This is a genomic window from Burkholderia sp. Bp9142 (genome assembly GCF_003853415.1).
Taxonomy (GTDB): Bacteria; Pseudomonadota; Gammaproteobacteria; order Burkholderiales; family Burkholderiaceae; genus Burkholderia.
Genome location: NZ_QTPP01000023.1, coordinates 57,450 through 115,120, shown reverse-complemented (window position 1 = coordinate 115,120; position 57,671 = coordinate 57,450). Strand labels below are relative to the sequence as shown.

The window sequence follows — 57,671 nt, the reverse complement described above, 5'->3', positions numbered from 1 at the left end:
CTAGCGGCGGAAGATGTCGAGCTCGCAAGCCTCTTTGCCCATGCCAAGGCGGTGGTTCGGGACCGGGTCGCATTCAGGGAGCACGCGAGGCAGCAATGGAACTATCGCGAGCGCAACTGTCACGACCGGCTTTGCCTAGGTCAATGGTATGCAGGTCAGCGGCAGTGGCTGACGACAGTCGTAGAAAGTCAGGGAATGATGAATGCACCCGGTGAAAATGATTGATGTTGCACGAACTCGATAGAACAGTCGCTTAGCTACACCGAACCTTTAACGTTCCTGTTGCCTCTGGCGACTCTACACGATAGCCGGCATGACTGAGGACTAGCGCGCACAAGGAGAGAAAGTCCTCCACCGACAGATCATTCTTCGCGTCGTTCGTCCGCCACGCACAGATTTTGAAAGAAGCCTCATTGGCTGAAGCCTCGACGTGGTCCACCGTGGGCAGCAGCGCGAAACCAGCCTTGTAGTGGTGCCCGCCCTCTTGCGAATCGGCATTGACATAGGTCGAGATGAGATGCCAGTCAAGCGACTTGCCTGTGTAGGCGTCCAAGCCACCGCTCGCGACAACGGCCGCGTGGATCGCATCTCTGTATTGCGCGCCCGTCGCGAGCATGCCGCGCTTGCGATCTCGTACGACATGTGCCCGCGCTTTTCGCAGCAGCCAACGCGCGTAGACCTCCTCGGAGACCACCCCTTCGAGAAATGGCGGCATCGACCGCTTTCGTGTCATCGTTGTTGTCCTCTTGCGCCCGTGGTTCGTGGCAAAAAATCGGAGCCGTGCACCGGCAGGCTCCGAAGGAAGAAATGATCGAGTGGGCGGTCACGAAATATCCGCCCCCTGGCATTTCTGCCGCTTCGTGCCTGTCTTCGCTTACTCGCCATCGCAACAAGCACTTCCGAGCTCACTGGCGAAAGCCAACGCGCCATCAATATCCAGATGTGTCGACGCGAACGCACGCCGCCTCACTTTTTCAGGTAGCGCCCAATCCCATTTCTCTTGCTCGAGATTTTCAATTTTCCCGAGCGAATCCAGGGCTGTCGTCGCATCCCATTCACCGATCTCCCCAAAGACGTTGACTAGACGGTCAACGTTTCCGTTGGTAACGCTGACCACCACACCACCGTTGAAGGCATCGATTTTGTGGGCCTTGAGCAGCAAGACGAGTGTGTCGTTAATCCAGTCACCGCGCCAAGTAGCGATGTGCACTGCCGCTCCTTCCGGTATGAACGTGGCGGAAGCCAACGAGGCATCAGCATAGTAGCGACGTGCCTCTTGCAGCAGTTCACGACCTCGTGCGTCCAGAGTGAGTTCCGCCTGGTCACTTGCAAGAACGCGCCGCATTTCGCGCCGAACTTCGTCGTGAACCATTGCACCGTAGCCGTCAAATTGTGGCGGCGCACCACCGTGGTCAGGCAGCACATAGATGGTCTTGTTTTCCTGATCTACTTCCTGGACGCGCCAGCGCCGCCCAGCAAAAATCAGCCCCTGTCCGATTGTCAGTGGATGTGCAACTGGCAGGCTCCCGAGCTGGCGCCCTTTGGCAATCAGTCGGAACTCCTCGTCAGTCGCAAACGCGGAATAGAACTCATAGTGGTTGACCAACTTCTCGCCCGCCTCGCCGTGCAGCAGCAGGCCGTTCGACGACTGCACAATGAAGTCGAGCTTGCCAAGATGAAGCAGAATCTCCGTGAATGTCTGCTTATCGATCGCGTCGAACGTGCCGCTCGCAATCAGGCTGCTCCATAGATATCCTGCAGTGCATCCTCCGCGTTCAGCGATGATTGAAAGAATCTGTTGTACGAGAGTCGATGCATGGAGGCCGCCGATTCGTGGTGGCTCGAACCATTTCCGCATCAGCAGATGCACCATAGCGACCGACTGAACCAGACCTTCGCGTATCCTGTCCGAAAAGTCGGACTGCGGTGTTAGATCAGACTCTATACAGTAGCCACGGAGGATGGATGGTTCTCCTTTGCGGCGGCCGGATCGACCTAGACGCTGACGCAGGCTCGCCACCGAGGGCGGTGCCCCAATCTGCGCAATACTCTTCACTGAGCCAATATCGATTCCGAGTTCAAGTGTAGTCGTGCAAATGGCGCTAGCCGGTCTTGCACCTTCCTTCAAAGCTCGCTCGGTGTCCTCTCGTAGTTCCTTCGAAAGGCTTCCGTGGTGAGGCCAGAATTCGTTGGGATACGCGTCGCGCTCGCACGCGCGGCGCAAAAGATCCGCGTACGTTTCCACCTGTCTGCGGCTGTTCGGAAATATGAGATTGTTAGAGCCGCGCAACGACGCATAAAGCTGATTCGCAACGTCAACGGTACTTCCTGGGAGCGCATCCTCAAGCTCCGGACTTTCAAGATCAGGTTCGCGCTCTACGCGTGGCGGTCGATGCACGAAGCCCTTGATTAGGACCTTCAGCTCCTGAGTGGTACTTTTTGACTCAATGATGCCAATCGTCGACTCGCCACCCGGACGCAAGAACCGCGCGGCGAGCTGCATGTCCCCGAGGGTCGCCGATAGGCCGACACGTGGCACTGTATGACCACATGCACGTTCAACGCGATACATCAAGGACTGAAGCTGCTTTCCTCGCTCGGAGCCGATAAAAGCGTGCAATTCGTCGACAACGATGTAGCGCAGAGAAGCGAATGTCGCCTCCATGGACGACCCGCGGTTGACGAACATCGCTTCTAGGGATTCGGGTGTTATCAGAAGAACGCCCGTCGGATTCCTGAAAAATCGCTGCTTCTTACTGCTGGAAACATCACCGTGCCATCCGACAACGGAAATCTCTAGCTCCTCGCAAAGGCTATCCAGCCGAGACCACTGGTCGTTGATGAGAGCCTTAAGGGGACTAACGTAAAGAACTGATCCACTGCACGGAGACTCGCGCAGCAGGTTTGACAAGATCGGAAGAAATGCCGCTTCAGTCTTCCCAGCCGCTGTTTGGGCCGCAATGATGATGTCTCGGTCGGCATTGATTAGCGCAGGCACCGCACGCTCCTGCGCGTCGCGCAACTCAGTCCACCCTTCTCTCCAGATCCACCGGCGAATCCTTTCGTCGAGAAGGTCAAAGCTCCTCGAATCAGCCGAGGCGGAAGCTGGCGAATTCATCGTCACCCTCGGTCGCCACGTCACTCATGCCCCCGGTGTCTTTCTCGACTTCGAGCGCTCCGATCAGTTGCTGCCATTCAGCTGTTGGATTCTGTTCGAGTACGGCCAAGAGATTGATGAAGGCGGTAATCGTAGTTCGTGGCGTGCGAAAATATTGGTCGCCGAGACGCATCGCGCAATGAGCCATGAAAGCGGGAATAGCTTCGGCCGGCAGTTGCGCCTTTGCCTCGTCGCCGAAAGCATGCACGAGGCGAATCTTGTCCAGCAGAACATAGAAGTCTTCCGGCGTAAGACTGGCAAGCCGGATGACGGGGCCCGTGTAATCGACAAGCCCGCTCGTGGCGAACGTATTTTCTGCGAGTCGCGACTGGAGAGCCGTATAGCTGTAAAGCCCGCGTTTCGTGTCCAATAAAAATTCAGGCGTTCCGCCGAGGACGAATCCGAGCCCTTCAGCAGAACCCTGAAGAGAGTCGTTCAGGATCCGCAGGATTTGTTCGTAGTTCGCGTTACGAGCCTGGACGTTCGCGAGCTTGTAAAGATTGACCAATTCATCGAGGCACACCAGCAGTCCGCTGTACCCTGCAAGTCTTACGAAACGTGCCATTAGCTTAAGCTGGTCATAGATCGACGCATCATCAATGATAGTGCGTACACCCAGCGCCGCGCGTGCATCCGTCTTCGTAGTGAACTCACCCCTCAACCAACGAACGGCATCACCCTTGAGCTGCTCATTGCCCTCTTCAAACCCACGGCAATATGCGGCGATGACGTCGGCGAAATCATATCCGTTGACCAGCTCGGTCAACTGGTTGAGTTGGGCCCGAATAACCTCTTCGCTCGCTCGACCCGCAGCCTTCGCTTCAGTTTTGGCCTGGCCGATGAATTTCTCGACGATGGCCGCCATGGCACCGCCATCAGCTTTCGTACGTGTCGAGATATTCTTCGCCAGTTCAGCGTACAACGAGCGCGCCTGTCCGCCCGACGCGTGTAAGCGGCGGTCGGGATTCAGGTCGGCGTGGACCGTGACAAGTTTCTTCTCCAGGGCAATAGCTCGCACGAGATTCAGGAAAAACGTCTTGCCCGCGCCGTACTCACCGATCACCACGCGGAAACTCGACCCACCGTCGGCGACTCGCGCAATATCCTGGATCAGCGCGTCGAGTTCTTTGTGGCGCCCCACCTGGATAAGATGTTGTCCGATTCGCGGAACAACGCCCGCGCGGAGTGACTGAAGAACCGCATCGCGGTCCTTGGGACGAATTGTTGTCATGCTGCTAACCGTTGTGCAAGTTCCTGATTGATTTCGATTGGGTCCTCCCCGTCAATGAGCGGTTCGTCCCAGTGATCAAGCGCAGCCTCATTGACCTGTTCAATGGCGCCATCTAGCATCATGTCAAGGTCAGAAGCAGCATCGACCAACTCCGCGCGCGTCCATTTCGGCCTCGTCAGCAGCAGCCGGAGGAGCGCTGAGTGAGCATCATCCATCCCGAGCAAGCTAAAGGATTCTGGCTTCGTTGCCAGGGTGGCAGCTGGCTCTGAAACTGGCTGGATGCCTGACTCCTCGTCGGCAAACACGTCGGCCAACATTGCGGAAACCTTTGCGGTTTCCTTTTGAAGCGCTTCGATTCGAGCCGGATCAAGTGCGAAGCCCGGCTGCGACGGCACAAGCTTCAACGGGGATGCGTTGGTATGCGCTTGCGGCGAGATCGGAGAACCAACAACGGCATTACCGTGGAGATCCCCATATAACTGCTGCGGGTCAAGTCCGAGCGCCTGGTAAACCTTTTCAAGCAGCTTGACCTCTGCCGGTGACACGACACCGTCCGAGTTTGCCGTCTGGACCAGCAGCACTGCAAGGGAATGCTTCTCATCCACCGACAATGGTTCTAGCCGCTTTTTGAGGCTTGCCAAGGTCGATGGTTGTGCGATCTGCACCTGCACACGTGCCTTGAGCCGATCCTGCTGACGTGGTGCCATCTGCGACCACGAATCAATCTGTCGATAGATGAGCGCAATTTCAGGTTCTGTTGCCGCTCCATCAGCCATCGCGATCGAGGCAGCCATGTCCACCATCAGTGCCAGCGTGAGATATGTCTCATCCGCTAGATTTGATGAATTGCTGGGTGGCGTCGCGTACAGCGCGACAGAATCCGTGTTCTTCGGGGTGCGCCCCGAAATTCTCACGTCCGGCTCCATTGCAACACCAGCTTCTCCAAGCACACGGGCAAGGACAGATAGTTTGTCGCGCGTGAGATTTCCTATTGCCTTGAATCGCTCGAACAGGCTTCCGAAAGTTGTCACGACGATACCACTAGCGACTGTCGTGACGAGCGTATCGAGTTCGCGCCGCGCGCTATCCTGCCAAAGCTCAACCGGGAGCAAAAGCGCGCTTTCCAACGCGCCTTCGGCATCAGGATTCCGTCCCAAAAATCTGCTGTAAGCGTCCAGGGCATCGGTGCACTCGTACACCAGTTCCTGTAGCTTGTTTCTCGGGCCGGTCACGGCTGTAAGATCGGGCAACGAGGTAATGTAGTCCGGATACACAATTTCGCGGAGCGCGTAGAACGACGTGTACCCAGGTGCACGAAGCTTCGTTTTGTTTATGGGAAGTCTCATCCCGTCGCGATACTTTTCGGCATACTTCCGCTCGAACAACTGACGAAATTCACGGGCACAACGGGTCACCGGCGTACGCTTATTGACCGCACCGTCACCCAACACCCACGCGAGCGCCCATTCGATGGGAACGGGTACCTTGTCCATCGATGCCTGGCCGAAAGCTACGCGTATGCTAAGTGGCACTTCGAATGTGTTGCTGATCGGGCCTGGCTTCTGCTCATATTGCCGCCGAGGATGCACCGAATGTACCGAGATGAACTCAAGCAGATTGTCGATAGCGCTCGTGGAAAGCGTGTTCGAATATACAGTTTTCAGACGCTGCAACTCAGTCGCGATAGCGTCGAACTCCTCCTTTTCGACGTGCCCCTGCATTCCGTCCACGAGAACACGACGTTCGAGCCCGTAGAGGTAGAACTGTACGAAGCTTCGATGCAACTGCGGATCTGACCGGTCGGATGCCAGCCACTGAATATATGTTCGTCGATGTGCTGCAGAAAACGAGTTGTAGCTCAGCCAGTAGTCTTCGGGACCAACTGAGCTTTCGCTCCCTTTCGCTGCCACGTTCGAATTCGGAACAACGGCGCACGCATCGAGGCCCTGGTACGCCTCACCCCGTCGTGGTGTGCCGAAAAAGAACATGCCGCCGATAATAGTCGTCCCAGCGATATCCACCGCCTCACCTTGATTGACCCAGCGGACTTTCGGCGACGTCTCGAAGTTCGGGGGCGCGATCCGATAGGACGATTTGGTTGAATCGGACGACAGTGTTACTGTCAAAAATTCTTCATCCTGCTCCGATGGGGTCCCCGGTGCAGATTTCGGCACGGCCTCCGCTGATGTTGTAGGCTGCGGCTCCGTCGAGCTTGGGCTCATGGATTTCGTTATTGTTGGCGGCGGCTTCTTTTTCGTCAGGGTGGAAACGATTACACAGATAAGGGAGAATACAAAGGCGATCGTCCAGTTCCCCTTCGGGGCCGCAACAATAGCAATCAACAGGGCCACGACAAGCACGCCCACCCCGGCACCCGATTTTTTTGCCTTGTGGCTCATGGTTTTGGTCTCTCTCGCTTCTTCGAACTCAGCTCCCGTCCGGTCGAGCGGTTCGTTTGGACGATTATATTACGTTGGAATATTCGTCCTCGGAAATTGCGCTCGAAATCATGCCGCGCCTTCCCTTCGAAGTCCCTTTCCGTGGTGAGTAGTTCTGCACACCCTAGAGCGGGGAAAGGCACAAGGGGAGTCGACGCGACGTCCACGCGACGGCTAGTGGAATCGCCTTGATATCGAGCATCGGCTGGCAGATTTTGGCAATCTTAACGGGCACTCTGCTAATGCCGCGAGCTGCCGCTACTAGGCAAAATTCGGCATAGCGTCGACATGATCACGCGATAGGAAATGTTCTCGCACGCTGTTGCAGTTGCGTGCTCAAGCAAAGTGTGGACTGTTGGCTGCATCAGGCCGGCGCTTCCGGATTCCAGCGCCCCGCCCAAGCAATCGGGGGCACATTCGCCTGACGGGGAACTGGCACGCTTGCCGAACTTGAGACTCCCTATAGTTACTTCAGACTTTCCGGCGTCAGTGTTAATTATGTAAAGTGAAAAATATGCCCGCGCCCGTGCCTTCCGCTTTCGACCATGCAAATGGCATTGCCGAAACAATTGTCATGGCTGGCCCAATCACTGGCGCCTGCGCTAGCGCCCCCCTATCACGACTCAAGCTTACATGCGGACAAAGATCGAGACGCGTACCGGAAAGCCACGTTAGTATTCGACTTTTTCCCGATAACTATGCGTGATATCAGGAATCTCGATCTCAATTTACTCAAGGCGCTGGACGCCTTGTTGGACGAGCGCAACGTGACGCGTGCTGCTGCCAGAATGGGGGTCACGCAGCCGGCAATGAGCGGGATGTTGACGCGCTTACGTGACACCTTTGGAGATCCACTGTTCGTCCGGGCTCAGCGCGGCATCACGCCCACGCAAAGGGCATTGGGACTATCAAAGGCTCTTAAGCAAGTCATGAACGAGGTCGGAGCTTTGCTGAGCCCTCCAGACTTCGACCCACAGACTGCGGAATTTACGCTGACGATCGCGGCAACTGATTACGCGCAAAGCGCGATCGCGGTCCCCTTCCTTTCAGCACTAAAAGAGCGTTCTCGACGTATCCGCGTTGCGCTAGTGCCGGTTGAAGGTGGCGACCTACAGACGCGACTCGAACGTGGCGAGGTAGACCTTGCTTTGATCACGCCGGAAATGACTCCACCCGATCTCCACGCGCGCCGGCTTTTTGAGGAACGATACGTCTGCGTGATGCGTACCGACCACCCGGCAACTCGATCCAGGCTGACACTCAACCGCTTCTGTGCGCTCGACCACGCGATTGTGTCCTACTACGGCGGGAGTTTCAGCGGCGTCACCGATGAGGCGCTTGCCAAGTGCGGCAGGCAGCGCCGCGTCAGCCTATCGGTAAAAAATTTCCTGGTTCTGCCGAACATCCTTCGCGCCAGCAATCTAGTCGCAGTCGCGCCCGAGCGCCTCGTCGCTAGCGAAGCTGGGCTGACGCTGCTAGAGCCGCCGTTGGAAATTCCGGGATTTACCAAACTCGCTGTTTGGCATGAACGTAGCCACCGCGACCCCGCACAAAAGTGGCTGCGCGAGCTGATGTTTGAGACGTGTCATGACGACACGACAAAGCCGTCGCGCAAACGAGCCACCAACAGGAACACTTGATGTACCTAGTCGGACCAGCATCTGCGTATCTGTTGATCACGAGCCGGCCTGCGCGTCGGTTCTGCCCGATTTGATGAGCGATCTTGATCTCACATCTACGGAGTGCTGCTATCGCGCGTAGCGGCGATCGTTGGAACCGCGCTCAACTCCTTAGCTCAAATTGCCGGAAATCTACAGGGGCGCAGCGCCCAAGCTGCGCTCCTCTCCGACTAAGAATAACGTTCACCGCGAGTCAAGACCACTAAGATATTCCGGCAGTCAAAAGACGTTGCGAAGTCCCACCGCAACGCCAGTCTGGTTGTCACGCCCCAGGAAGTCCGCCGTCGCCCCCGTCGCGCGCGTGCAGTCAACCGCGCCGTACACCGCTGTCCGCTTAGAAGGCGAGTATTCCGCAAGCAGAGCAGCAGAGTATCGAGTTCCGTGTCCGGACGTTGCACCGTAAAGAGTGGACATGCGGCGAACAGCCGAGGCGGGTCTCTTTCGATGAATGAGCATGTGCGCGTCAGGTCCAACTTGCGTGCGAGTTCGCCGCGCAACAAAATTCCGCTTGTCGGGGATGCGAGACATTACCGTTCCATCGCAGGAGGAATCGGGATCATACCGATTCTTTCCATGATCCGATGGTGCCAGTCGTATTAGAGGATCTGGTCACTGCTGTATTGCACACGGGGTGGGACACTCACTGCGTTCTATGAGAGATTGACAGAATCTGGTGACTCGGTTTGGCTTCACTTTGACGACGAGTCCGGTGGCGCGCTTCCGACTTGGTGCGTGAGCTGGCCGATCGCGATGCTGGAGCGACGCAGATCACCAAGACTACGTGTTGTCAGAAGAGGAACACCGCACCCAGTCATCGCTAACGATCTGTGTTTCTCGTGCTCGGACCCGCACCCGCACACTAGGGCAATAGCACGGTAGCTCAGCGCGCGGCAGCGCCCTTGCACGTTGCCGCGCGTGGAGCGCTTACGGCTTCCTTCCTTTCGCCTTGCGCGCCGCTGCAACGATGCCGTCGAGCCAGTCCTGATGACCGTTGATCATCGGGTTCGGCTTCGTGTCGCGCAACTGCAGTGCCGGCTTGCCCTTCTGCGTCTCCTGAGTCAGGATTCGTACGCGCTCGCCGTCAAGGTCTTCCACCAGCCATGCGTGGTGCACGTCTAGACGGACGTCGGAGCCTACGTCGCCGGCCCAACCATGCCATGCTATCCGGCCGGGCTGCCCAGCGGTGGGCGGTACATATTCGTTGCATTGAGCTTCAACAGGGAAGCCAAACGTTTCGAAGTAGAAGCGGTCACCGTCGGCTAGTTCCGGGCCCTTGCCGTCGTAGATGCGCACGTTAGCCGAATTCGTGTAATAGGTGGGCCACAGAGAAGGCGTGCTGAGCAAAGGCCAAACGTCAGCGGCGCAGAGGCCGCCAACAATGGTCTCGTTGGAGGCAAAGTTCTCGGTATGGCCTGGCACGTAGTCTTCAGGCCAGATAATGGCGTTCATTTTCAATGATGACATTCCTGATTCGATGTAGTGGTGAAATCATGACGTCGGCCAAGAAATAAATCCAATGCTGTATTTTTATGAATCATATCACGCAGGCTGATACCAGTAAGTGCGCACCGGAAGGGAGCAGGATGGTCGCAGACATCGCAAACCGGCCAATTGAAAGTCACCAGATTCGTCTCTGATATCACCGCTCGCCTTCGCTTCGAATCAACCGATCGCTTTTGGGTTCGTCTGCAGGTTGCGTGGCCTTGCGCGCCTGCAGCGACGAGTCTCGCCTGCGGCGCCAACCATAGATGCAATAAAGTACAGCGAAGCACGGCCCCTTTGTTTCTCCTGCCGCATCGTGAGCCATGCGGCAGGAGAAAACGTACACAAAAGTGGCATGCCGGATAATGACAATTACGGGGCAAGAAACTCGATGACCATCCGGTTGAATTTTTCTGCGTGCTCCCATTGCGCCCAGTGCCCGCAGCGGCTGAAGATGTGAAACTCAGCGTTCTGCATTCCCCACACGAGCCTCAGGCCAACATCGAGTGGCACAAAGCGATCATCGCGTCCCCAAATCACCAGGGCCGGCGCCGATATCTCACCGAGGCGCGGACCGTAGTCGGTGAACTGCTTCGGATTCGCTGCGAGACTCTTCACGAAGTTCTCCAGATGGTCGCGACGCGCAAGAATGTTCTCGAGACGCGCCTGCATCAACTCGTCGGTCAGGCTCGTCGCGTCGTACACGAAGATGTTCAGCATCTGCTTCAGGTTGTCTAGCGTCGGCTCGCGGTACACCTTTTGCAGCAGTTTGATACCTTCGGTCGGCATAGGCACGAATTGACTGGGTCCTCCTGTTCCGCCGCCCATCAGTACAAGCTTGTCGACCTGCTGTGGAAACAGCAGTGCGAATGCGACAGCGCTATGCCCACCCATCGAGTTGCCGACGATGTTCACGCGCTCGATGTCGAGCGCGTCGAGCAGCGCCTTCAGCGAACGCGCGTTGAGCTCCGAGCGCGAACCCGTGTTGACGATCGCGTCGCTCTTGCTCCAGCCCGGGCAGTCGAGCAACACGACGCGATAGCCTGCGTCGACGAACGCGCCGACGTTGCGATGGAAGTTCGCCCAGCCGCTCGCACCGGGCCCCGAGCCATGCAGCATCACGACTGTCTCGCGGCCCTGCCCCGCGTCGTTGTAGTGCAGCTTCAGGTCGTGCTCGCCCACCTTCACCTGCACGAAACGACTCGTGCTCTCTTCCGTCAATGTGTGTGCCTGCTGCGTCATGTCGTCCCTCGTTCGTTCATGCGTCGATCATGCGGATGCGCGCCTACACATCCGCATCTGAAATCGCGAAGCGGCGCGACCGGCCCGTTTCGCCTGCCGAAACTGCTATTCCATCGCTTCCTCCGCTGCTTACTCCGCTACTAGCGCCGGCGTGCCGGCCCGATCCCTTGCGACGACCGTCAGCGCTGCCAACGCCGCGACGGCGACGAGCGGAATACTCGACGCCATCAGCATCGTCGTGCTCTCGCCGTGCGCCAGCAGTTGTCCGGCGACGAACGGCCCGAGAATCGAGCCGAACCGCCCGACCGCGACAGCCGCGCCGACGCCCGTGCCGCGCATGCGCGTCGGATAGATCGCGCTTGCGAGCGCATACAGCACCGACTGCCCGCCGACCAGGAACATCCCGCACAGCAGCCCGCCGGCGGCGAGCCACGCGGCATCCTTTGCGCCGGCCAACACCGCGAGCGCGCACGCGATCCCGACGTACATACCGACCACCGTGCGACGCCGGCCGATCCGATCCATCAGGCTCGCGATGCCGATCGCACCGATCCCGCCACCGACGTTGAACATCACCTGCACGAAGCTTGACTGCGCATGCGTGAGGCCACGCGTCATCACCATCGACGGCAGCCAGTTGAGCAGGAAGTACAGCACGACGAGCGTCCCGAGATAGCTCACCCACAGCGCGGCCGTCGTCGCAGCGCGGCGTTCGCCCCACAACGCGCGCGCGATTGGCGTGTCCGCCGCGTTCGCGCGCGTCGCGACGAATTGCGCGGACTCGTTCAGCCACAGCGCGAGCATCGGCAGCACCAGCAGCGGCCCGATTCCACCAACGTAGAACACGTGCCGCCACCCGGCAGGATCGGTGCTGACGACGCCGATCGCGGCGCCGATCGCTGCACCGAACGGCATTCCGCAGTACATCGCGCCGACCGCGGTGCTGCGCTGCTGCGGCAGTGCCGCTTCGGAGCACAGCGCGATCAGGTTCGGCATTGCCGCGCCGAGCCCGAGGCCTGTCAGGAAGCGCGCGGCGAGCAGGCTTTCGAAGTTCCACACGCGCGTGGTCGCCAGCGAAAAGATGCCGAACAGCGCGACCGATAGCATCAGCACGCGCCTGCGGCCGAGCCGGTCCGCAAGCCGCCCGCCGAGCGCCGCGCCGGGCAGCAAACCGAGCGCGCCGATGCCGAACGCCCAACCCATCTGTGCGGCGCCCAGTGCGAATTCATGCGCCATCCTTGGCGCGGCGATGCCGGCCGATTGCAGGTCCAGTCCTTCCAGGAATGCAACGAGCAGGCATAAGCCGATCGTGCGTGCGCCGCCAGCGCGACTGTGTTCCGGCGTGTTCATGAAAAGTCTCCAATAGGAAGTTGCATCGCTCTTTGCGGCGATGTCGATGAAGATGCGGCGCTCGAACTTGCCCTGCGAAGAGCCGCGCCGCGTTAGCCCTTCGCGGCGTCAGCAGTGCGCGCGCTTAAGGTCGAGCGCGACGTCGACGATCATGTCCTCCTGCCCGCCGACCATCCGGCGGCGGCCGAGCTCGACGAGGATGTCGACCGTCTTCAGCCCGTACTTGTTCGCGGCCGCTTCCGAATGGCGCAGGAAGCTCGAATACACGCCCGCATAGCCGAGCGCGAGCGTCTCGCGATCCACGCGCACCGGACGATCCTGCAGCGGGCGCACGATGTCGTCGGCCGCGTCCATCAGCGTGTAGAGATCCGTGCCGTGGTTCCAGCCGAGACGCCCGGCCGCCGCGATGAACACTTCGAGCGGCGCGTTGCCGGCGCCGGCGCCCATGCCGGCGAGGCTCGCGTCGATCCGGTCGCAGCCTTCCTCGACAGCAACGATCGAGTTCGCGACGCCGAGGCTCAGGTTGTGATGCGCGTGAATACCCGTCTGCGTCTCGGGCTTCAGCATGGCCTTGAGCGCACGGAAGCGATCGCGCACGTCGTTCATGTTGAGCGCGCCGCCCGAATCGACGACGTAGATGCAGGTCGCACCATAGCTTTCCATCTTCTGCGCCTCGACGGCCAGGTTCTCCGGCGTAGTCATGTGGCTCATCATCAGGAAACCGACCGTGTCCATGCCGAGCGCGCGCGCGTGCTCGATGTGCTGCTTCGAGATGTCCGCTTCCGTGCAGTGCGTCGCGACGCGCACGACGCGTGCGCCCGCGTCGTACGCGGCCGTCAGGTCGTGGATCGTGCCGATGCCCGGCAGCAGCAGCGTCGCGATCTTCGCGTGCTCGACGACGTCCGCCACCGCCTCGATCCATTCGAGATCGCTGTGCGCACCGAAGCCGTAGTTGAAGCTCGATCCCTGCAGGCCGTCGCCGTGCGCGACCTCGATCGAATCGACCCTGGCCCTGTCCAGCGCCCGCGCGATGTCTTGTACGTTGCGGATCGAGTATTGATGGCGAATCGCGTGGCTGCCGTCGCGCAGCGTCACGTCGGAGATGTAGAGTTTCTTGCTCATCGGGAAACTTCCTTAAGCGTTCACGCGTTGCATCGATTGCGCGATACGCTCGGCAGTCGCGAGCGCCGCGGACGTCATGATGTCGAGATTGCCGGCGTACGCGGGTAGATAGTGCGCGGCACCTTCGACCTCGAGAAAGATCGACGTCTTCAGCCCGCTCACGCGGCCGAGGCCCGGGATGTTCAACGGCGCGGACGCGGGAATCTCGTCGAACTGCACGGCCTGCTTCAGCCGGTAGCCGGGCACATACGCCTGCACCGCGCGCGCCATCGCTTCGACCGACGCGGCGATCTTCTCGTGATCGGCTGGCTCCGACAGCACATACACGGTGTCGCGCATCATCACCGGCGGCACGGCCGGGTTCAGGATGATCATCGCCTTGCCATGCGCGGCGCCGCCGACCACCCCGATCGCCTTCGACGTCGTCTCGGTGAATTCGTCGATGTTGGCGCGCGTGCCGGGCCCGGCTGACTTGCTGCTGATCGACGCGACGATCTCCGCATAATGTGCCTTCGCGACGCGCGACACGGCCGCGACCATCGGAATCGTTGCCTGGCCGCCGCAGGTGACCATGTTCACGTTCGGCGCGTCGAGATGCGCGTCGAGGTTCACGACCGGCACGCAGTACGGACCGATCGCCGCGGGCGTCAGGTCGATGCAGCGGATGCCTGGCTTCAGCGTGCGCAGGAACGCATCGTTCTTCACGTGTGCGCCGGCCGACGTCGCGTCGAACACGAAGTCGATGTCGTCGAATTCGGGCAGCCGCGCGAGGCCTTCGACACCTTCGTGTGTCGTCGCGACGCCTAGGCGCGCCGCGCGCGCGAGGCCGTCCGAGGCCGGATCGATGCCGACCATCGCGGCAACTTCGAGATGCTTCGCATGCCGCATGATCTTCATCATAAGGTCAGTGCCGATGTTGCCCGAACCGATGATCGCGGCCTTGAGTTTCTGAACGCTCATGGAAATACTCATTCGTTGAAAGTGGCGCGCACGCTGCCGAGACCGGCGATCTGCGCGGTGAACGTGCCAGGGCGCGTGACCGCGACCATCGGGCCAAGGGCGCCTGTCAAGATCACGTCGCCCGCCCGCAGCGGCGTGCCGTGCCGCACCATCCGGTCGGCAAGCCACGCGGCCGCGTTCAGTGGATTGCCAAGGCACGCGGTGCCGCTGCCGCGCGACAGCACTTCGCCGTTCGACGCGAGCGTCATCTCGCAGCCGGCAAGATCGACGTCCTTCAGCAGCACGGGCCGGCTGCCGAGCACGAACAGCGCGCTCGACGCGTTGTCAGCGACGGTGTCCACGAAGCGGATGTTCCAGCCCGCGATGCGGCTGTCGACGACTTCGATCGCCGCGAGCGCGTACGCGGTCGCGCGCTGCAGTTCGGCGAACGTGTGCTTCTCGTGCACGAGGTCGTGCTCGAGCACGAGTGCGATTTCCGCTTCGACCTTCGGCTGGATCCGCTGCGACAGGCTCATCGGTTCGGCGTCGCCGTATGCCATCGACGCGAACAGCGTGCCGAAGTCCGGCTGGTCGACGCCGAGCTGCTGCTGCACCGCGAGCGAGGTCAGACCGATCTTGCGGCCAACCACGCGTTCGCGCCGCAGCGCCGCATTGGCCTGCTGGATCGCGTAGGCGTCTTCGGCGTTCTGCTCGCCGATTTCCATGCGCAGCGGTTTGATTGGCGCGCGTTCGCGTTCGGCGGCGCGCAGGCGAGCGGCCAGCGCGTCGATATGTTGCGGGGTCAGCATGTCGTCACTCCTTGTCTGTCGATCGCGGCGCGGGCTCACCCGCAGACCAGCCGTGCATGGCGGCGAAGCCCGCGATCCATTCGGGAATCGGGCGGTAGAAATCCCGCACCGCGTGATACGGGCCCGCGGCCGCCAGCGCCGCGAACGCGGCGACCCACGCGCGGATCTCGTGCGCAGACTTGCCGCCGTCGCGCGTGATCGCATCGTTAGTCATCCCGTCGACGGCTTTCAGGTCGCCGCTTTCGAGCACGTCGAGAAACGCCTGGTCCCATCCGGGATTGAGCGCGTGCAGCGGGCTGTCGCCGGCCGCGAACGTGCGCGCCGCCGCGATCGTGCGCGCCTGGCGCGCGGCGCGCGCATCGGCGTCCGGATTGCGTCCGGCGATCAGCCGCTCGGCCAGTTCCGGGCTCGCGGTCGCGAGTTCCGGCACCGGCGGCTCGTGCGAGATGCCGCCGGAGCCGACCACCAAGACTCGGCGGCCCGAGCGCGCGACGAAGCGGCCGATCGCGTCGCCGAGCAGCCGCGCACGGCGCAGCGTCGCCATCGGCGCAGCGACGGAGTTCAGGAACACGGGAATCACCGGGTAGCGGTCGAGGTCGCCCGTCAGCACTTCGAGCGCCTGCGCGAAGCCGTGATCGATTTGCATCCGGTACGACATCGACACGTCGACATCGCTGTCGAGCACGGCCTCGACCAGTTCGCGGGCGAACGTGGCTGGCACGTTCAGCGGGCCCGCGAGGCTCCGGTAGTCACCGATCGATTCCGCCGCGATGCCGATGCAGAACGGCGGCATCAGGTCGTAGAAAAAGCCGTTGTAATGGTCGGGCGCGAACAGCACGATGCATTCGGGATCGAACACTTCGACGCGCGCACGGGCCGCGGCCTGCACGCGCTCGACTTCGGCCACCACGTCCGGCGCCGGATCGAAATAGCCTTGCAGCGGCGTATGGGACAGGCATTCTAGCTGGATCGGCATGTCACGCTCCAGCCGGTTGCGCGGCAGCCTCGTGCGCGAACGCATCGGCCTGTGGGGGGCGTGCGGCGGACACTGTATCCGTGAGCTGCAGCAGCGCGGCGAGCGCGACGATCGCGTCCGACGCTTCCTGCGGCGCGCACACGCCCGCGACGAAGCGATCCGGCCGCAGCAGCACAACCGACTGAGGAATCCGGCTGAACCAGTCTTTCAGCCGGCCCGTCGTATCGCCGATCGCGATCACGCCGTCAGGCACGTCGGCCACATAGTCGAGTTGCACGTCGGGCTTCGCCAGGACGAAGCACGCGCCGAGTCGCTCCCACACCGTGCGGGCCGCGTCGGTCAGCCCGAAGGTCGGGTCGCTGCCCCAACCGATCACCGCGAAGCGGTTGCCGATCGCGTCGTCGAGCCGCACCGTGCGGCCGTCGGCCGTGCGCACGCGCGGCTGGATGAACATCCGGCCGACCGGTGACTGGCCGAACGCATCGCGGCCATACACGAGCTGCCCCAGCCACGAACTACGCTTCTGGCTCATCAGGCCGAGCAGGCGCCCCGGCGCGGTGCCGCCCGCGCAGTCGAGCAGCCGGGCCAGCACGCCGCCGTCGCGTGTGCACTGCGGCAGCATCACAACGCCGGCTTCGTAGCGCGGCATAGGCTTGAAGCGCATCTCGACGAAATAGCGTTTCGCGGCCGGAATCAAACCGAGCGCGCGCACGAACCCGTCGCGCACGACACGGCCGACGCGCGTCGTCGGCGCGAAAATGTCGCCGGCGACTTCCGACAGATGAATCATCGAGCGCGCATGGTCGCGCCGCTCGAGCGTATAGCTCGCGAGCAGCTCGGGCCGCGCGAGCCCCTTTGCGACCATTGCGAGCTTCCAGCCGAGATTGCTCGCATCGCGAATCCCGCTGTTGTAGCCCTGCCCCTGCCAAACCGGCATGATGTGCGCGGCGTCGCCCGCGAGCAGCACGCGGCCGACATCGAAGCGGCGCGCGAGCCGCGCGTTGTGCGTATAGACGCGCTTGCGTATGTAGTCGACCTTGTCCGGATCGGCGACCACCTTGCGGATCAGCGCGGCAAGGTTTTCAGGCCGCGACAGCTGCTCCTCGGTTTCGCCGGGCATCACCATGAATTCGAAGCGGCGGATCCCATGTGGCAGCGCGGCCGACACGTAAGGTCGCCGCCAGTCGCAATGCAGGTACACGTGCGGCGAGCCGAGCGGATCGTTGCGCACGTCGACGACGATCCACTGGTTTGGCTTCGTGCGCCCTTCGAACGATACGTTGAGTGCGCGGCGCACGAAGCTGTTGCCGCCGTCCGCGCCGACCATGTACCCAGCACGCACGATCTTCTTCTCGCCTTGGGCGTCAACTATCTCAATCGTCACGCCGTCGCAGTCCTGGGCAAACGAGTCGACGGTGTGCCCAAATAGCACGCCTACGTGCGCGAATCGCGTCAGTCCATCGAACAGCACACGGTCCGCCAGCGGCTGGATGAATGCGTTGCGGCGCGACCAGCCAAATTCGTCGGTCCGAGGCTCGATGGACGCGAAGCAGCGGCCGCTACCAGCGACAAAGCGCATCCAGTGGTCGGGGGTCGTGTGTGGTAGCAGCGCGTCAGCGAGACCTACGGTCTGGAATACCCGAAGCGCTTCGTCATCGAGGCCGATCGCGCGGGGATAGTCGATAATCTGCTCGAGTTTCTCGATGATGATCGTTCCGACGCCTTGCTGTCCCAGCAGGTTAGCGATCATCAGGCCGACCGGGCCGGCGCCAACGATGGCGACGTCCGTTGCGATGACATGCGGGCTGCCCGACGCGGGCACAGCCTCATATTGGGCGGGCATCTATGTCTCCTGCAATGCTGTTTTAAGTGCTGCGCGGCCGGCTGCCGCGCGTCTCCACCATCGGACCGGCGCCAACGCGGCAAGCTCTGCTACGATGGACGAGTCTTCGCCGACGCCATCCACCGGGCCCTCTCTGCCGCCCATGCCTCCGGTTTCAAACAAAGTCTAAGGAGCGCGATATCGCGCCTCAACAATTTGAGTGGAATGTGCACTGGATGCACGCCATTGATTTAAAAGGACTTTATTGTGTCGAGATACACCAGCGTACGCGGCCTCGCGCGTGGCCTGCAGGTGCTGCGCGCGCTAAACGGGATGGAGAATGGCCGCGCGACTAGCCAGCAAATCAGCGATGCCACCGGGTTGCACAGAACGACGGTGCGGCGGCTCTTGGAAACTTTGGTCGAAGAAGGATGCGTGCGCCGTAGCCCGTCCGACGACAGCTTCAGGCTAGTGCTCGGCGTACGCTCGCTGAGCGAAGGTTTTACGGACGACGAATGGATTTCAACGGTAGCGCCGCCAGTGATGGCGCAACTAACACAACGTGTCGTCTGGCCGTCAGATTTGACGACACCCGATGGCGACGCGATGATCATTCGCGAAACCACGCACCGATTCAGTCCGCTGTCATTTCACCGATCGATGGTCGGGCGCCGGCTCCCGATGCTGTTGACCGCGGCTGGCCGCGCATATTTTGCTGCCTGTCCCGATGCCGAGCGAGCGGGCATCCTCGCACTGTTGCGAACCAATGCTGGCGATGAAGAGCAGCGCCGCCTCGCATTCGATGACGCGTATGTCGCGAATCTGATCCGCCAGACTCGCGCGGACGGATTTGGCATCAATGCGGGCGACTGGGGTGCCCAAAAAAAGATCGGCGCTATCGCTGTGGCCATCTCCGCGCGCGGGCACGTGCTCGGCAGCCTGAACGTGATCTATTTATCGAAGGCGATAACACCAGCCGAAGCAATTCGGCGTTTCGTACCCGAACTCAAGGTGGCTGCTCGAGAAATCGTCACTGCCCTTGAGGGCGCCGACGCAGGCTAAGATTGGGATTGCCGCCCCTTTGTTGCCATTGTCGGCTATAGCAGCCAGCGGACATAGGCAGGCCTTGGCGCCCACACCTTATTGAGTTCCATTTGGATCGATCGTTCGCAAACTCGTCTGGCATGCTGCGGCATGGCTATGACGAAGTGCTATGAACTCAAGTCGATCAGGCTCAGGGTATTCCCCGGGCGCCGATCGGTTTACTTATTGCGTTTCGTAACCATAGAATGCACCATCATGTCACATTAAGTTCGGTCCTTCGCCTTAAGTAACGCTACTGCCGTCCGTCAAATAGACAAAGCCAGCAAACAACAACGGACGCTTCAGCGTGCGCGTGTACTCGGCGAAGGACTGAGATCGATTTGGGATATACGAAGGCACATTCCAGTGATCCAACCAAACTATAGTAGTACCAACGCCAGTACATAATCCAACGCCAGTCCGTTCAAGGTTACGAAAATTTCCTTCCATTTAATTCGGACTACGATTATCTATAGATTCCAAAAAACACTGACTCAAAGTGTGAGCCAGCAAGGAGACAAGTCGTGCAAAGAACCGTTCGGAAAATTGCAGGGGCTGCATCGATCTTGCTTTCTCTATGCGCAGTGAATGCCATCGCCGCAGAGAAGATCACAATTATCGTTGGCGGTATCAATAAGCTTATCTATCTACCCGCTAAACTGACTGAATCTCTGGGCTACTTTCGCGATGAAGGCCTGGATGTCGACCTGCAATCGCAGCAAGCTGGCGTAGACGCAGAAAACGAGCTCGTCGCCGGCGCAGCGCAGGCGGTCGTCGGCTTCTACGATCACTCGATTGATCTCCAAGCCAAGGGGAAAGAGATCGAGAGCATTGTGCTCTTCGGCCTCGTACCAGGCAGCATGGAAATGGTTCGCAGCGACATGGCGACACAGATTCGGAACATGGGGGACCTCAGGGGCAAGACACTCGGCGTTACCGGACTCGGTTCATCGTCGGCCTTCATCGGGCACTTCCTCGCGGCAAGGTATGGTTTGAAGATGTCGGATTATTCAACGCTGCCGGTAGGTGCGGGCAATGCCTTGCTTGCGGCGGTAAAGCAACGTCGAGTCGAGGTTGTATGGAGCACGGAACCCACGACTTCATTGCTGCGCGCGACCGGGGACGCACAGGTGCTTGTCGATTTGAGCAGCGTCGACGGCACGAAGGCGGCTCTTGGTGGCTTGTACCCGGCATCGAGCCTCTACGTCCAACGTACATGGGCCGATAGCCATCGGGATGACGCACAGAAGCTTGCGCGGGCGTTTGTCCGGACGCTTCGCTTCATCCAGACCCACTCGGCGGAAGAGATTGCGAACAAGATGCCCGCTGACTACTACGGCGGCAGCAAGAGCCTTTACGTGAAGGCCCTTCAAGCATCGATGCCGATGTATTCGCCGGACGGAAAAATGCCTGCCGGCGGACCCGAAACCGTCCTGAAGGTATTGAGCGAGTTCAATCCGAACATCAAGGGGCGACACATCGATCTCTCCAGAACGTTCACCAACGACTTCGTCAATCGGGCGCAAGCACCTCGCTGATTCCCCACTTCTCTAGGCCCGTAAGGTAGCAATTGATTCAGCCCAGGAGGATGCAAAGTACTTCCAGTATTCGCTCGGCCCGGGCTACTTCCTTTCGAAGCGTACCGACGTATATGCCGTCGCCATATATCAACCACGCATCCGGAGTCGGCTCGACCGGCAATGCAGTTGTGTCCGAGATCAACACCCAATCGGCCTCGGGCAACAGCAACCAACTGCTCGCTCGCATCGGCATTCGCCCCAGGTTCTGATCGGCTCGATGATTAATCCACCTCGCTGGCGCGGAAACGCCAGCGAGTGGCGCACTCGACGATACATGCTCTACCGACGCACCGCACTCGCCGGAAGCCGTGACAGGAGGAGCGGGAGTTCTAGCGCCAGCCTACAAAAATGGGCGAATCATATGATCGCACCTGTCCCACCGTCCTGCAGCAGATCGCACCACATTGAACGCGAAGGCATCCGATAGCAAATGCGACCATGTCCTTCAAACCTGTAAGGAACAGCGTTCGAGACGGTGTAAACACTGAGCAGCCGCACATCCGATTGCGTTTTATGATCATAAAACGCTATACTCAAATCTCACGACGGGCTTCGTGCTAGCCCCCTATCGGAAAGCGGCGTCATGTGGGGCGCGCACTGGATGCCCGTCTCCCCATATCAACCTTGGCGTCAGCATACGCGGCGCCCCCATTTTTTGATCGGAGAGGCAGCATGACCATGAAGACCCCCTCGGGCGCGGCCCTTCTCAAGCCGGAAACTCTGCTGACGCATGAGCGCGGCGGCGGCGCCCGCACAACGCCCCTCGTGTCGCGCGACCTGGGCACGACAAGCTTCATCACGGGATACACCTCGTTTGATCCGGGCGTGGAGATCCCCTTCCATAGCCACAACTGCCAGGAAAGCGTGGTCCTCATGGAGGGTGATGCAATTCTCGACATCGATGGTCTGGAGTACCAGTTGAAACCTCACGACGTCACGTTCATTCCGCCCAACGTCAATCACCGCTTCCGCAACCTCTCGAAAACGAATCCGATGAAGATTCTCTGGATTTACGCCACACCGGAAGCGACCCGCACGCTGACGGCCACGGGCCAGACGAATCCGGTCTCTGCGGAGCATGGTAAGCACTGATCGAGTGCCTCGAGATAACCGAGTCCAGGCTCGATAGTCACCCGTTGCGTCGTGCGTCGTGAATTCTCGAACCTGTTCATTTCTGCACCGCTATACGACGCGTCGCGGCTTGCTGGGCGCCAATTGGCGCTTCCAGGCACGCGACAGCGACTCCCCCTCGGGTCCAGCATTGCCACCTAGATTGTCGGCATCATCAGGAGATTCAAATGCCATTCACCGTTCAAGCAGAAGAGCTCACCGCATTTGGTACGGCAATTCTGGAAACCTTGGGCGTTCCTCGACAAGACGCGCACCTGCTGGCCGACAGTCTAGTCACGGCGGAGCTTTGGGGTCACTCTTCTCACGGGATGTTGCGCCTTCCCTGGTACGTTGGGCGCCTTCGCACCGGCGTAATGACCGCCGTGACCGCACCTGAGAAAGTGCTTGATGGCGGTGCTGTCTCGATTCTCGACGGGCGTCACGGCATCGGTCAGGTGCTGACGGCGTCGGCCATACAACTCGGTATCGAGCGTGCGAGCCAATACGGTATTAGTGCAGTCGGCATACGCAATTCGAACCATTTCGGCACGGCCGCGTATTTCACGCGCGAATCCGCCAAGGCGGGGTGTGTTGCATTCCTCGCAACCAATGCCAGTCCTGCGATGGCGCCATGGGGAGGCCGCGAAAAAAGTGTCGGCACCAATCCGTGGTCGATCGCTGCACCGGGAGGCCGCCGTGGCGTCGCGGTGATGGATATCGCCAATACCGCGGTCGCTCGGGGCAAAATCTACCTCGCCGCGGAGCGAGGAGTGCCAATCCCCGACAACTGGGCTGCCGACGAGCAGGGTGTTCCGACGACCGACGCCAGCAAGGCGATTCACGGCCTCATATTGCCGATGGCCGGGCATAAAGGGTACGTCATTTCGTTCATGATGGACGTGCTTGCTGGCGTTCTTACCGGTAGCCACTTCGGGTCAAACGTCGTTGGTCCATACGACGCCACGAAGCCAAGCGGCTGCGGCCATTTGCTGATCACGATCGACATCAAGTCGATGATGCCGGTCGCAGAATTTGAACGTCGCATGGAGACCCTGATCGATGAGATCAAGGACGTGCCGAAAGCCCATGGCGTAGAAGAAATCTTCTTCCCGGGCGAGCTTGAGGACCGCAACACCGAGAAACTGCGTGAGACCGGAATCACGCTTGCGGACAATACTTGGCAAAGCATGAGCAAACTCGCCGAAGAAACTGGCACCCCACTGCCCATTTCCGCGCACGCTTAACACCCAGGAGCATTGAATGATCGCGCTTATCGTTTCCCTGAAGGTCCATCCGGAACGCCTCGAAGACTTTCTCGACGCCATCAAGGAGAACGCGACTCGCACGTTCTCCGACGAGGCCGGCTGCAAGTATTTCGACGTGACGCAGGACATCAAGGATCCTCTCCATTTCATGTTCTACGAACTTTACGAAGACGACGCGGCGATTGACGCGCACCGAGCCGCACCGCATTTCGCCAAGTGGCGCGAAGCAGCCGACCGATGCGTGGTGAAGGGTAGCCAGGTCAACACGCTGTGCACCCAACTCTTCCACCACGCTTAATCATGCTGCCGCGTGCAAGCAATGCGTGCGGTCATAGAAGAATTTGAAGGATCAAGTCATGACACTTGAAATCACTACCGTTAATCCAGTCAACGGCGAGGCACTCGAAACCTATCAAAGCTGGAGCGCCGAACGCATTGACGATGCCGTGGCAGCTGGCCATGCCGCGGCCCAGTCTTGGGGCAAAGCACCGCTCGCTCAACGCGTCGCTGCCGTCCGGCGGCTCGCCGAGGAACTCCGACGCCAAAGCGCTTCACTTAGCCAACTCGTAACCATCGAGATGGGCAAAATCGCGGCGGAAGCTGCGGGCGAAGTAGAGAAATCCGCCGTTACTGCGCTCTACTACGCTGACAATGCGGAACGCATTCTCGGCGACGAGCAAGTCAACATCGAGGGAGTCGACGCGTGGGTGAGCTACGAACCCATCGGCCTCATACTGGCAGTCATGCCGTGGAATTTCCCCGTATGGCAAGTCATGCGCTTCGCGATCCCGTCGCTGACCGCTGGAAACGGTGTGGTCCTCAAGCACTCGCCGAACGTAACAGGTTGTGCGTTGGCCCTCGAACAGCTTTTCGTCGACGCTGGATTTCCGAAGAATCTCGTCATCACCTTGGTCGTCGCCGAACCAAACGTTCCCCAGGTCATTGACACCCTTATTCGTGACGACCGCATCGCTGCTGTGACCCTGACCGGCTCGAACCGCGCTGGAGCCGCCGTCGGCGCCGCGGCGGGGCGCGAATCCAAGCGGTCGGTACTTGAGCTCGGCGGCTCTGACGCATTCGTCATACTCGATGATGCAGACGTCCCGCGGGCGGTCGAGGCGGCTGTCAAGGCTCGTTTCAACAACGCCGGCCAGAGCTGCGTGTGCGCAAAACGCTTCATCGTTTCGGAGGCGATTGCCGAGACCTTCACCGAGCAGTTCGTGAAGAAGGTTGACGCCATCGTAGTCGGCGACCCAACCGACTCGGGCACCTACATGGGGCCCCTCGCTCGAGCAGATCTGCGAGATGCGCTCGATAGCCAAGTCAAGCGTTCGCTCGAAGCGGGCGCGAAGTTGCTTACCGGCGGCAAGGCAATCGACGGCCCGGGATATTTTTACGCGCCCACGGTCATTGGGAACACTGCACCAGGCGTCGCGGCGTTCGATGAAGAAACCTTCGGCCCGCTCGCCGTTATTGCTGTCGCTAAAGACGATGGCGATGCAATCCGTTTGGCCGACGCGACCAATTTCGGTTTGTCGATCAGCATCTGGTCGGCGTCGACAGATCGGGCGCTCGCTATTGCCAAGGGTGTTACGACCGGCGCAGCGTTCATCAATGCGATGACAGCATCCGACGCCCGCGTACCATTCGGTGGAACGAAGAAGTCTGGGTATGGCCGAGAACTCGCAACGGCGGGTATTCGCGAGTTTACGAATACCCGAACCTACTGGACGGTCCGGCCCAAGTAAGCCGCGCGTCGTCTCAAAGAATCCCTGCCGACGAGGCAGGGATCCTTCCATTTCCCTCAACACGACCCTCGATCCGTCCTGTTCCATGACCTGACGCTGCGCATTCGCGTATGCGGTCTTCAAATCCCCGTGTCGCTCTGCGATTGCCTTCACCTCTCTTCTCAAGGAAAAGTCCATACGTTCGACTTTCGAAGTCCGACGGGCTTGACCATACGTACGAAGCCACCGTGAAGCGCTGTTTCGGCTACAGCGGGACACCAGGCACTGCACGTTCGCTAGTGACGCGCTGCAGCGGATCGGCGCGCTGTACACGATTGAGGACCAGATCCACGGCGAACCGCCTAACGAACGCTGGCGCGTGCGCAAAGAGCTGGGGGTGCCGCAGCTCAACGACATGAAGCGGCGGTTCAACGCAACTCTTGCCACGCTCTCCGCGACGTAGAACACGATCAAGGCAATCCGGTACGCGCTAAATCGCTAGCCGGCGCTCATTTACTACTGCAGTTACGGGCGCGTGGAAATCGGAAATACGAGCGCCGCGCGAGTGCTGCGCGGCATCGCTCTCGGACGGCGAAACTGACTGTATGCCGACTCCAACTCCGGTGGCGAACGTGCCTCGGGATGTATAGTTTAATCCGCACCGTACGCCTGAACGGCATCAATCCCGAGGCGTATCTCGCCTATATGCTCAAGCGCATCGCTGATCATCCGGTCAACTGCATTGATGAGTTCATGTCGGGGACTGTGGCACCGGCGCTGCCGTCAACCGCTCGCGTCGAACAGCCACGGCGCTCCACGAAATGAGTCGCCGCATGAATTTGCTAAGAACGCTGATAGTGGGGAATTCGGGCTCGGGAAAAAGCTGGCTTGCCCAACGAGTTGCTAATCGCATGGGATCACCCTGTATAGACTTGGATTCGATTCATTGGCTTCCCGGCGGGTACAACGTTGCCCGTGCGCGCAACGAGGCCGTACAACTGCTGGGTGATTGAAGGAATTTACGGCTCTCTCGCCAACGAGATCCGTACTGACTCTGCCGTACTGGTCTGGCTGTGTCTCAACGAAGCGGAATGTGTTGAGAACATTCGCCAACGCGGTATACGTCGTGGAGGAGACGCGGCTGCATTCGCAGCGTTGTTGGATTGGGCTTCGACGTATCACAGCCGTCAGGGACCGAGCTCGTACATTGGCGACCAGAAACTGTTTGACGACTATGGGGCAGACAAGCGAGTTCTTCGATCACGCGATGCCGTAATGGCCTTTTTGGACCGTCGGTAAACGTAGCGTGTCGTTGTAGCTCAACCGTGCGCAGAATGCGCCTATATCGAAACGATGACGTCAATACGGCGTTGGCTAGACTCTTACGGACATCATTGACGCCGGGAGACTTCGCGAACGCGAGATTGCGCATCGCTTCAGCTCTGTAGGGCCGGTCACCAGCGAGCGTGCAATTGACCTTCCGGTGCTGAAATGACCGGACGCCACAACTCGCCCGCCCCTGCAGATCACGAGTGTGCGGAAGCTGGAGCCTGCGTGTGGGAACTCTGGCCAACTACCGGCGAACGAGTCATAGTCATCACAACTACCGCACCAACGAGGAGGAGAAGGCCGGCAATCCCAAACGCCCAATCGTAGCTGCCCGTGGCTTGAATCACGTAGCCCGTCGCGATCGGAGCGATCATTCCGAAAATATTCCCCCCAACCACCACGAACGCCATTGCTTTGGCTACGTGCTTGGCACTCGGCAGCAGATCGTTCAGCAGAGCAAAGTTCAGCGAGGTCGTCGACGCAATCCCTGCCAGCGCGATCGAAAAAACCACCAGCAGCGTGGCGAGACTCGAGATGAACGGGACAGCCAAGATTGCAGAGCCCGTGAGCATCGCCATTGCAACCGCGTTGCGGCGCCGACCGGATCCAACACCGCTCTTTTTCAAGTGTCGATCGCTGAGTCGGCCGACACCGATGCACAACAGCACTGCCGCGGCATAAGGAACCGCTGCGATAGCGCCCGTGTGGGCCAGCGTCAGATGTCGCGTTGACTGCAGATAGCTCGGCAGCCACGTCAGGAAAAGATATTGCGTATAGACATTACAGCCTTGCGTGATCGCCAAACCCCAAAGTGTGCGCGACCGGAGCAGCGTGCGCAGGCCGCCGGCGGTACTCGCGTCCTCTTCGTCGACAACGACCGGGGTCGAGCTGCGCTCGCGAAGAATCTTCGCTCTCTCGTCTGACTGCAACCACCGCACCTTTTCCGGAGAATTGAAGAAAGCGAGCCACGCCGCGAGCCACACGAAGCCGATGCCTCCAGCGATAACGAACGAGAGCCGCCACCCGAAGGCCGCAACCAATGCGCCGAGGAGCACCGAACAAATGGCCGGGCCAGCATACGAGCCGCTATTGAACATCGACGTGACCATCCCGCGTTCACCTGCCGGGATCCATTGGCGAATGACCTTGCCCCCGACTGGGTTGCTGGTCGACTCACCCGCCCCCATCACCAGGCGCGCAGTAATCAGGCTCGCAAAACTCGTCGCGGCGCCGGTCAGAGCTGTCGCTGCGGACCAGACGAAGATCCCGATCCCAGCCATTCGCTTGGTACCAAATCGGTCAACCAGGAAACCCATCGGCAGAAGAAATAGTGCATAACTCCAGATAAACGAAGAGAACAGGTAACCCATGCCCACCGCGGAGAGGTGGAACTCGTGTTCGATCGGCTTTGCCGCGATCGAAAGAGCAATCCGATCCATGTAATTGATCATGGAGAGGGAAAACAGGAAGACGGCGATCCATCCTCGGCGATACGACATGATTTGTCTCCAGCTGCTCTGGCGGTATCGAGCCTGTCGCCGAAACCGCTTTAAGTGTTTTGTGATCACAAAATGCACTTTTGGTTTTAAAAAAACGCCGTTGATCTCGCGGCGTCTCTCACCTGTTCAGATTCACGATTCTTCGGGGAACACCTCCTGAGCGCGCACCTTCGCCCGGCGCGCGCCATCGATATGCTCCCGAAGCAGCGTGGCGGCCTTAAGCAGATCGTTTTGGGCGATTGCATCCAGGATGGCAAGGTGTTCCTTCGCTTGTCCCTGGCGCGGCTTGCGAGCTCTTGCCTGCCGATACTCGACAAGGCGACGCAAGCGGTCCATGCGACGGACGGATTGGGCAATAAAGCGGTTGCCAGACCATTTCGCGATCGTTTCGTGAAACTCGCTGTTGGCCTCGAAAAGCTCGACCGAGTTCATCGTGAGGTAGCCGGAGCCGGCAATGAACTCCTGCCGCCGGCGCAACTCCTCCAGTTCCACGCGATCTGCTTTGAACATCGGGGACATAACACCGGTCGGCTCGATAGAGGCGCGGAACAAGTAGCTCTCTTCATACGCGTCCACCGAATCAATCATCGGCATGAATTGCCAACCATGCCCGACCTGCCGCTCCAGCCAGCCCTCTTCTTGCATCCTCGACAACACACGCCGCAATTCGCTACGCGAAACTTCGTACTGGCGCATCAGGTCGGCCTCCGTGACCACATCAGGAAGCCGGCGCGAAAGACGATCGTCGGCGATCTTCAGGTACAGCGGATCGTCGGGTTCGTTGAAAAAGTGCTCGGCGACCGCCGTCACATCGCGGGCTGGCTGCGCCATGAAAAACCCGCGATTCGCGTCGTAATAAACGACACCGAGCGTCGCCAGATGGTGGAGTGCTGCATTCACCGGCGTGCGGGACGTGCCGATTTTTTCGGCAAGCAGGGATTCCGCCAATCGATCCCCAATTGCCAGATCTTCGCGTCTGGCAAGGGCAATGATTTCGCGGGCGACACGCGTCTGCAAGGGAGTAAGGATCGGGCTTTCGAGAGAGCTGTCCATATTTTGTACGGGCGACAAATGGCCGTTCACCACGGCTGCGTGAGCCGAGGCCAAACTGGTGTGAACAACCGATTTTGCCATTGCCGCTCTCCTCGTGAGTCTCCCTGGCGCTCCGCTCAGGGTAACCACCTGCCTCAAATGCATTTGCTTATTGCGTTTCATGATCATAGAATGCACAAACACGAAACGCAAGCAATGCCTGCTTGCCTTGGAGAAAACCCCGATGTTCGGCTTTTTCGGTTACCAGATGCTCCCACGGCCGGCTCGACCGGCCACTCCCGGGATACTGCTTCCGCAGGTGGCCGTCAGCGATCAGGCTGGCTAATCATGGAACGCACTTTCGCTTTTGTAGGCTGTCGAACGACCCGCGCACGCAACGCCGAAGGAACTGGCATCTCTGTTTTCGAGATCGACCCGTCGGGTGGCTGGCAGCATTGTCAGACACTTGAGCCATTGGTCAATCCGAGCTTTCTTGCGTTAAGCGAGGCACAAGACCGGCTTTATGCGGTGCATGGCGACGAAAGCGAAGTGAGCGCCTATCGGTTCGATTCTGTCTCAGGGCTACTCAGCGCCTTGAATGTGCGTTCTGGCGTTGGACGCAACCCTGTGCATGTCGAATTTTCGCGCGACGGTTCGTCGCTCGTCATCGCAGGCTATGCGACCGGATCCTTGACGCCGGTGCCGATCGCCAGCGATGGCTCGCTCAATTCTCCTTCGCTTCCCGTTGTGCTCGAGGGGCGTCCAGGCCCCCATCGCGTTGAACAGGTATCGTCCCACCCGCATCACGTACCCCGCTACAGCACACGCTTCGTCGATAGTGATTGGTACATCGTACCGGACAAGGGACTGGACACTGTCTTCGCCGTAAGATGGTTGTCCGATGGCTCGTCTGTTGTGAAATGCGCCCGGGCACGAGAAGGCGCTGGTCCACGTCACGCGGCGTTCCACCCCTTGCGGCCATACGTTTATGTCGTCAACGAGCTCGATTCGACTTTGACGAGCTGGTTGTTCAACCATTCAACGGGTGATCTGACGGCAGTAAACACCGTCTCGGTAATACCGGGTGACTACCACGGTTGGAGTCGTGCAGCAGGAATCGCCATCGCGGCCGACGGCCGGTCGCTGTATGTCACGAACCGAGGCCACGATACGATCGCAACCTTTTGTCTCGATCCAACCACATGCCTCCCCACCGACATTGCGTGGACGCCGACCGGAGGATCGTTTCCGCGGTTCCTCTGCCTGGGCCCAGACGGCAAGACGCTGTATGTAGCAAATGAAAACTCACATTCGATCGTTCAGTTCTTGCTCGAATCTGGTAGCGGGCGGCCTGTTGCAACGGGCCGCCGCGTTGAAACTGGAAGCCCAGTTTGCATTGTCTTCGCTCGCTTCGGTACGTAGATGTCGGTGAAGAACCGCACCGCGGGGTTCGAACCAGGACATTGTTTAAGCCTGGCTGGCGAGAGGCGTCGCTCATGAATTCAGGCTGCTGACAATCGCAAACGGTGGGAGTCATCTGAGTTGCGCATCGAAAAGAATGGCAATTTAAGAGAATTTCACCAATATATTCTGCATACCTTATTTAATATCACGACGGTTGCTCGTTAAACTTGAGATTACATAGGAGACGTTACATGCAACAAACGAGAGAACTCTCTTCAGATAATGCAGGCATCCGTAGAAGCAGTTTCTGGCCTTATGGTTGGTGGGCAATCGTTGAACTGCGCATAGGCATTGTTCCGCTGCCGATCTACCTTCTCCTGATCGCGCTCGTGGCAGGCTTCGTTACGACGGGCAAGGTTCCCGGTGAGATCTCGATGGCGATCGCGGTCCTGGTGCTTTGCGGCTTCACTTGTGCGGAGATCGGTAAACGCATGCCAATCTTCAACAAGATCGGCTCCGCTGCGATCGTCGCCACGTTTCTTCCCTCGTTTCTCGCGTTTCATCAGTTGCTTCCTGCCAAGTTGATCGGCATGGTGACAAACTTCACGCATGTGAGCAACTTCATGTATCTGTTCATCGCGTCGATTATCGTTGGCAGCATCTTCAGTATGGATCGCGAGGTGCTGATCCGAGGATTTGCCAAAATATTCTTTCCACTCGCTGCCGGGTCCATCGTTGGTGGAATCGTCGGAACCATCGTGGGAACCGTGCTCGGCCTCGGCACCAAGCACACCCTTCTCTACATTGTCATCCCGATCATGGCCGGAGGCGTAGGTGAAGGGGCGATTCCCCTTTCCGTCGGTTATTCGGAAATTATGAAGATCCCGCAAGGTCCGGTATTTGCGGAAGTCCTACCGGCGGTCATGATCGGAAGCTTGTGTGCCATCCTATTCTCGGGTGTTCTCAATTGGGTCGGTGAAAAGCGACCGCACCTGACCGGACGCGGTACGCTGCAGCCGGCTGCCGAACTTCCGACGACGCCGGTCGACGAATCGGCGCCGTCCACTCCCGACGTAAATACTGTCGCTGCAGCTGCGATCACCGCCATCTCCCTGTACCTGGTGGGCCTCCTGGGACATCGGTTGCTCGGATTGCCTGCACCCGTGGCGATGCTCTTCATTGCCGTCTTCATCAAGGTCTGTCGGCTTGTTTCTCCGAATCTTGAAGGCGGCGCGCGGGTTGTCTACCAATTCTTCTCGACCGCGGTCACTTACCCGTTGCTGTTTGCAATCGGAACTGCAATGACACCGTGGGACAAGCTCGTCGCTGCCATTAATGTCGCAAACGTCGTAACCATCGCGAGTACTGTAGCGGCCCTGATGGGCACCGGCTACCTTGTCGGCAAATGGTTGAAAATGTATCCGATCGACACCGCAATCGTGAATGCCTGTCACAGCGGCCAGGGTGGTACCGGAGACGTCGCCATACTCACGGCCTGCAACCGTATGAACCTGATGCCATTCGCGCAGATTGCGACACGGATTGGAGGAGCAATCACAGTTACGGTGACCCTTCTCCTTCTGGCACATGCGTTCTAACGTGTGTCCGAAGCAGACGGGAAAATAGTCGTGACGAGCAACATGCGTGAGCTCCTCCGCACACGTCAACCCGGCTACGCAGCACCGGACCGACACAAGCGGCGCCCCCAGCGGCTACAAGCGTACGTCCGTCCACGTGCTGCGCTTTCAAGCTGGTCCCAACACGATTTGGATCTTGAATCCGAAACGGAGAAACCGGCGACCGGCAACTTTTCTGTTTCCGGTGTCGGCTGGAGGTTGTACCGGTATTGCTTTAGATCGAAGCAACACCGACGGTCATGCCGCCACAAACATACAAGGTCTGTCCCGTAACAAAGCCACTGGACGGTTCTAGAAAGAAAGCGATTGCTCGTGCAACGTCCTCCGGCACCCCCAGCCGCTTGACCGGAACGCTCGCAATAATGGCCCGTGTCCGCGGGGATTCCGGAGGATTAGCTGCATCGAATAGCTCCGTCCGAATCGGGCCAGGACCAACTGCGTTAGCCGTAATTCCCCAGGTACCGAGTTCGAGTGCCCATACGCGCGTCATCCCCAACAGAGCCGCCTTACTCGCTGCATATGCCGTGCGCAATTCCTTTCCTAACGCAGCTCGAGACGAGACATTCACGATACGACCGAACGCAGCCTCCTTCATTCCCGGAAGAAGTGCCTGCATACACTGATGCGCGCACCGGACATTCAGATCCAAGACCTTTCCGAGATCCTCCAGCGTCTGGGTACTTGCGTCGGCCGGCGCTACCATTCCGACGTTATTCACTAGCCTCGTTATTGGCCCCCCTGACAAGGCGTCCGCAAGGGCATTGGCACAATCCGCTGGATCCGAAAGATCCGCAATTATTCCATCTCCTACTTTGTCGATTACAACCACGTCATAACCGTCTTCCCTGCACCGGCTGGCCACGGCGGCACCAATACCACTCGCTCCCCCAGTTACAAGAACCCGCTCTTTCATCATAGCCCCTATGTACGTCGCACCTGTCGGAAATCAAAAAACTGACTGACTCAACGCTTCGTCGCGTACTTGAAGGTCCCGAGAGACTTCGCCACCAACAACCCACTGCCGTCGACAATCTCGCCTTCACAGTAAGCCATCTTCGCTGACCTATGTAACAAGCGGCCGCGCGCGTAGAGCTGTCCTCGACCGGCCTGGATGAAGCTAATCTTCAATTCGATTGTCAGAACACCTGTATCCGAGTCTGCCACACTGCGTGCGGCCAACGCGAGTGAGATGTCAGAAAGCGTCATACTGATGCCACCATGGGCAATACCCCATGCGTTCATATGCGCCGATCTCAGCGGCAACACCACTTCGCATGTCCCGGCCGAACACGTGACGCGTTCAATTCCGAGTGAGTCAACGAAGGGACTATCGAAACACGGGGCCTCGCTCACAGCCACGGAGGAATCCCCCTCGAGTCCGCTTGATGCTCCGTTTCTTGAAGGCATCGCCATCCCTCAGTAAACCTCGAAAAGAGCAGCAGCTCCCATACCACCAGCGACACACATCGTCACAACGGCATAGCGGATTCCTCGCCGTCTTCCCTCGATCAACACGTGTCCCACCATTCGGGTGCCGGTCATGCCAAACGGATGTCCAATCGAAATCGCACCGCCGTTGACATTTAGTCTCTCAGAATGTACTCCGAGCCGACGCTGGCAATAAATCGCTTGTGACGCAAAAGCCTCATTGATTTCCCAAAGCCCAATGTCGTCCACGGTCAATCCATGCCGGGCCAAGAGTCGCGGTACGGCTAACACCGGACCAATACCCATTTCGTCTGGCTCGCATCCAGCGAGTGCGAGCCCACGGAAGGCGCCAAGTGGCGACAGTCCATAACGTTCCGCTTCGCGTGCCTCCATCAAGACGCAGGCAGCAGCACCGTCAGAGAGCTGTGAAGCGTTTCCTGCTGTCACGAAACGATCAGGCCCGTTAACCGGCTCCAGCTTCATTAGTGCCTCTGCCGTGGTTCCCGGCCGGTTGCATGTATCCCTTCTAACCGTTACGGCACGCCTTTCGAATGTTCCGGAGTTCTTGTCAGCAACAGACATGATGGTCGAGACGGGCACAATTTCTTCGTCGAACCGACCCGTTGCCTGCGCAAGCTCAGTGCGGCTCTGGCTCCGGGCAGAAAATTCGTCCTGGTCCACGCGGCTAATTTCATAGCGCTTGGCGACAATGTCAGCTGTCTCGATCATCGACATATAGAGATCGGGCTTTCGCTCCATGATCCACGGATCGACACCAGACGCACTATCTTCCCGCGTACGAATCGACGAGATACTTTCGACGCCGCCAGCGATCATTGCCGGCGCGCCATCAACGACGATTCGCCCGGCAGCGAATGCTATTGCCTGCAGACCGGAGGCGCAAAACCGGTTGACGGTGGTCCCCGCGATTGAGATCGGGAGCTCGGAGCGAACCACAGTCTGGCGAGCAATGTTCCGTCCGGTCGCGCCTTCGGGATAGCCGCAGCCCAAGATCACATCCTCGATCAAGCCCGGATCAATGTTAGCGCGCTCGACGGCCGCGCGTACGGCATAAGACGCCAGTGTGGGTCCCGGTGTCGCGTTGTACTCGCCCCGATGAGCCTTCGTTATCGGGGTACGGGCGGTCGAGACAATTACAGCTTCTCGCATGATGTATCGGATATGAAGTGAAGATTAGTCGGGCAACGAACCGCATCCATCGCGTCGCCACCAATGATTCAAAGATTACTTGCCGGTGACGGCAAATCTAGAAAGAGAGTCATTCGAATGCTCCCCCGGCTTCGTATAGCGCCCCAGGCCAAGAAGGAAAACGCAAGACGCTAAAAGAAGGTACGGAGCCATCTGCATTGGCAGATCGTATGACTTGTTGACGTCGAAATAATAGCCCGTTGCCATCGGCCCGATCACTGCCCCTAGTGAGTAACCCGAAAAGACGATTCCGTAAAACAAACCGAATTTTTCCATTCCGATGTAAGCACGTGTGAGATACGAGAGCAAATCACCCTCAGCACCGATCGCGAGTCCAACGAGGATCGAAGCGGCCATCGCACCATAGTAGCTATCGATCTGGCGAAGCAAAACGAAGCCGATGGCTCCCGACGCAAAGTATACGCACGCAACAAACGGGGCATGAATTCGATCGACCAGTAGACCGGATGTGAGACGACCAATCAGAATACCGAACCCGACAAACGATGCGCAGCGCGCCGCATCGATAGCGGATATCCCTCGATCCATCAGCAGTGCAGGAAGGTGTGGAACCAGTGACAGTACGGCGGTAGAAGCACATAGAGCACCCGCAAAGATCATGAGTACCTTCACGCGTCGCCCTCGCGTGGATCCGACCCCGGCATCGACGGCGCCGGAGGTCCCGCGAACATGAACCACGCGCCGAGAACCACGCTTCTCGCGCATCAGAAGGAATGCAACGAATGCCCCTGCACAAGAGACAATTGCTAGTACCTGGTAGGCCTCGCGCCACCCGACGTGTGCGATCAACCGTGCCGATAGTGCCGGCATCGCGACCGTTCCGATTCCGAAGCCGACCATCGCAATGCCAATTGCCAAACCCAGGCGGCGGTCGAACCATTGTGGAAGGATAGCGAGGTAGCCGAGCACGGAAGTAGCCGCACCCGACATACCGACAATCAGAGACAGTGCCACCCAGCTCACCGTATTGCCTTTCTGGGATGCCATGCAGGCCATCGCAATCGCAAATACAATCGCAGAGACAAAAACGACTCTTTTAACTCCGAAGCGGTCCATCAGGACGCCGATGAGGGGACTGACAAACGCCAAACCAAGCATCGAGGCTGAATACGACTGGGCCGCCTGCGCCCGCCCCCAATGAAACTCCTTGACAATCGCCGGGCTGAAAACGCCGCTGGTTGCGATGAAAATGGCCGCAAATCCGAACGCCATTCCCAATGCCGCACCAAGTACGTTTCGAATGTAAATGCCCTTCGACGTTCCGTCATCAGTTGCGATTTCCATGCCATGTCTCCTTGTGACTTGTTATCGATGTTTTCCGTCAGTGCCCCAACCCGCCAAGATCACCGAGGTAAGCACCGGCACCCCTGACCGTAACCGGAAGCTCTAGCAACCGCAGCATCTGCCGGGCCGTGCAGACTGCCGTAGAGGTGACCGGAATGCCCAACATCTCTTGTGCTATCTGAATTGCCGGCAGCGACGGCATCTGAACACAGGCCGAAAGCACTACGGTATCGGCGCCACGGACATCCAATCGTTTAACGTCTTCGATCAGACGCATCGGATCACGTGCGCCAACCTCAAGGTTGTCTTCGATAGAAAAATTGATAGCATCGTTGACTTCGATGCCTTCTGCCTCGATATAGCTGACGACCCGCTTCGTCAAGGCATCGGAATACGGAGCCATAAGCGAGATGCGACGAGCGCCAAAGCTCTTCAACTCATCCACAAGTGCGCCTGCGGACGTCATCACCCCTGGGGATGTCTGATGACTATCGAGCGCGTCCAACAGCGATTGCGTAGCCGCGCGGTGATACCCCTCACCCATACACATGATTGCGACAAGGCACGCGGTACTCAGCACGTCTACCCGCGCATCCGCGAGTTCGATAGCGCAGCGCCCCATATCGCGGTTCATGCGCTCAAGTTCCTCGGGAACAACGCGATGCATACGAACCCGGCTCGAGTGAAAAGTGAACTGATGCTCCGGGTACGCCTGCATATATGCCCCGAACAATGCAGGGATCTCCTTCTCCATCGTGATATTCGAGCTGGGCACGATTTGCCCAATGCGATAATTCATGTCGACTCCGTTTGTTGTAGCGTCTTACGCGCAAAGCCTTCAAGGATCCTTCTCAACGCATCGGGAATTTCAGTCCCGATGCGCGCGTCGGTGCGCACGCATATGGGTGAGAATTTCGAAAGAAAGACGGGTTGCCGATCGAGCGACTTTCCTTCGAGCAGGATGTCGAACGATCGGCTTCGAATATCGCCTATGCTGCATTCGATATCGACGCTGTCGTTGGGCCAAAGCGTTCCGCAAAAGTCGAATGTCATGCCGCGACACGGCAGCCCGACATCGAAGATTTCGCCAAGCGGCCGATGTCCACCGCCACTCGACTCTGAGACAAAATCCTTGAATAGCGCCACCGCACTAAGGACGTACTCGCTGAGCCGACCGGTATATACGACACCAGCAGGATCGCAGTCTGCCCAGCGAACCGTACGCCGGACGGTAAAGGGCTCCTCATGAAGCACGTACTCGTAACTATGGATCATGAGAGCCCCTCGATGCTGGGAATCGCCCCGGCCACTTCCAATTCCCGGACCAACGCGGGATACTGCTCGCGCAATCGCCCTGCATCGACACGTCCCGTTCTCGTCATGAACTGGTACACGAACTGATGCGGGCTGAGATCGTTCATCCACTCTCGGATGTTTTCGTACCACATATAGGAAGCTTCCGATGCCTTGATCAAGCGGTCCTTGGATTCCCTACGCCGCGCGACATAACCGGCGAGCGCAGCAACGACATCACTGTCGTTTGCGACAATCGCCTGTGCCAAGGCGATCGAATCCTCCATCGCGATACGTGTCCCCGACCCGATCGAGAAATGGGCACTCGCGAGAGCATCGCCGACAAGCACACGGTTTCCACTGAACCAGTTTGCGTTGCGGATGACCGGAAACTGCCGCCAAATGGAATTGTTTGAAATCAATCGGTAACCGTCGAGCTCGGTCGCGAAAACTTCTTCGAAAAGCGCCTCTCTCTGTTCAAGAGTCATCTCTTCCAGGCCAAGTTTGATCCACGTCTCGTGGTCACACTCCGCCACAAACGTACTCATGCTCTCCGAATACGGATAGTAGTGAGCAACGAAGCATCCGCCACAAAACTCCCGAAATACGAGGGAAGGATTTTCGAACGCCTTTCCGACGCCGAACCATGCAAAATGGTTTGTCAGTTCTTGCTTAGTAGTGCCAAATCCGATCTCGTCGCTCGATCGCACTTTTGAATTGACACCATCGGCACCGACAATGATGTCGCCGTCGAGACCATCGATGTCGTTGATTCGCGACGCATAGGTCACCGGAATGTTAAGACGTGTCGCGTGCTCCTGAAGGATCTGCAGGAGCTTCAGTCTTGGGATAGCGCCACCGCCTTGCCCAGGCCGCTTCACGGTTACTGGACTTTCTTGGGTGATGATGGTTTGCTGCGAGGTGAACTTCATGGCCGATATCAAATCGGTGCAAAGCTCAGGCGCCGCTTGATGCAGTCGCGTGAGCCCCGTGTCTGCGAGCACGACACCGAAACCAAAAGTTGCGTCAGCTTCATTCTGCTCGATCACTTCCGTCTGGATATGCGGGGCGTGGCGCGCGAGGAGGATGGCAAGAAACAGACCGGAGGGACCGCCTCCGACGATATTGACCTTCATGCTTGCCTCACGGGCGCGATTACCAGCTTTTCCATATCGAACTGCTCGATGGTCCCAACCAGTCCTCCCGTTAACGCGCCGTACCAGACAGCCGGCTTGAACCCCAACTCCTTTCGCTCAAAGGTAAGGCCCGGCGCCCCGTCGATTCTCACGTAACCATCGCTTACTCGCACGGCTTCGTAACCGCCCCGTTCTTCAGCCGCGTCGACGAGAGCACGAAACTCCGGCACATCGAGGACGAACACGGACGCAACCGACAAACTCCCGGAATCACTGAATCCGGCCCCTTTTCGTTTCCAGACTGGTTCGATGCCCGCAAAGGGACTGCCGGCGTAGCTTGCACGTTCGAGTTCGATGGCCGCTTCGATTGTGCGAGTCGCATCACCCTTATCCTTGTCGTCGAACGGACGCGTCTGGTACGTGATCTCGATGGGATAACCGTTGGGATCATTGAAATAGATTGATTCAATTACTTCGTGGCGAACCTGGTATCGCAACGGAATCCCAACTTCCTCGACGCGAGTTCGCCATTGAGCCAGTTCCGTCTCGTCACGGACAAGCCACGCGGTATGAGTTGCTCGGTCCTGGTAATGATCGGTGGGAATAAGTTTCTCCGGACGTTCGGTACCGATGTAGTAGAAAAACGCGATCGTGCTGCCATTTCCGCTGTCGAAGAAAAAATGAAGGAAGTCCGCGTGGTCGGCCGGCCCCCAGCCTCGCGCGGAAATTGCATGGACTAGCGGCAGACCGAGAAGGTCACGATAGAAACGGACCGTCTCTTCAAGCTTCCATGTCGGACGCGCGGTGTGATGAACACCACGCAACACCGGATTCGCGACGAGTACCTCACGTTCTGAACGGTTCATGATTTAGCCTTGGGTAGCAGTTGTTGATGCACGCTCTTCGTTGAGGCGCTCGGTAATGCACTTTCGGAGCAGAGCCTTGCTCAGCTTCCCGGATGCGGTGACGGGAAATTCGTGGATGATTTCCACGCGCTCCGGCCATTTGAATTTGGCTAGACCCGCGGCATCGAGGTATTCGGTCAACTCGGATAGCGTGATGGGCTCAACTCCGGGCTTAGGTACGATGAACGCGCACACCTTTTCGCCATAAACCGGATCTGGCATTCCGACAACTGCGGAGGCATGCACACGCGGGCACGCATTGATGAGATTCTCGAGTTCCTCGGCGTTGATTTTCTCGCCGCCTCTGTCGACGACGTCTTTCGTCCGTCCGCGGAAGAAGAAATAGCGCTTGCCGTCGATCACTTCGGCCATCATCAAATCACCTGATCGGTAATAGCCGTCAGTGGTAAAGCGATGAACGTCTTCCCTTTCAGACTTGAAATATCCGCGGATCGTATATGGTCCGCGGAACAACGCTTCCCCAACCTCTCCGTCATCAACGTCAATTTCTGTTCCCGGCTCAACAATCCGGACCTCGTCATATTCCGACACCGGTCGACCGACCGACTCGTCGAGGATGCGCTGCGGGTCACTAGGATGAGCGAACATGATCACTCCTTCGGTCATCCCAAAGATGTGGTAGCAGGGGGAGCCGAGCGCATCTCGCAAACGCGCTGCATTCTTTGGGCCGATTAGCTTGCGACGCTGCTTCTCCTCTACAGATGCCCTCCGCATTTGGTCCGCGACCCGAGAAAAGATCGGACCGGCAAGGCCAAACCAGGTAGGGCTGTAGCGCTCGATTACGTCGCAGAGCGTTTCCTGCCTGATGTCTGGACATACCGTCACGGCCGCACCGTTCAACATCATTGGCCCAAAGAAACAGACCATGTTCATGTTGTGCATGAACGGCGTGGGCATGAAAAGGACATCGTCACGGTGGTAGCCGTTTCGGCTTGCGACCGCCCGCATATTCAGCAAGTACTCGTTCTGAAAACGCGGAATTATCTTCGGGACACCAGTAGTGCCTCCCGACAACTGATACACCGCGACTTGAAACGGATCGTCCTCGACATCAGCCAGCACGGACCGTGCGTCGTTCGTGCCGATGCTGTCAATCAGCGACCACAACGTGTTCGCACTGCCACGTGGGGTCCCACGGGCCTGAATGAGGATTTTCAGAGAAGGGACGTAATCGCACATTTCCTCGCCGAAAGCGACGTCGTCGAATCTTGCATCGTCACCTTGTACGACGTGTACGACTGCTTCGCAGAGATTGCCGAGATAGGAAATCTCGTGCTTACGAAACGCCTGAAGCGCACAAAGAGGGATTAGCGTTGCCTTGAGGCAACCGACAAACGCGATGAGGAGTTCGTTGCAGTTTCCGCACTGCAAGATGACAGGATCAAGCGGCCGGGCGCCTTCGCGCAACAGCGCCGCGCCAAACCGGTCGGTAAGTTCATCAAACTCCTCGTAGGTGAACTCGCCCTCTGGGCCGACCAGAATTTTTCGCCCGGCATGCTCGCGAAAGGACTCACAAAGCGCGGCACGCAGCGATTGCTTTTGAAGGACGCCGGCATCGACGTAGCGGGCCAATCGTTCGATGTCGGGATAACGGACGCCCGGCAAGGCTCGCTTGGGCCTGAACTCTCTTTCGTTCAACTGTGTCTCCATCTTGTAACTGTGGTGATGCAATGCTCAAACGGTGAAGCGTGCACCCAGCCACTCAGCGATATGCTCACCCGCGACCCGTCGGCCGGAAGGCTCGTCCTTGCTCAAAGCCATGCCATGGTGGTTTCCACGAACCTTGATTCGCGTCTTATTTTTCGACGCTATGTCGTTGTAGATGCATTCGAAATCCTCTGGGAAAGCACACTGATCACCCGAGTACTCCAGCAAAAGCGTCGGCACATCGATCGCCGACGCACACTTCGCGAATGATGCGTTACTCGTCAGGCCGGACCATGTGGACAACCACGATTCCGGAGTGACTACACGTCCAAATGCGACGCTGCCCCAGTTCGATGTGAATGGATCGTTGCCCCACAGAGAGCCTGCCTTTCTGTCCGATGGGTCTATCGACGTATCCCAGGCACGAAGATCAGCGTCGGTGCGCCATACCTGGAATATCGGGGCATAACCCGCAACTCGGTGATCGATAGCGGTCCCGCCCCCTTCCTTGACACGCTTGCGCGCATCTTGCTTCCGCGCGAGCAAAGCCCGCGCATGCACGTCCAGGCGCTGCACTCTCGCAAGTTGCGCCGTCCTGTATCGCGTCGAAAATTCGCGAGAATAGCGCGCTGTTCTGGTTGCCGCGTCATAGCCGTTATCTGCACTGAACGGATCAAGTGCCGGATCGACGGACATAGGATCGTTTTCGTCGATCACACTCGGATCGACGCTATTCAGGAGAATCACCCCCTGTCCAGGATGCGGAGAAACCAGAATCATCCCGTCCGCTGTCGGCATCACGACGCCACCAAGGCCAGTCACCCGCCCCCCTGGAGTGCGCTTGATGCGCTGTTCGGGAGCCAGACGCGACTGCTGATGATAGAACGCGTAGAGGGCACCGCCACCAGAATTTCCAAGCAGAACGATGTTTTCGAATTCCAGCGAGCGCAAGTGGGTCATGCCAGCTGCAACGTCCAACAGCGCAATTTCGTGCTCCAGCCGCAAATCGTTGCCGATTGATCGGGGGCCCTGTACCCAGCAGGCGCACCCCGCATCGAGCACGGACGGAACGAGATAGTGCGTCACGGACATTTCTCTCGGATGCATGATCGAGACAACGGTCCGCTCCTCGCCTGTCCGCGTAAAAAGGAATCCCAGCGTCTTCTGACCGTCTGCAGTCTGCAGTGCATACGGGACCACTTTATATGGGCGCGTCATAAGGGCCGGGTCCCAGTTAGCACCCCGCAGCCCTGCGGTCACGATCGCCTTTTCAATATCAGCCACTTCGTCTCCTGATCGGTTCAAGCACTTGATCAAAGAGTAGAAATATATTGAGATGGTGTCAATTATATTTTGGAGGTAGACTGTCGGTAATTTCCCGCAACAACTTTCGGTCCCCACACGAACCATCGCGCTGACCATGACGGATGCACCCCGAAACAAAACCGAATCCGCCGGCGAAACCGTCCCGCGACGGCGAGGCCGGCCGCCTAAGACGGCATCAGCGATCGGTACCGAGCCACTGCTGTCCCGGAAAGTGATCATCGAGCGCGCCAGCGAGATGGCTCGGTCGATGCCTCTTGACCAGGTTTCGATGGTGCAGCTCTCAAAGGAATTTGGCGTCGCGCCGGGCCTGATCCACTATTACCTTGGCAGCCGCGACGACCTGATCTCCGGGGTACTAAACGGTTACTATCGTCAACGGCTTGAAGCGTTGCCGGCGTTAACCGGAGACTGGCGCCCGGACGTCGAGAAAATCGCCCGGATCTCGTATGCATTCGCGCGTGAAATGCCGGGTGTCAGCCTCTATATCGCATCGCACAATCGTTTCAGGCTTTTCCAGGCTGTCGGACCAGGCGAGACGGACTACGGCCTGGCGCTGTTCAATCACACGACCTCGGCATTTCTGCAGGGTGGTTTCACTGCGGAAAAGACCGCGCTCGCGTACCATTTGCTTGCTCAATACCTCTTGTCTTCAAGCGTGGCAGCTGCGGGGCGACAGAGCCCCGCCGAGCACTCGGACTACATACGCGACAAGTTTGAAGCCGCCTCGGACGATCGATATCCAGCAGCCAAGCTGGTTGGGTCGGCTTTCTCGAAGCTCAGCGCCGACTGCGCGTTTGATGAGGGCCTGCGGCTGCTGCTGGATGGATTCGAACAGTGGCCCCGATCACATGGAGAAGCGCTGGAGTCTTCCCTTCCGCGCACGTCACGGCGAAAGCGCGTGGCAAATAACAACTGATCGCCCCATCGATTCCAGCCGGTTGCTCCGCACCGATTCGAGGCTTGTTGCTATTTGGAAGTGTGGCGCCGTACGATTGCCATCTCTATAGAGCGGCGCCACACGTTACCTCAGCTTGGCGGCGACATCAAAACTTGTGCCGGATGCCGAGCCGAACGCCGATCTGTTTATCCGTCGCCGACGGACTGAAGCCAGCAATTGATGCGACGGCGGGTTGTCCGAGCGAATCATGACCCATCGCACGTTGAAGTACCGCCAATGCATACAAATCCGTGCGTTTCGAAAGGCTGTAATCTACGCCAAGATCCAGCTGCAAGTATTTTGCCCCCTGGTCGCCCTTCACCGCGTTCCGATGCGTGTAGTCAACGCCTGCGCCGAGTTGGAGCATCGGTGATGCACGATATCGAACGTTGAGATCGACACTCGTAAATACAGCGTCCCCGGTATAACCCAACGGATTGGGCCCCGACGACGATCCCAGCGAGCCAAATCGAACGTTCGTACCAACCAGAGAAAGCGTCGTGTCTGTGAGCGTATAAGAGGCTCCCGCCCCGAAGATCTGCAGCGTCTTGGCAGATGCATAGCCAGCATAGACAGGATTGGACTCGGGTGCTGTTGAGCTACCTCCGGAACCGATGTTGTTCGCCGCAGCGGTACCTTTATTCGGAGTGTTGCCGTAAAACGATACATTCGGATCGCGCGCGTTGAGGTACCCGAGTCCCATGACGAAACGCTCTCCGGTGTACCCGGCGCCGAGCCCCCATATCTGGTTCTGTGCCTGACTCCCTGGCACACCGCCAAAACTATAGAGGGCGCTGGCCCTGAAGCCGCCGTAGGACGCCGAGGCGAACTTCACAGAATTGTTGATGCGGTTCGTATTCGTCAGGTTGTCGAGATCGTCCGGATGAGAACCCATGTATCCAGCGAATGCACCCGACGCAGCGAACTGTTGCACATAGTCCACCAACGGATCGTACTGACGGCCCGCAGTGACCGTGCCCCAAGGGCTGGCCAGTCCTACCCAAGCCTGGCGTCCAAACTCCGCTCCGCCCTGAGCCAATGCACCGGTGTTCGCCATGAACCCGTTCTCCACATTGAAAATCGCCTTCCAGCCACCACCCAGGTCCTCGACGCCCTTGAGGCCCCAGCGGCTACCGCTGAGACCGGTAGTATGGGCGTCACTCAACGCAAACTGTGAGGCACCGTGCGGCTTCCCGTCGATCTTTGAGGTCTGCGCGTTATTCGCGTAGGTCACGCCGACGTCGACGATTCCATAGAGCGTAACGGTACTCTGGGCGTACGCAGGCACAGCAAGAATCGCAGCGGCCGAGCATACCGCGGAACATGTCCATTTCATTGGGGCGTCTCCATTAGGTAGTTGTACTGATAAATTATTCATGCGGACCCAGCGCACACCACCGCTACGTCCGACAAAATTGATACACCGTCAATTTATGGGGAAAATTTAGCAGATTTGTGAGGGGTGTCAATAAATGTACGGCAGCTTTCTCATCAGCGTTTACCCCGCGCCGGCGAAACAGTAACGCGAGTCCGCCCCCGGATCGACTTGCGAAGACAATGAATTCGTTACGAGGCGACCATCGGACAGATCTGGCCAGATCGCTCTCGTTATGTGCTCAGAACGGCGGTGATCGCATCGCGGCAGTACCGGTAACGTTTGCGGCCGGCCTCACAGACCCGACTGGCGGTCCGCGCAGATCGCAGTCGCGCTCGCCCCCTGCTCTTGTCGATGGCAAGCAGCGCGTAAAGCAACAGGCGTGTGCGGTCGGACAAGACGCATGCTCGCCGGTGTTCCGGGGCTACTACTTTGAGTCCTTGCCCACCCGCATTTCGTCGCTTGTTCCGCCACAATCCTGTCCAAGGTGTCTCTTCCGCCAACGCGATGGGCTAACGCCAAGTTGTTCCCGAAATGCGGTGGCAAAATTGGCCGCGCTCGAGAAGCCAATCTCGTCGGCTACATCCGAGATACTCATCGATGTCGTCGAAAGAAGGTGCATAGCGGTGCGCAATCGCGTCTCGCGCAAATACTCGAATACCGTCTGCCCCAAGCAATCGCGAAAAATCCGGGACAAGCGCTTTTCGTGGGTGCCGACGAGGTGTGCCAGTTCGTCAAGAGCTGGTGACTTACGCAAATCATGCAGTAGGATTCCGATTGCAGCGCGTACCAAATTGGAGTCCGGATTATCCGGTAGTTCGGGCACGTTTCGAGGCTGCCGATCGCGACTGGAGCGCTTAATATGATTTCGAATTCGAACGATGACCTCTGCCGGCTCGAACGGCTTTACGATGTAGTCGATTGCTCCCGTTTCAAGCCCGGCAAGACGGTCCTCGAGCGCACCCGCGGCGGTCAGAATTACAACTGGAATAGTCTGCGTCGACGGCGTCGAGGCCAACAATCGGCAGACGGCGAAGCCGTCCATCCGGGGCATGCGGACATCCATCAGTATCAGGTCCGGCGAAACTGCCTGCGCACGGTGATAGGCCTGTGAACCATCAAAGGCGACACTGATCCGGCAACTGGTAACTCGCAAGAGTTCGATCAGGAGCCGCAAGTCGCTCGGACGATCGTCGACGATAAGGACGTGTGCTCCGCTGAGGTCCATCACCGAGCGAAGTGAGATTGACCATTGTGATGACATGGTTTGCCAACGGGCGTGGAAAAACAGTTATAGCGGTCGCCGGCGCCCTGAAACGGGACGTGCTATCGGCTTCCGTCAGGCCCGCCTAATCGCCTCACCGACCTCCAACTAGAAACGGCCGGTGCAGCGAAAGGCGGCCGGCATCATTCGGTCCTACTCGTCAGATCCACGCCTGACCCAGCCGCAGTTATCGAAAAACGAAACGGGAAGCGTCCGAGAATCGATTTCGTCTGTCCAGCGTTCGATTCTTCAAATAGAGAGAGACATAGCGAGCCATCTTCGCTAATACTCAGCTCTACGGGATTGATCCCATTTGCGGCTAGCGCATCCCGGACGGCGTCGAGAGTCTCGCGTCGCTTCAACTCCGGCTTGAAAGTCTTACCTACAGCCGTTAGCGGTATTGCATCGACGATATGGATGCGTTTGGGCAACGCTGCCCGTTCGCCGATGGATTCCCGCATGAAAGCAACCAGTTCGTCCTCGGTTGCGCGCATACCCGCCTTCAATTGCACGTAGGCGACCGGCAATTCCCCCGCGTGAGTGTCTGGCCTCCCGACCGCCGCCGCGATCTGCACGGCGGGGTGGCGATGCAGCGGCTCCTCGATCGTGGCTGGATCGATGTTGTGGCCGCCGCGAATGATTAGTTCCTTTCGCCGTCCAGTCATCCAGAAATAGCCTTCTGCATCGCGCCGCGCCAGATCGCCTGTATTGAGCCAGCGCGCACCGTCGCCGAGGTCGAGCCATAGGCCTTCGTTTTGTGCGGGTTGCGTATAACCGGCAAATACGTTCGGCCCCGAGATCAACAGCAGCCCGGTCTCGCCTTCCGCGCAGTCCCGTACGTAAGCGCCGCGGTCATCCACGATCACGGCTTTCATCGCTTGGCCCGGAATCCGCAGGCCGATCGACCCGAGCCGGCGTTCTCCGGCCGGCGGGTTGACGCTGCTGACGCACGCGCCCTCGGTCAGCCCGTAGCCTTCAAGGACGCGCACACCAGTACGCGCCTGGAACGTGCGAAACACCTCGACAGGCATCGGCGCCGCGCCGCATAACCCGTACTCCAGCGAACGAATGTTGCGGCCCTCGACCGGCACGTCGAGCAGCGTCGAATACAGCGTCGGCACGGCGCTGAAGAAGTTGATCCGGTGATGCTCGACGATTTCCCAGAAGCGGGAGATCACACCATCGCCGCGATAACCTTGCGGCGTGCCGAGCACGACATGAGCGCCACGCGAGAAAGGGACGAGCCCCGTGACCATCGCCGCGTTCACGTGAAACAGCGGTAGACCGCAAAACAGCGTCTTGCCGGGGCCGATACCGGTACCCAGGACCTGCCCCATGCTCCATGCATTGGCAACTTCGTTGCCGTGTCGCCGCATCGCGATCTTCGGCAAACCCGTCGTCCCGCCGGTGCAGAAGAACGATGACAAGTCGTTCGCATCAAATTCGCGACGGCTCCCCAGCGACGCGCCCGATTCTCGAGCAATCGACGTCGCGAAATCGTGAATCTCGATGTGTGCTGGCACGGCACCGCGCACATCGTTGCGCCCGTGAAGTCGCCGACATTCGCGGCGCTGCATGACTCGTGCGGCAAGACCGCGCCAGCCTCGCACCTGCCCCGCGAGATCGACGAGCAACAGATGCCGCAACGACGGCACCTGCTCCAGCACTGGCTGGATCTTCGGCCAAAGGTCCGTGCCCGGGAACGGCGCCAGCGTAACCAGTACCCGGGCGCCGGCGGCGTTCAGCAGCGATGCGATCGCGGCCCCTTCCAGCAATGGGTTGATCGCACAGACGATGCCTGCGGCCTCGCCGCCCCAGATCACGAAATGCGTTTCCGGCAGATTCGGCAGCACGTAGGCCACGACCGACTGGCGGTCGATGTCGAGACGCGCGAACAGGTTCGCGGTTCGCGTGATGTCGCGCAGCAGTTCCGCATAGGTCCAGCGCAACGGTTTGCGATGGTCGGCCGTACGCAGAAAGAACGACAACGCCGGCGCAGACGGATCGATCGCCGCCCCCTGACGGATCATCTCGTAGGTGCTGGCAGGCAGATCGGCCGGTGGCCCCTGCGTTTCGATCGCAATGACGTCGGCTTCGGTAGCGATCGGGTTCATGCGACCTCGTCGACGACACGGTTGCGTTGTACACCGAGGTCGATCGAACCGTCGTGGCTCGCAATCCGTGCTTCCACCAGATCACCCGGCTTGAGGTACTGGCGCCTGCCGGCCTGCACCTTCGTGAACATTCGCCATTTCATCGGCTCGGGCAGCAGTGCCGCGACCCGCTGCTTTGCCGGCGACGGGATGCTGAGTGCGCACCCCGACGGCGTTCCGGTCGCGAGCAGATCGCCGGCGTGCAAATCGTGAAGGCCGGACAGTTCAGCAAGCGTCTCGGCCGGACCATAGACGAGATTTGCGGTCGAATCGTTCTGGCGCACCTCTCCATTGACGCTCAGAGTCAGCTCCAGGTTGCGCAATTGCGCCATATCGCGCGCGTCGAGCAGGCACAGATACGGACCGACCGGGCCGAAGGTCCGATAACTTTTGCCTTTGTAGAACTGCATCTGCGGAATCTGGACGTCGCGTGCCGAATAGTCGTTGACGATAACGGCGCCGGCGACGTACTCGTGCAGATTGCTGGCGGCAATCTTTTCGCGTGACGTGATGTCGCGCCTGAGGACGAGCCCCAGCTCGATCTCGTAGTCGAGAAAACGCACGTGCACGGGCCGCACCACGTCCGCGTTCGCCGGCACGATACAGCCGGGCGCTTTCGTGAAGATCATATTGAACGCCTTCACGTCCGGATCCATCCCGGACTCGATCATGTGTTGCCGGTAGTTCGCACCCTGGCAGACGAACTGCTGGTTGCGCGTGACGGGCGACAGCCACTCGACGTCAGCCTCGGCGATCGTTTCACCACTCAGGCGAGCCAGATCGTCGATGCGGCATGCGCGCACGAACGCGGCCGTCGTCTCGAACGCGCCTGGTATTGGAGTGATCCAGCCACTTCTCACCACGCCCCAACGTGCACGACCTTCGTGCAGGTAATGTAAAACATGCAGTGCCATGAAAACGCCTCGCTCAATATGTCTGAAATCGAATGTCACGCGAAGAGCTTTGCGAGAGTGCGCAATTTCGCGAATGTCAAATCGGGGCTTCGGCGCAGATTGCGCACGAGCGCCGCGATGCTTGACGGCGTCAGCTTCGGCTTCGTGAAGCTGCGTGGCATAGCAGGCCCCCACTGCGCCATTGCCTCCCGGCTGACTGCATGGATACCCATCGGCATGTCGGCCGTAAACAGGTCGCCGTCACAATAGTGTTCGTGCTTGTCGCCCCAGGGGTCCTGCCAGTAATCGAATATCTGGCTGCCAAGAATGTGCCGGCCGATTCCCCATGCATGTTCCCAGCCGCTCTCCCGCAGCACGCGTTGACCACCGCCGATCGCGTCTGCGTCCACCAACTCGAACGCACTGTGGCTGTACAACGGCGCGAACCCCTGAGCGAGCGCAAGCGTATGGTGATCGGCAGGTCGTGCGCCGAGGTCGAGACGCATGAAGGTGACAGCCGGCGACCCGTCCGGCAGCACCTGCACGTCGCTCGGAATGAAGCCGAAGTGGTGCGTATACCACGCACATGTGGCCTGGAAATCCGCTAGCTCGAGCACCACGTGCCCAAGGCGAATTACTTCGGATGGGCCAGCGGGAGGGCGCTGCGTCTCATTGATCCGCACGGCGGCATCCACGGAATTCACCGCAAGCGGCGGGCGGTGCGACAAAGCGCCCGCGAGCGCCCGTCCGGCGACCGCGTCGACACGAAACCCCGACGGATCGGCGAGCTGCACGCGATAGCCACCACCCGGCCACAATGCCCGCTCGATACCAGACGCACCCGGCACGCATGCCAGCCTTTCGAGCGCCGACAATCCGTCGACTTCGAGACCGAAGCCGACGAAGCGAGGCTTCTCGGCCCATCGCACCGCATAGCAGAACGGTGTCGCCGCGGTGCCCCTGAGAAAGATCCACTCGCTGTCCCGCGATACGGTGCGCAGCCCGAAGTCGTTCAGAAATTTCTCGGCCCGGTCGAGATCGGGACGTTCAAACAACAGGTAGGCCAGTGCCGACGCCTTGGTCGTCGGATTCGAATGGCGAGCCGGTTGTGCGGTCGTGAGCTTCATGCGTAACCCTCAGGCGGACGGACGGGTGGACGGAATGGACGAGGCCGATACACCGGTCGGTGCGCCGATCAGCGACAGCGCCTCGCGTACGATGCGGTTCGCGTCGGACGCGGGACCGTCGTGCAGGATCGTCTTGTCGGGTCGCACCACCGTCGCCCAGCCAAATGGCACCGCGCGCGGCATGAAGACCCCTTCGAGATCTTCCCAACAACACCGTTCAGCGCGATGCAAGCGCTGCCCTCGATGCGCGATCTGGACGACCGCGCCGCCCGCGGCCTTCAACGCCGTAAGCACCGCCGGATCAAGCATGGCACCCACGTCGGCGCCGAACCCGATCAGCACGACACGCGCGCCGAACGCATCGTCGCTCAGCCTAAGGTCGCCATCGCGACCCCGCACCCAGCCCTGGGGAAGCACCGCGCCCCGCGCGAGTCGCGTTTTCGAACGACCGGGAACGAACAGGCCGCGACGAAATGCGTTCTTCGGCTTGATGCCGAGTTCGTCGAAATGCACACGCAGTGGCGGTACGAGCCGCATCAGCCGCATCAGGCCATGCGTCGCCAACGCGACGCCCACATTGCGCGGCATCACCAGCTTGCCCATCAATTTCGCGAGGCCGATCATCGCCGTCACGTGTGGACGCCGCTCCTGATCGTACGTATCGAGAATGCGTGGCGCGGCACGTCCCTGAATCACCGATGCGAGCTTCCAGCACAGGTTCGCGGCGTCGCGCAAGCCCGCAACGAGCCCCTGCCCGACAAACGGCGGCGTGATATGCGCGGCGTCGCCGGCAAGAAACACGCGCCCCTGGCTGAATGCCTTTACCGTCCTGGCGTGGAAGCGATAGACGGCCTTGCGCTCGATCTCCATGTCGTCAAGGCCGCCCCATGGGGCGAGCAATTGGCGAATACGGGTATCGGACTCCATCTCGGCACGCTTTTCACCGGGACGCAGCATGAATTCCCAGCGCTCGCGCGCTCCGGGCGCCGTCATATGCGGCGTCGGCCGACGGTGATCGCAGATGAATTCGACGTGATCGATCGGCTTGCGCACGTGGCGCGCATCGACGATCAGCCAGTCTTCCGCGAACGTCTTGCCGTCGAACGCCTGGCCGATTAGTTGCCGTACGAGCGAGCTCGCGCCATCAACGCCGACGACGTAGCGTGCGCGCACGTGATGACGATTCGACTCCGCAGTTTCCAGCACCGCAATGACATGGTCGCGCTGCTGATCGAGCCCGGCGAGCGTCGTACCGAATGCAGTCTGCACCGTATCGCAGGCGGCGAGCCGCGCTCGCAGACAACGCTCGAGATCGGGCTGGTAGAAGGTGACCAGCTTTGGGTGGCCGTCGAGACTGCCGAGCGTGTTGACTCGCCCGAATTCGCCGAGCCAAGGCGACCTCATGCGCACGTACGGGATTGCAACGGTCTCGAAGTCGGTATCGGCGACTCCGGCGAGCTGCAGAATGCGCAGCGCCTCGTTGTCCAGCGCGATCGCGCGCGGTGCCGTGAATATCCCCGTGGCCTTGTCGATCACCAGCACGCGGACGCCATCGCGCCCCAGCAGGTTAGCGATCGTCGCGCCCACGGGCCCGCATCCCACGACCAACACATCGACGCTCGACGGTAGCGCACAAGCCCCCGCACCCGCCGTGCCGACGTCGCCACCGTCCCGCCCCATCCCGATTGCTGAACCCGCTGCCACCATCGCTCCGTCTCCGTTCGACACAGACCGCGACAGTGATTCGCCGCTTACATGACATTAAAGTCATGATTGATAATTTTGTCAATTATGATGTTTGAACGTATACTCCAAACCAGATCCAATCTGGCGGAATACCCTATGTCGAATGCTTTATCCCGGAAGACCGGCACCTCGCCTGCTGAGGTCACGGCCGACAAATCCCCCCCGGCACGCGAACCTCGCGGCGCGCGGCGCAAACGCGAAACTCGGTTGCGGCTACTTGAAGCCGCACTGCGGCTGATGGCGGAAAAAGGCATGGAGGGCGTGGCGATCAATGAAATCACCGAAGCGGCAGACGTCGGGTTCGGCTCCTTCTATAACCACTTCGAATCAAAGGAAGCGATTCACGCTGCATTGTCCGAGTGGGTGTTCGACGAATTCGCCGATACGTTGGATCGTCTCGGTGCCAACCTGACCGATCCAGCAGAAGTGATTGCTGTGTCCGTCCGGCACACGCTTCTGCGCGCGCGGCGCGAGCGGGTCTGGGGGCGTTTCCTGATCCGCGAGGGCTTGTCTGCCCGAATACTGACACGAGGTTTAGGCCCCCGACTCGAGCGTGATCTGCAAAAGGGAATCCACGCAGGCCGCTTCGGCGTGGACGATCCATTGATGGCACTCGTTTCGGTCGGCGGAACGGTGCTTGTGGCAATTGCCGCCGAACTGAATTTCGGCGCGGGCGACGAATCGGCCCCGGACATACTCGCTGCGATCGGCTACAGCAGGGATCGATTCGCGGAACGCGCTGCAGCAGCGGTGCTGCAGACGCTAGGTATTTCGCGTGACGAGGCGATTCAAATTGCGAATCTGCCGCTACCAAACGTGGCAGTGGAGTCCGCACCCGAGTAAAAAGCTCGCCAGAGCGCGGATGTTCCCTCAAACGCACGGCTTCTGTCAGAAGCGATAGCCAAGCGACACGAAAGTGATGATCGGATTGATCTTCACTTTCGTCGTGCTCGTGACGGTACCGACCGGGGAACGTGTCGTGAGCGTAGCTTTTGTGGACAGCCACACGTATGCAGCCGACACGCCGACTGACCAGTGCGAATCGATGTTGTACGTCAGCCCTGCATTGACTATCGGCGCAAACGACTTACTGAGCGAGACAGAAGTCGGCCCTTCAAGGCGCGTGCCGAGCGTCGGCGAATAGAGGAATTGGCCAGTTGCAACCTGGTTGCTCAAGTCGATGCCCTTGAACCAGACGTACGCTCCACCCGCGCCGACATAGGGCCGGAAACGTGCTGACGGTTCACCAAAATGGTATTGTGCAAGGATCGTTGGGCTCCACGCGTGTGCCGTCCCGAGCTCTCCGAGTCCCGCGAGCGTCCCGGTACCGTTGAGATGCAGCTTCGGCGGAACACCCAGTATCGTCTCTAGCGCAATATGATCCGTGATGAAATAGGTTGCCGTGAAGGCAGGCGTATCGGCATCCGACACGCTGGCGCCGCTTCCCGCGACCGTGCTCGAGTGACCGAGCGCATTGACCGTCATCGGCTGACTGGAATCCTGGGGGGCAAGGTGCAGCCAGCCGGCATTAATCATCCATTGCCCTGCCGATTGCGCATGTGCTGCGGGAATAGCCGCGATCGACAAGAGAATTGCCGCGCTCGTACGCTTCATGACGTCTCCGAATGTTGTGATAAGGGCGCTTCTGTTTTTGTGGGGCCGACAGTGCTCAGCGATTCCTGAGCCGGTCGATCAGTCGGACGCTCGCGCCAACGGCGGCCCGCCTCAGTGATATCAGTGGCCCGACCTCGCGCGTCGGCGCGCTGGCAACCGCTCCACCCAAGCGGGAAAACAACCGAAGTGCATTTCCGGTATCGATCTCCAAACGCGCGTCGGCATGCCAGATGGGAGAATGCTCAAGGGCGTCGCATTGCATTGCCGTCGCCGGTGCGGGCGCAAACGGGAAGTCGCTTCCGAACAGGATTTGCGACGGGCCGACCAGTTCACGCAGCGCCGCCTGCGGAAACGCAGCGGGCGAAAGCGCGGTATCGAAATAGAATCGACGGATGTAGGTCAGCATCCCGGCTGGCATGGCCGATACGAACTCTGGAAGCAGATTGGCGAGGGAGAGTCTCCACGCGACGTACGGAAGAAAGCCACCCGCGTGCGCGAGAATCCAGCGGATATTCGGGTAACGTTCGATCGTCCCGGTCAGGATCAGGTTCAGGGCCGCCCGTGTCGTGTCGCACAGGAACTCGATCAGGAAACCGGGCGCGATTAGTCCGAGCTCCTCGCTCGACCGATGCAAGTTGGGATGCACGAACACGACCGCACGCCGGCGGTCGAGTTCCGCCATCAACTCGTCGAATTCGGACGAACCCAGGAACCGGCCTTCCGTACTGCCGAGTAGGACGATGCCGTCGGCTTTCAGTACGTCGAGCGCATGGATGGCCTCTTTGCATGCGTGCTCGGTAAACGGCATCGGCAGCACGGCAAATGAGCCGAAACGATCAGGGTACCGCTCACGCAATTCAGCAGCGTATTCGTTGCACGCACGAGCAAGCGAACATGCATCTTCAAGGTTTCCGAAATAGACACCCGGAGCCGAGATCGACAGCAATGCGACCCGAATCGCATTCGCATCCATCACGTCCAGCGACGCATGTTCGCTCCATGCCGGCAACTCAGCGCCCGCAACCTTTTTCAGACCATGCCTGGACATGGCTGCCTGATAGACCGGTGGCACGAAGTGGTGATGAACATCGATACGGTTCATCTGATTCTCCAATCATTTACCATTAGATATGCACTACAAATTATTTTTATTGTTCGTGTGTTCATGATCGATCGTTGGCGCGCGCCTGTCCGATCGCGCCGCCCGCGTGAGCGGGCTGCATGAACCTATGCCGCTATACGGATTCCCTCAAAAGATCCAGTGCGACGTCAACGATCATGTCCTCTTGGCCGCCGACCATTCCGCGGCGGCCGAGCTCGACGAGTATGTCCACTGTTTTGAGGCCGTACTTCGCCGCGGCCCGTTCCGCGTGACGCAGGAAGCTCGAATACACGCCGGCGTAGCCCAGTGCGAGCGTCTCGCGATCCACGCGCACCGGACGATCCTGGAGCGGTCGCACGATGTCATCCGCCGCGTCCATCAGACGGTAGATGTCGGCGCCGTGTCGCCAACCCAGACGGCTCGCGGCCGCGACGAATACCTCAAGCGGTGCATTTCCGGCGCCAGCGCCCATGCCAGCGAGGCTTGCATCGATCCGGTCGCAGCCCTCTTCCACCGCGACAATCGAATTCGCGACACCGAGGCTCAAGTTGTGATGCGCGTGGATGCCCGTCTGCGTTTCTGCCTTCAGCGTGTCCTTGAATGCCCGCATCCGGTCGCGGATGTCATTCATGTTCATCGCACCACCGGAATCCACCACGTAGCAGCAGGTGGCACCATAGCTCTCCATCAGCCTTGCCTGTTCGGCCAGCGCTCGAGGGGCCTGCATGTGGCTCATCATGAGGAAACCCACGGCCTCCATCCCGAGTTCCCGCGCATACTCGATATGCTGGCGGGAAATATCGGCTTCGGTGCAGTGGGTGGCGACACGAACGATTCGCGCACCGGCATCGTATGCAGCTCTCAGGTCGTGTACCGTGCCGATTCCTGGTAGCAGCAGTGTCGCGACCTTCGCATGCGTGACGGCACTAGCCACGGCTTCAATCCATTCAACGTCGGTATGCGCGCCGAACCCGTAATTGAAGCTGCCGCCTTGGAGTCCGTCGCCATGCGCGACTTCGATCGAATCCACACCGGCCGCATCGAGCGCCGCAGCGATCTGTCTGGCTTGCGCGAGGCTATACTGATGACGAATTGCATGACTGCCGTCGCGCAACGTCACGTCCGAGATATAGAGCTTCTTGTCCATCAGGTCGGAACTCACTGTTGATTGGCCACTAGACGGGCCGCGACCCGTTCTGCCGTTGCCTTAGCTGCACTCGTCATGATGTCGAGGTTGCCTGCATAAGACGGCAGGTAGTGCGCGGCGCCCTCCACCTCGAGAAGAATCGAGGTCTTGAGGCCGACCATCCGTTCGCCGACGCCGGGTATCCGGATTGGCCTGTCTGCCTCGATGCGATCGAACTGAACACGTTGCTTCAGGCGATACCCGGGTACGTACGACCGAACGGCTTCCGCCATCGCCGTCACCGAGTCCGCGATCTCCCGTTCGTCGGCAAAATCGCTGAGCGTGTACACCGTATCGCGCATCATCAGCGGCGGCTCGGCCGGATTGAGCACGATGATTGCCTTCCCTTTGACCGCGCCACCTACCACTTCGATTGCCCGTGACGTCGTCTCGGTGAATTCATCGATGTTGGCACGCGTGCCCGGCCCAGCACTCTTGCTCGAGATGGATGCGACGATCTCGCCGTAGTGCACTTTCGCGACCCGCGATACCGCAGCGACCATGGGAATGGTGGCTTGACCACCGCAAGTCACCATGTTGACATTTAGCTCATCGAGCCGGTGTTCTCCGTTCACAACCGGAATGCAGTACGGCCCGATCGCCGCCGGCGTCAAGTCCACGACGCGAATACCGGGTTTGACGGTGCGCAGGAATGCATCGTTATGCGTATGTGCCGTGGCCGACGTCGCGTCAAAAACGATATCGATTTCGCTGAACACCGGCATGCGAGTAAGTCCTTCGACACCCTCATGCGTCGTCGCAACGCCCAGGCGCGCCGCCCGCTGCAGTCCGTCCGATGCCGCGTCGATCCCCACCATCGCGCCCATCTCGAGATGGATGCCGTGGCGCAGGATCTTGATCATCAAATCGGTGCCGATATTCCCGCTGCCGATAATGGCGACTTTCAATTTCTTGCTCATCGATCCAGCCCTCGTCCGATACGGCAGCTAACACTGCCCAGCGCGCCGATCTGCGCATGAATCGCGTCTCCTGCAACAACTGGGACCATCGGACCCAGCGCGCCCGATAGAATCACGTCGCCCTCACGCAGGATTTGCCCGCGCTGCGCCATCATTCGGGCCAGCCAGTACACCGCACGTACCGGATGACCAAGGCATGCTGTACCCGTTCCGGTCGAAACGGTCTGTCCGTGGCGAGTCATCGACATGCCAAGTTCCCCAAGGGAAATTCCTCCGAGTGAGACTGGCTGATTCCCGAGCACGTAGAGACCGCAGGATGCGTTGTCAGCGACCGTATCCTCGAGTGCGATCCGCCAATCCGAGATCGCGCTGTCGACGATTTCCAGTGCGGGCAGTGCATAGGCGAGTGCCGAAAGCACTTGCCCATAACTCGGCGCTTCATCTGCTATGTCTCGCCCGACGACGAACGCCACTTCCGCCTCGATCTTCGGTTGCATCAGTCGGCTCAGCGGCACCTCATCGCCATCCAGATATTCCATGTCATCGAACAGCACGCCGAAATCGGGCTGATCGACCCGCAATTGCTGCTGTACCGCAACCGACGTCAGACCAACCTTCTTGCCGATGATTCTCCGGCCATCGGCGACCCGGACAGCTGTATTGAGTTCCGCGACGGCATACGCCGCTTCGAGACCGGCAATGCCGAACCGCGCGGCGATCGGGTCGATCGGCGTGCGTGTTTCGCGTGCATTACGCAGTGCGTTCGCAGCCGCCTGAACGGCTGCTTGGTCGAATGAATGGGACATGGAAGGGGAAACCTGAAATCGTGGATCAAGCCGCTCGGGCGACGGCCGGCGAGGTCTTTGAAGTGCGGGCGAATTCATCGCCCGCTCCTGATCGGAATCCGAGTTGATCTCGAAGCTGCCGAATCGTCTGGTCGAGTTCGCCGACGGGAACGACAGCAAACGCGAAACGGTCGGGTCTCAAAATGGCAACGGCTTCCGTTCTGAAACCTGCCTTCCCGAACCACGCGATCATCTCCCCTCCGATATCCTCGACTTCAGCGACCCCGATCGTGTTGTCCCGATTGACACTCTCGAGCCCCTGCGGGCGGCCGCCGTATGGGTACATCGTGACGCTGCGGGCCGAGAGTGCACTGAGGGTCGCCCGC

The 57,671-nt window shown here is 59.4% G+C and carries 48 protein-coding genes and 1 pseudogene (2 of these 49 cut by a window edge); 13 read left to right on the top strand and 36 right to left on the bottom strand.

The genetic code is table 11. The features are described from left to right. Positions 1–225: the 3' portion of a lysozyme inhibitor LprI family protein gene (locus DIE22_RS23995; RefSeq protein ID WP_124606229.1), read on the top strand. 744 nt of this gene lie to the left of the window's left edge; 225 of the gene's 969 nt are visible here — the last part of the coding sequence; its start codon lies beyond the left edge, outside the window; the stop codon is at positions 223–225. Positions 226–253: 28 nt separating this feature from the next. Here the strand turns inward: DIE22_RS23995 and DIE22_RS23990 are convergent, their stop codons facing one another. The 4 genes from DIE22_RS23990 to DIE22_RS23975 all read right to left on the bottom strand — a co-directional run bounded on the left by DIE22_RS23990 (position 254) and on the right by DIE22_RS23975 (position 6,787). Continuing rightward, a complete protein-coding gene (locus DIE22_RS23990; protein WP_124606228.1) occupies positions 254–715 on the bottom strand; it encodes a hypothetical protein in 462 nt (153 codons plus the stop codon). A gap of 159 nt (positions 716–874) precedes the next feature. Then, complete coding sequence (locus tag DIE22_RS23985; protein ID WP_124606227.1) at positions 875–3,118, bottom strand: DEAD/DEAH box helicase; 2,244 nt, start codon at positions 3,116–3,118, stop codon at positions 875–877. Next, positions 3,090–4,388, bottom strand: a complete 1,299-nt coding sequence (locus DIE22_RS23980; RefSeq protein WP_124606226.1) for an ATP-binding protein — start codon at positions 4,386–4,388, stop codon at positions 3,090–3,092. Before DIE22_RS23980 ends, DIE22_RS23985 begins: the two co-directional genes overlap by 29 nt. Then, positions 4,385–6,787, bottom strand: coding sequence for a TerB N-terminal domain-containing protein (locus DIE22_RS23975; protein WP_124606225.1), 2,403 nt, complete (start codon positions 6,785–6,787; stop codon positions 4,385–4,387). The genes DIE22_RS23980 and DIE22_RS23975 overlap by 4 nt, the downstream gene beginning before the upstream one ends. 737 nt (positions 6,788–7,524) lie before the next feature. On the opposite strand from DIE22_RS23975, the gene DIE22_RS23970 reads away from it, so the two are divergent. After that, on the top strand, positions 7,525–8,466 hold the full coding sequence (locus DIE22_RS23970) for a LysR family transcriptional regulator (RefSeq protein ID WP_124501142.1): 942 nt from the start codon (positions 7,525–7,527) through the stop codon (positions 8,464–8,466). A 963-nt stretch (positions 8,467–9,429) separates the two neighbouring features. Here DIE22_RS23970 and DIE22_RS23960 read toward each other — a convergent pair. The 8 genes from DIE22_RS23960 to DIE22_RS23925 form a co-directional block, all read right to left on the bottom strand. After that, positions 9,430–9,969 carry an SRPBCC domain-containing protein gene (locus DIE22_RS23960; protein WP_221622405.1) on the bottom strand — a complete coding sequence of 180 codons (540 nt, stop codon included), beginning with the start codon at positions 9,967–9,969 and terminating at the stop codon, positions 9,430–9,432. Between the two features lie 390 nt (positions 9,970–10,359). Next, complete coding sequence (locus tag DIE22_RS23955; RefSeq protein WP_124501130.1) at positions 10,360–11,229, bottom strand: alpha/beta fold hydrolase; 870 nt, start codon at positions 11,227–11,229, stop codon at positions 10,360–10,362. Positions 11,230–11,358: 129 nt separating this feature from the next. Then, entirely contained in the window at positions 11,359–12,579 is a 1,221-nt protein-coding gene (mhpT, locus tag DIE22_RS23950) for a 3-(3-hydroxy-phenyl)propionate transporter MhpT (protein WP_124501129.1), read from the bottom strand. A gap of 108 nt (positions 12,580–12,687) precedes the next feature. After that, the gene (gene dmpG, locus DIE22_RS23945) at positions 12,688–13,701 is read right to left on the bottom strand and encodes a 4-hydroxy-2-oxovalerate aldolase (protein ID WP_124501128.1); all 1,014 of its coding nucleotides are present in this window, start codon (positions 13,699–13,701) and stop codon (positions 12,688–12,690) included. Between the two features lie 12 nt (positions 13,702–13,713). Next, the gene (locus tag DIE22_RS23940; protein WP_124501127.1) at positions 13,714–14,661 is read right to left on the bottom strand and encodes an acetaldehyde dehydrogenase (acetylating); all 948 of its coding nucleotides are present in this window, start codon (positions 14,659–14,661) and stop codon (positions 13,714–13,716) included. 8 nt (positions 14,662–14,669) lie between these two features. Further along, positions 14,670–15,449: a fumarylacetoacetate hydrolase family protein gene (locus tag DIE22_RS23935; protein WP_124501126.1), complete on the bottom strand. Its 780-nt coding sequence runs from the start codon at positions 15,447–15,449 to the stop codon at positions 14,670–14,672. A 4-nt stretch (positions 15,450–15,453) separates the two neighbouring features. Continuing rightward, positions 15,454–16,425 (bottom strand): 3-carboxyethylcatechol 2,3-dioxygenase, encoded by a 972-nt coding sequence (locus DIE22_RS23930; protein ID WP_124501125.1) that lies wholly within the window; start codon positions 16,423–16,425, stop codon positions 15,454–15,456. A gap of 1 nt (position 16,426) precedes the next feature. After that, entirely contained in the window at positions 16,427–18,268 is a 1,842-nt protein-coding gene (locus tag DIE22_RS23925; RefSeq protein WP_124501124.1) for a bifunctional 3-(3-hydroxy-phenyl)propionate/3-hydroxycinnamic acid hydroxylase, read from the bottom strand. A gap of 246 nt (positions 18,269–18,514) precedes the next feature. On the opposite strand from DIE22_RS23925, the gene DIE22_RS23920 reads away from it, so the two are divergent. The 7 genes and pseudogenes from DIE22_RS23920 to DIE22_RS38935 all read left to right on the top strand — a co-directional run. Continuing rightward, positions 18,515–19,309 (top strand): DNA-binding transcriptional regulator, encoded by a 795-nt coding sequence (locus DIE22_RS23920; protein ID WP_124501123.1) that lies wholly within the window; start codon positions 18,515–18,517, stop codon positions 19,307–19,309. A 545-nt stretch (positions 19,310–19,854) separates the two neighbouring features. Beyond that, positions 19,855–20,868, top strand: coding sequence for an ABC transporter substrate-binding protein (locus DIE22_RS23915; RefSeq protein ID WP_260426747.1), 1,014 nt, complete (start codon positions 19,855–19,857; stop codon positions 20,866–20,868). A gap of 714 nt (positions 20,869–21,582) precedes the next feature. Then, positions 21,583–22,002, top strand: a complete 420-nt coding sequence (locus DIE22_RS23910) for a cupin domain-containing protein (RefSeq protein WP_124501121.1) — start codon at positions 21,583–21,585, stop codon at positions 22,000–22,002. 206 nt (positions 22,003–22,208) lie between these two features. Continuing rightward, positions 22,209–23,264 (top strand): Ldh family oxidoreductase, encoded by a 1,056-nt coding sequence (locus DIE22_RS23905; protein ID WP_124501120.1) that lies wholly within the window; start codon positions 22,209–22,211, stop codon positions 23,262–23,264. Positions 23,265–23,280: 16 nt separating this feature from the next. Further along, the gene (locus DIE22_RS23900) at positions 23,281–23,583 is read left to right on the top strand and encodes a putative quinol monooxygenase (RefSeq protein WP_124501119.1); all 303 of its coding nucleotides are present in this window, start codon (positions 23,281–23,283) and stop codon (positions 23,581–23,583) included. 58 nt (positions 23,584–23,641) lie between these two features. Continuing rightward, positions 23,642–25,033, top strand: coding sequence for an aldehyde dehydrogenase family protein (locus DIE22_RS23895; RefSeq protein ID WP_124501118.1), 1,392 nt, complete (start codon positions 23,642–23,644; stop codon positions 25,031–25,033). Between the two features lie 280 nt (positions 25,034–25,313). After that, positions 25,314–25,837, top strand: a pseudogene (locus DIE22_RS38935) (transposase); the annotation flags it as partial. Between the two features lie 701 nt (positions 25,838–26,538). Here the strand turns inward: DIE22_RS38935 and DIE22_RS23880 are convergent. Then, positions 26,539–27,840 carry an MFS transporter gene (locus DIE22_RS23880; RefSeq protein ID WP_124501116.1) on the bottom strand — a complete coding sequence of 434 codons (1,302 nt, stop codon included), beginning with the start codon at positions 27,838–27,840 and terminating at the stop codon, positions 26,539–26,541. A gap of 132 nt (positions 27,841–27,972) precedes the next feature. Beyond that, complete coding sequence (locus tag DIE22_RS23875; RefSeq protein ID WP_260426746.1) at positions 27,973–28,974, bottom strand: GntR family transcriptional regulator; 1,002 nt, start codon at positions 28,972–28,974, stop codon at positions 27,973–27,975. Positions 28,975–29,220: 246 nt separating this feature from the next. Here DIE22_RS23875 and DIE22_RS23870 point away from each other — a divergent pair, with 246 nt between their 5' ends. Further along, complete coding sequence (locus DIE22_RS23870) at positions 29,221–30,294, top strand: lactonase family protein (RefSeq protein ID WP_185640672.1); 1,074 nt, start codon at positions 29,221–29,223, stop codon at positions 30,292–30,294. Positions 30,295–30,527: 233 nt separating this feature from the next. Continuing rightward, a complete protein-coding gene (locus DIE22_RS23865; protein ID WP_124501114.1) occupies positions 30,528–31,874 on the top strand; it encodes a 2-hydroxycarboxylate transporter family protein in 1,347 nt (448 codons plus the stop codon). Positions 31,875–32,127: 253 nt separating this feature from the next. On the opposite strand, the gene DIE22_RS23860 is transcribed toward DIE22_RS23865, so the two are convergent. The 10 genes from DIE22_RS23860 to DIE22_RS23815 all read right to left on the bottom strand — a co-directional run bounded on the left by DIE22_RS23860 (position 32,128) and on the right by DIE22_RS23815 (position 42,075). Next, positions 32,128–32,829, bottom strand: coding sequence for an SDR family oxidoreductase (locus DIE22_RS23860; RefSeq protein ID WP_124606224.1), 702 nt, complete (start codon positions 32,827–32,829; stop codon positions 32,128–32,130). Positions 32,830–32,876: 47 nt separating this feature from the next. Further along, positions 32,877–33,320, bottom strand: a complete 444-nt coding sequence (locus DIE22_RS23855; protein WP_124501139.1) for a PaaI family thioesterase — start codon at positions 33,318–33,320, stop codon at positions 32,877–32,879. A 9-nt stretch (positions 33,321–33,329) separates the two neighbouring features. Further along, positions 33,330–34,511: an acetyl-CoA C-acyltransferase gene (locus tag DIE22_RS23850; protein WP_124501112.1), complete on the bottom strand. Its 1,182-nt coding sequence runs from the start codon at positions 34,509–34,511 to the stop codon at positions 33,330–33,332. Positions 34,512–34,586: 75 nt separating this feature from the next. Further along, on the bottom strand, positions 34,587–35,855 hold the full coding sequence (locus DIE22_RS23845; RefSeq protein WP_124501111.1) for an MFS transporter: 1,269 nt from the start codon (positions 35,853–35,855) through the stop codon (positions 34,587–34,589). A gap of 37 nt (positions 35,856–35,892) precedes the next feature. Next, entirely contained in the window at positions 35,893–36,654 is a 762-nt protein-coding gene (locus DIE22_RS23840) for an Asp/Glu racemase (RefSeq protein WP_124501110.1), read from the bottom strand. Beyond that, positions 36,651–37,130 carry an acyl-CoA thioesterase gene (locus DIE22_RS23835; RefSeq protein WP_124501109.1) on the bottom strand — a complete coding sequence of 160 codons (480 nt, stop codon included), beginning with the start codon at positions 37,128–37,130 and terminating at the stop codon, positions 36,651–36,653. The genes DIE22_RS23840 and DIE22_RS23835 overlap by 4 nt, the downstream gene beginning before the upstream one ends. Further along, entirely contained in the window at positions 37,127–38,284 is a 1,158-nt protein-coding gene (locus DIE22_RS23830; RefSeq protein WP_124501108.1) for an FAD-dependent monooxygenase, read from the bottom strand. Before DIE22_RS23830 ends, DIE22_RS23835 begins: the two co-directional genes overlap by 4 nt. Further along, positions 38,281–39,150, bottom strand: coding sequence for a VOC family protein (locus DIE22_RS23825; RefSeq protein ID WP_124501107.1), 870 nt, complete (start codon positions 39,148–39,150; stop codon positions 38,281–38,283). Before DIE22_RS23825 ends, DIE22_RS23830 begins: the two co-directional genes overlap by 4 nt. A 3-nt stretch (positions 39,151–39,153) precedes the next feature. Beyond that, positions 39,154–40,848, bottom strand: a complete 1,695-nt coding sequence (locus DIE22_RS23820; RefSeq protein WP_260426745.1) for an AMP-binding protein — start codon at positions 40,846–40,848, stop codon at positions 39,154–39,156. 36 nt (positions 40,849–40,884) lie between these two features. Next, positions 40,885–42,075: an alpha/beta hydrolase gene (locus DIE22_RS23815; RefSeq protein WP_124501138.1), complete on the bottom strand. Its 1,191-nt coding sequence runs from the start codon at positions 42,073–42,075 to the stop codon at positions 40,885–40,887. A gap of 202 nt (positions 42,076–42,277) precedes the next feature. Between DIE22_RS23815 and DIE22_RS23810 the strand changes: the two genes are divergently transcribed. Then, on the top strand, positions 42,278–43,099 hold the full coding sequence (locus tag DIE22_RS23810; protein ID WP_124501105.1) for a TetR/AcrR family transcriptional regulator: 822 nt from the start codon (positions 42,278–42,280) through the stop codon (positions 43,097–43,099). 127 nt (positions 43,100–43,226) lie between these two features. Here the strand turns inward: DIE22_RS23810 and DIE22_RS23805 are convergent, their stop codons facing one another. The 6 genes from DIE22_RS23805 to DIE22_RS23780 all read right to left on the bottom strand — a co-directional run bounded on the left by DIE22_RS23805 (position 43,227) and on the right by DIE22_RS23780 (position 51,612). After that, positions 43,227–44,456 carry a porin gene (locus DIE22_RS23805; protein WP_124501104.1) on the bottom strand — a complete coding sequence of 410 codons (1,230 nt, stop codon included), beginning with the start codon at positions 44,454–44,456 and terminating at the stop codon, positions 43,227–43,229. Positions 44,457–44,922: 466 nt separating this feature from the next. Beyond that, on the bottom strand, positions 44,923–45,759 hold the full coding sequence (locus DIE22_RS23800; protein WP_124501103.1) for a response regulator: 837 nt from the start codon (positions 45,757–45,759) through the stop codon (positions 44,923–44,925). 143 nt (positions 45,760–45,902) lie between these two features. Continuing rightward, a complete protein-coding gene (locus tag DIE22_RS23795; protein WP_124501102.1) occupies positions 45,903–47,873 on the bottom strand; it encodes an acyl-CoA synthetase in 1,971 nt (656 codons plus the stop codon). Further along, on the bottom strand, positions 47,870–48,826 hold the full coding sequence (locus DIE22_RS23790) for a fumarylacetoacetate hydrolase family protein (RefSeq protein WP_124501101.1): 957 nt from the start codon (positions 48,824–48,826) through the stop codon (positions 47,870–47,872). Before DIE22_RS23790 ends, DIE22_RS23795 begins: the two co-directional genes overlap by 4 nt. A gap of 35 nt (positions 48,827–48,861) precedes the next feature. Continuing rightward, positions 48,862–49,932: a VOC family protein gene (locus tag DIE22_RS23785; protein WP_124501100.1), complete on the bottom strand. Its 1,071-nt coding sequence runs from the start codon at positions 49,930–49,932 to the stop codon at positions 48,862–48,864. A 9-nt stretch (positions 49,933–49,941) separates the two neighbouring features. Further along, positions 49,942–51,612, bottom strand: coding sequence for a bifunctional 3-(3-hydroxy-phenyl)propionate/3-hydroxycinnamic acid hydroxylase (locus DIE22_RS23780; protein ID WP_124501137.1), 1,671 nt, complete (start codon positions 51,610–51,612; stop codon positions 49,942–49,944). A 162-nt stretch (positions 51,613–51,774) separates the two neighbouring features. Here DIE22_RS23780 and DIE22_RS23775 point away from each other — a divergent pair, with 162 nt between their 5' ends. Then, on the top strand, positions 51,775–52,521 hold the full coding sequence (locus DIE22_RS23775) for a TetR/AcrR family transcriptional regulator (RefSeq protein WP_124606223.1): 747 nt from the start codon (positions 51,775–51,777) through the stop codon (positions 52,519–52,521). A gap of 45 nt (positions 52,522–52,566) precedes the next feature. On the opposite strand, the gene DIE22_RS23770 is transcribed toward DIE22_RS23775, so the two are convergent. The 6 genes from DIE22_RS23770 to DIE22_RS23745 all read right to left on the bottom strand — a co-directional run. Further along, on the bottom strand, positions 52,567–53,292 hold the full coding sequence (locus tag DIE22_RS23770) for an OmpW family protein (RefSeq protein ID WP_124501098.1): 726 nt from the start codon (positions 53,290–53,292) through the stop codon (positions 52,567–52,569). 55 nt (positions 53,293–53,347) lie between these two features. Next, positions 53,348–54,394 (bottom strand): amidohydrolase family protein, encoded by a 1,047-nt coding sequence (locus DIE22_RS23765; RefSeq protein WP_124501097.1) that lies wholly within the window; start codon positions 54,392–54,394, stop codon positions 53,348–53,350. A 133-nt stretch (positions 54,395–54,527) separates the two neighbouring features. Next, the gene (gene dmpG / locus DIE22_RS23760) at positions 54,528–55,541 is read right to left on the bottom strand and encodes a 4-hydroxy-2-oxovalerate aldolase (protein ID WP_124501096.1); all 1,014 of its coding nucleotides are present in this window, start codon (positions 55,539–55,541) and stop codon (positions 54,528–54,530) included. A gap of 11 nt (positions 55,542–55,552) precedes the next feature. Further along, the gene (locus DIE22_RS23755; RefSeq protein WP_124501095.1) at positions 55,553–56,500 is read right to left on the bottom strand and encodes an acetaldehyde dehydrogenase (acetylating); all 948 of its coding nucleotides are present in this window, start codon (positions 56,498–56,500) and stop codon (positions 55,553–55,555) included. Beyond that, on the bottom strand, positions 56,497–57,306 hold the full coding sequence (locus tag DIE22_RS23750; RefSeq protein WP_124501094.1) for a 2-keto-4-pentenoate hydratase: 810 nt from the start codon (positions 57,304–57,306) through the stop codon (positions 56,497–56,499). The genes DIE22_RS23755 and DIE22_RS23750 overlap by 4 nt, the downstream gene beginning before the upstream one ends. 25 nt (positions 57,307–57,331) lie before the next feature. Next, on the bottom strand, positions 57,332–57,671 hold the final stretch of the coding sequence (locus DIE22_RS23745; RefSeq protein ID WP_124606222.1) for a bifunctional 3-(3-hydroxy-phenyl)propionate/3-hydroxycinnamic acid hydroxylase. 1,424 nt of this gene lie beyond the right edge of the window; the window shows 340 of its 1,764 coding nt (coding positions 1,425–1,764); its start codon lies beyond the right edge, outside the window; its stop codon occupies positions 57,332–57,334.

Coding starts and splice junctions, on each gene's coding strand:
- DIE22_RS23990 (WP_124606228.1), bottom strand. CDS start 715: ATGCCGCCATTTCTCGAAGGGGTGGTCTCCGAGGAGGTCTACGCGCGT.
- DIE22_RS23985 (WP_124606227.1), bottom strand. CDS start 3,118: ATGAATTCGCCAGCTTCCGCCTCGGCTGATTCGAGGAGCTTTGACCTT.
- DIE22_RS23980 (WP_124606226.1), bottom strand. CDS start 4,388: ATGACAACAATTCGTCCCAAGGACCGCGATGCGGTTCTTCAGTCACTC.
- DIE22_RS23975 (WP_124606225.1), bottom strand. CDS start 6,787: ATGAGCCACAAGGCAAAAAAATCGGGTGCCGGGGTGGGCGTGCTTGTC.
- DIE22_RS23970 (WP_124501142.1), top strand. CDS start 7,525: ATGCGTGATATCAGGAATCTCGATCTCAATTTACTCAAGGCGCTGGAC.
- DIE22_RS23960 (WP_221622405.1), bottom strand. CDS start 9,969: ATGTCATCATTGAAAATGAACGCCATTATCTGGCCTGAAGACTACGTG.
- DIE22_RS23955 (WP_124501130.1), bottom strand. CDS start 11,229: ATGACGCAGCAGGCACACACATTGACGGAAGAGAGCACGAGTCGTTTC.
- mhpT (WP_124501129.1), bottom strand. CDS start 12,579: ATGAACACGCCGGAACACAGTCGCGCTGGCGGCGCACGCACGATCGGC.
- dmpG (WP_124501128.1), bottom strand. CDS start 13,701: ATGAGCAAGAAACTCTACATCTCCGACGTGACGCTGCGCGACGGCAGC.
- DIE22_RS23940 (WP_124501127.1), bottom strand. CDS start 14,661: ATGAGCGTTCAGAAACTCAAGGCCGCGATCATCGGTTCGGGCAACATC.
- DIE22_RS23935 (WP_124501126.1), bottom strand. CDS start 15,449: ATGCTGACCCCGCAACATATCGACGCGCTGGCCGCTCGCCTGCGCGCC.
- DIE22_RS23930 (WP_124501125.1), bottom strand. CDS start 16,425: ATGCCGATCCAGCTAGAATGCCTGTCCCATACGCCGCTGCAAGGCTAT.
- DIE22_RS23925 (WP_124501124.1), bottom strand. CDS start 18,268: ATGCCCGCCCAATATGAGGCTGTGCCCGCGTCGGGCAGCCCGCATGTC.
- DIE22_RS23910 (WP_124501121.1), top strand. CDS start 21,583: ATGACCATGAAGACCCCCTCGGGCGCGGCCCTTCTCAAGCCGGAAACT.
- DIE22_RS23905 (WP_124501120.1), top strand. CDS start 22,209: ATGCCATTCACCGTTCAAGCAGAAGAGCTCACCGCATTTGGTACGGCA.
- DIE22_RS23900 (WP_124501119.1), top strand. CDS start 23,281: ATGATCGCGCTTATCGTTTCCCTGAAGGTCCATCCGGAACGCCTCGAA.
- DIE22_RS23895 (WP_124501118.1), top strand. CDS start 23,642: ATGACACTTGAAATCACTACCGTTAATCCAGTCAACGGCGAGGCACTC.
- DIE22_RS23880 (WP_124501116.1), bottom strand. CDS start 27,840: ATGTCGTATCGCCGAGGATGGATCGCCGTCTTCCTGTTTTCCCTCTCC.
- DIE22_RS23875 (WP_260426746.1), bottom strand. CDS start 28,974: ATGGCAAAATCGGTTGTTCACACCAGTTTGGCCTCGGCTCACGCAGCC.
- DIE22_RS23870 (WP_185640672.1), top strand. CDS start 29,221: ATGGAACGCACTTTCGCTTTTGTAGGCTGTCGAACGACCCGCGCACGC.
- DIE22_RS23865 (WP_124501114.1), top strand. CDS start 30,528: ATGCAACAAACGAGAGAACTCTCTTCAGATAATGCAGGCATCCGTAGA.
- DIE22_RS23860 (WP_124606224.1), bottom strand. CDS start 32,829: ATGATGAAAGAGCGGGTTCTTGTAACTGGGGGAGCGAGTGGTATTGGT.
- DIE22_RS23855 (WP_124501139.1), bottom strand. CDS start 33,320: ATGCCTTCAAGAAACGGAGCATCAAGCGGACTCGAGGGGGATTCCTCC.
- DIE22_RS23850 (WP_124501112.1), bottom strand. CDS start 34,511: ATGCGAGAAGCTGTAATTGTCTCGACCGCCCGTACCCCGATAACGAAG.
- DIE22_RS23845 (WP_124501111.1), bottom strand. CDS start 35,855: ATGGAAATCGCAACTGATGACGGAACGTCGAAGGGCATTTACATTCGA.
- DIE22_RS23840 (WP_124501110.1), bottom strand. CDS start 36,654: ATGAATTATCGCATTGGGCAAATCGTGCCCAGCTCGAATATCACGATG.
- DIE22_RS23835 (WP_124501109.1), bottom strand. CDS start 37,130: ATGATCCATAGTTACGAGTACGTGCTTCATGAGGAGCCCTTTACCGTC.
- DIE22_RS23830 (WP_124501108.1), bottom strand. CDS start 38,284: ATGAAGGTCAATATCGTCGGAGGCGGTCCCTCCGGTCTGTTTCTTGCC.
- DIE22_RS23825 (WP_124501107.1), bottom strand. CDS start 39,150: ATGAACCGTTCAGAACGTGAGGTACTCGTCGCGAATCCGGTGTTGCGT.
- DIE22_RS23815 (WP_124501138.1), bottom strand. CDS start 42,075: ATGACGCGCCCATATAAAGTGGTCCCGTATGCACTGCAGACTGCAGAC.
- DIE22_RS23810 (WP_124501105.1), top strand. CDS start 42,278: ATGACGGATGCACCCCGAAACAAAACCGAATCCGCCGGCGAAACCGTC.
- DIE22_RS23805 (WP_124501104.1), bottom strand. CDS start 44,456: ATGAAATGGACATGTTCCGCGGTATGCTCGGCCGCTGCGATTCTTGCT.
- DIE22_RS23800 (WP_124501103.1), bottom strand. CDS start 45,759: ATGTCATCACAATGGTCAATCTCACTTCGCTCGGTGATGGACCTCAGC.
- DIE22_RS23795 (WP_124501102.1), bottom strand. CDS start 47,873: ATGAACCCGATCGCTACCGAAGCCGACGTCATTGCGATCGAAACGCAG.
- DIE22_RS23790 (WP_124501101.1), bottom strand. CDS start 48,826: ATGGCACTGCATGTTTTACATTACCTGCACGAAGGTCGTGCACGTTGG.
- DIE22_RS23785 (WP_124501100.1), bottom strand. CDS start 49,932: ATGAAGCTCACGACCGCACAACCGGCTCGCCATTCGAATCCGACGACC.
- DIE22_RS23780 (WP_124501137.1), bottom strand. CDS start 51,612: ATGGGGCGGGACGGTGGCGACGTCGGCACGGCGGGTGCGGGGGCTTGT.
- DIE22_RS23775 (WP_124606223.1), top strand. CDS start 51,775: ATGTCGAATGCTTTATCCCGGAAGACCGGCACCTCGCCTGCTGAGGTC.
- DIE22_RS23770 (WP_124501098.1), bottom strand. CDS start 53,292: ATGAAGCGTACGAGCGCGGCAATTCTCTTGTCGATCGCGGCTATTCCC.
- DIE22_RS23765 (WP_124501097.1), bottom strand. CDS start 54,394: ATGAACCGTATCGATGTTCATCACCACTTCGTGCCACCGGTCTATCAG.
- dmpG (WP_124501096.1), bottom strand. CDS start 55,541: ATGGACAAGAAGCTCTATATCTCGGACGTGACGTTGCGCGACGGCAGT.
- DIE22_RS23755 (WP_124501095.1), bottom strand. CDS start 56,500: ATGAGCAAGAAATTGAAAGTCGCCATTATCGGCAGCGGGAATATCGGC.
- DIE22_RS23750 (WP_124501094.1), bottom strand. CDS start 57,306: ATGTCCCATTCATTCGACCAAGCAGCCGTTCAGGCGGCTGCGAACGCA.